At 60.3% G+C, this 57,462-nt stretch carries 53 protein-coding genes (1 of these 53 only partly in view); 39 read left to right on the top strand and 14 right to left on the bottom strand.

The genetic code is table 11. The features are described 5' to 3' along the window. Positions 1–843: the 5' portion of a GMC family oxidoreductase gene (locus tag GVL50_RS19730; RefSeq protein ID WP_159814825.1), read on the bottom strand. 744 nt of this gene lie to the left of the window's left edge; 843 of the gene's 1,587 nt are visible here — the first part of the coding sequence; its start codon is at positions 841–843; its stop codon lies beyond the left edge, outside the window. A gap of 133 nt (positions 844–976) precedes the next feature. On the opposite strand from GVL50_RS19730, the gene GVL50_RS19725 reads away from it, so the two are divergent. Then, positions 977–1,978, top strand: a complete 1,002-nt coding sequence (locus GVL50_RS19725; protein ID WP_159814824.1) for an AraC family transcriptional regulator — start codon at positions 977–979, stop codon at positions 1,976–1,978. Between the two features lie 113 nt (positions 1,979–2,091). After that, positions 2,092–2,349, top strand: a complete 258-nt coding sequence (locus GVL50_RS19720; RefSeq protein ID WP_159814823.1) for a hypothetical protein — start codon at positions 2,092–2,094, stop codon at positions 2,347–2,349. A gap of 75 nt (positions 2,350–2,424) precedes the next feature. Here GVL50_RS19720 and GVL50_RS19715 read toward each other — a convergent pair whose 3' ends face one another. Further along, positions 2,425–3,969 carry a class I SAM-dependent methyltransferase gene (locus GVL50_RS19715; RefSeq protein WP_159814822.1) on the bottom strand — a complete coding sequence of 515 codons (1,545 nt, stop codon included), beginning with the start codon at positions 3,967–3,969 and terminating at the stop codon, positions 2,425–2,427. 201 nt (positions 3,970–4,170) lie between these two features. Between GVL50_RS19715 and GVL50_RS19710 the strand changes: the two genes are divergently transcribed. From GVL50_RS19710 to GVL50_RS19640, 15 genes are all read left to right on the top strand, one after another. After that, positions 4,171–5,127, top strand: coding sequence for an AraC family transcriptional regulator (locus tag GVL50_RS19710; RefSeq protein WP_159814821.1), 957 nt, complete (start codon positions 4,171–4,173; stop codon positions 5,125–5,127). Between the two features lie 139 nt (positions 5,128–5,266). Then, positions 5,267–6,622, top strand: a complete 1,356-nt coding sequence (gene benA / locus GVL50_RS19705; RefSeq protein ID WP_159814820.1) for a benzoate 1,2-dioxygenase large subunit — start codon at positions 5,267–5,269, stop codon at positions 6,620–6,622. After that, positions 6,622–7,110, top strand: a complete 489-nt coding sequence (benB, locus tag GVL50_RS19700; RefSeq protein ID WP_053119548.1) for a benzoate 1,2-dioxygenase small subunit — start codon at positions 6,622–6,624, stop codon at positions 7,108–7,110. The genes benA and benB overlap by 1 nt, the downstream gene beginning before the upstream one ends. A 20-nt stretch (positions 7,111–7,130) precedes the next feature. Continuing rightward, the gene (gene benC / locus GVL50_RS19695) at positions 7,131–8,138 is read left to right on the top strand and encodes a benzoate 1,2-dioxygenase electron transfer component BenC (protein WP_159814819.1); all 1,008 of its coding nucleotides are present in this window, start codon (positions 7,131–7,133) and stop codon (positions 8,136–8,138) included. A gap of 178 nt (positions 8,139–8,316) precedes the next feature. Further along, positions 8,317–9,078 carry a 1,6-dihydroxycyclohexa-2,4-diene-1-carboxylate dehydrogenase gene (locus tag GVL50_RS19690; protein ID WP_159814818.1) on the top strand — a complete coding sequence of 254 codons (762 nt, stop codon included), beginning with the start codon at positions 8,317–8,319 and terminating at the stop codon, positions 9,076–9,078. Positions 9,079–9,100: 22 nt separating this feature from the next. After that, a complete protein-coding gene (locus GVL50_RS19685; RefSeq protein ID WP_159814817.1) occupies positions 9,101–10,222 on the top strand; it encodes a muconate cycloisomerase family protein in 1,122 nt (373 codons plus the stop codon). A gap of 27 nt (positions 10,223–10,249) precedes the next feature. Then, on the top strand, positions 10,250–10,540 hold the full coding sequence (gene catC, locus GVL50_RS19680; RefSeq protein WP_159814816.1) for a muconolactone Delta-isomerase: 291 nt from the start codon (positions 10,250–10,252) through the stop codon (positions 10,538–10,540). 163 nt (positions 10,541–10,703) lie between these two features. Further along, positions 10,704–11,609 carry a catechol 1,2-dioxygenase gene (catA, locus tag GVL50_RS19675; protein WP_159814815.1) on the top strand — a complete coding sequence of 302 codons (906 nt, stop codon included), beginning with the start codon at positions 10,704–10,706 and terminating at the stop codon, positions 11,607–11,609. A 267-nt stretch (positions 11,610–11,876) separates the two neighbouring features. Then, entirely contained in the window at positions 11,877–12,923 is a 1,047-nt protein-coding gene (locus GVL50_RS19670) for an isopenicillin N synthase family oxygenase (RefSeq protein WP_159814814.1), read from the top strand. 27 nt (positions 12,924–12,950) lie between these two features. Next, a complete protein-coding gene (locus GVL50_RS19665; protein ID WP_053119562.1) occupies positions 12,951–13,760 on the top strand; it encodes a MetQ/NlpA family ABC transporter substrate-binding protein in 810 nt (269 codons plus the stop codon). Beyond that, on the top strand, positions 13,757–14,557 hold the full coding sequence (locus GVL50_RS19660) for a methionine ABC transporter ATP-binding protein (protein ID WP_082341423.1): 801 nt from the start codon (positions 13,757–13,759) through the stop codon (positions 14,555–14,557). Before GVL50_RS19665 ends, GVL50_RS19660 begins: the two co-directional genes overlap by 4 nt. After that, positions 14,554–15,225, top strand: a complete 672-nt coding sequence (locus tag GVL50_RS19655) for a methionine ABC transporter permease (RefSeq protein ID WP_159814813.1) — start codon at positions 14,554–14,556, stop codon at positions 15,223–15,225. The genes GVL50_RS19660 and GVL50_RS19655 overlap by 4 nt, the downstream gene beginning before the upstream one ends. Before the next feature lie 8 nt (positions 15,226–15,233). Continuing rightward, the gene (locus GVL50_RS19650) at positions 15,234–16,790 is read left to right on the top strand and encodes a sugar ABC transporter ATP-binding protein (RefSeq protein WP_159814812.1); all 1,557 of its coding nucleotides are present in this window, start codon (positions 15,234–15,236) and stop codon (positions 16,788–16,790) included. Then, positions 16,783–17,808, top strand: coding sequence for an ABC transporter permease (locus GVL50_RS19645; RefSeq protein ID WP_053119568.1), 1,026 nt, complete (start codon positions 16,783–16,785; stop codon positions 17,806–17,808). The genes GVL50_RS19650 and GVL50_RS19645 overlap by 8 nt, the downstream gene beginning before the upstream one ends. Before the next feature lie 24 nt (positions 17,809–17,832). Then, entirely contained in the window at positions 17,833–18,888 is a 1,056-nt protein-coding gene (locus tag GVL50_RS19640) for a substrate-binding domain-containing protein (RefSeq protein WP_159814811.1), read from the top strand. Positions 18,889–18,948: 60 nt separating this feature from the next. Here the strand turns inward: GVL50_RS19640 and GVL50_RS19635 are convergent, their stop codons facing one another. From GVL50_RS19635 to GVL50_RS19625, 3 genes are all read right to left on the bottom strand, one after another. Next, positions 18,949–19,161, bottom strand: a complete 213-nt coding sequence (locus tag GVL50_RS19635; protein ID WP_256671890.1) for a type II toxin-antitoxin system RelE/ParE family toxin — start codon at positions 19,159–19,161, stop codon at positions 18,949–18,951. Between the two features lie 46 nt (positions 19,162–19,207). After that, positions 19,208–19,402, bottom strand: coding sequence for a stability determinant (locus GVL50_RS19630; RefSeq protein ID WP_159814810.1), 195 nt, complete (start codon positions 19,400–19,402; stop codon positions 19,208–19,210). A 923-nt stretch (positions 19,403–20,325) separates the two neighbouring features. Then, entirely contained in the window at positions 20,326–21,273 is a 948-nt protein-coding gene (locus GVL50_RS19625) for a transporter (RefSeq protein WP_053119573.1), read from the bottom strand. A gap of 210 nt (positions 21,274–21,483) precedes the next feature. On the opposite strand from GVL50_RS19625, the gene GVL50_RS19620 reads away from it, so the two are divergent. From GVL50_RS19620 to GVL50_RS19570, 11 genes are all read left to right on the top strand, one after another. Continuing rightward, a complete protein-coding gene (locus GVL50_RS19620) occupies positions 21,484–22,581 on the top strand; it encodes an AraC family transcriptional regulator (protein WP_159814809.1) in 1,098 nt (365 codons plus the stop codon). Between the two features lie 182 nt (positions 22,582–22,763). Beyond that, positions 22,764–23,651: a Dyp-type peroxidase gene (locus GVL50_RS19615; protein ID WP_159814808.1), complete on the top strand. Its 888-nt coding sequence runs from the start codon at positions 22,764–22,766 to the stop codon at positions 23,649–23,651. Positions 23,652–23,662: 11 nt separating this feature from the next. After that, positions 23,663–24,628 carry a Gfo/Idh/MocA family protein gene (locus GVL50_RS19610; protein ID WP_159814807.1) on the top strand — a complete coding sequence of 322 codons (966 nt, stop codon included), beginning with the start codon at positions 23,663–23,665 and terminating at the stop codon, positions 24,626–24,628. A gap of 183 nt (positions 24,629–24,811) precedes the next feature. Further along, positions 24,812–25,564 carry a GntR family transcriptional regulator gene (locus GVL50_RS19605; RefSeq protein WP_159814806.1) on the top strand — a complete coding sequence of 251 codons (753 nt, stop codon included), beginning with the start codon at positions 24,812–24,814 and terminating at the stop codon, positions 25,562–25,564. After that, positions 25,561–27,291: a fumarate reductase/succinate dehydrogenase flavoprotein subunit gene (locus tag GVL50_RS19600; RefSeq protein WP_122600338.1), complete on the top strand. Its 1,731-nt coding sequence runs from the start codon at positions 25,561–25,563 to the stop codon at positions 27,289–27,291. Before GVL50_RS19605 ends, GVL50_RS19600 begins: the two co-directional genes overlap by 4 nt. Positions 27,292–27,317: 26 nt before the next feature. Further along, positions 27,318–27,563, top strand: a complete 246-nt coding sequence (locus tag GVL50_RS19595; protein ID WP_003225615.1) for a ferredoxin family protein — start codon at positions 27,318–27,320, stop codon at positions 27,561–27,563. 250 nt (positions 27,564–27,813) lie between these two features. Continuing rightward, the gene (locus GVL50_RS19590; RefSeq protein ID WP_159814805.1) at positions 27,814–29,217 is read left to right on the top strand and encodes an ABC transporter substrate-binding protein; all 1,404 of its coding nucleotides are present in this window, start codon (positions 27,814–27,816) and stop codon (positions 29,215–29,217) included. Between the two features lie 137 nt (positions 29,218–29,354). Beyond that, positions 29,355–30,137 carry an ABC transporter permease gene (locus GVL50_RS19585; protein ID WP_159814804.1) on the top strand — a complete coding sequence of 261 codons (783 nt, stop codon included), beginning with the start codon at positions 29,355–29,357 and terminating at the stop codon, positions 30,135–30,137. After that, on the top strand, positions 30,137–30,985 hold the full coding sequence (locus GVL50_RS19580; RefSeq protein ID WP_159814803.1) for an ABC transporter ATP-binding protein: 849 nt from the start codon (positions 30,137–30,139) through the stop codon (positions 30,983–30,985). The genes GVL50_RS19585 and GVL50_RS19580 overlap by 1 nt, the downstream gene beginning before the upstream one ends. Further along, positions 30,982–31,944: a HEAT repeat domain-containing protein gene (locus tag GVL50_RS19575; RefSeq protein ID WP_159814802.1), complete on the top strand. Its 963-nt coding sequence runs from the start codon at positions 30,982–30,984 to the stop codon at positions 31,942–31,944. The genes GVL50_RS19580 and GVL50_RS19575 overlap by 4 nt, the downstream gene beginning before the upstream one ends. Beyond that, the gene (locus tag GVL50_RS19570; RefSeq protein WP_159814801.1) at positions 31,941–32,219 is read left to right on the top strand and encodes a DUF971 domain-containing protein; all 279 of its coding nucleotides are present in this window, start codon (positions 31,941–31,943) and stop codon (positions 32,217–32,219) included. The genes GVL50_RS19575 and GVL50_RS19570 overlap by 4 nt, the downstream gene beginning before the upstream one ends. A 121-nt stretch (positions 32,220–32,340) precedes the next feature. Here the strand turns inward: GVL50_RS19570 and GVL50_RS19565 are convergent, their stop codons facing one another. Both GVL50_RS19565 and GVL50_RS19560 read right to left on the bottom strand, forming a co-directional pair. Then, a complete protein-coding gene (locus GVL50_RS19565; RefSeq protein WP_159814800.1) occupies positions 32,341–33,078 on the bottom strand; it encodes a TorF family putative porin in 738 nt (245 codons plus the stop codon). A 188-nt stretch (positions 33,079–33,266) separates the two neighbouring features. After that, a complete protein-coding gene (locus GVL50_RS19560; protein ID WP_159814799.1) occupies positions 33,267–35,009 on the bottom strand; it encodes an amidohydrolase in 1,743 nt (580 codons plus the stop codon). Between the two features lie 103 nt (positions 35,010–35,112). Here GVL50_RS19560 and GVL50_RS19555 point away from each other — a divergent pair, with 103 nt between their 5' ends. The 8 genes from GVL50_RS19555 to GVL50_RS19520 all read left to right on the top strand — a co-directional run bounded on the left by GVL50_RS19555 (position 35,113) and on the right by GVL50_RS19520 (position 43,924). Beyond that, entirely contained in the window at positions 35,113–36,030 is a 918-nt protein-coding gene (locus GVL50_RS19555; protein ID WP_053120915.1) for a LysR family transcriptional regulator, read from the top strand. A gap of 159 nt (positions 36,031–36,189) precedes the next feature. Then, on the top strand, positions 36,190–36,807 hold the full coding sequence (lexA, locus tag GVL50_RS19550; protein ID WP_159814798.1) for a transcriptional repressor LexA: 618 nt from the start codon (positions 36,190–36,192) through the stop codon (positions 36,805–36,807). After that, positions 36,807–37,424 carry a translesion DNA synthesis-associated protein ImuA gene (gene imuA, locus GVL50_RS19545; RefSeq protein ID WP_159814797.1) on the top strand — a complete coding sequence of 206 codons (618 nt, stop codon included), beginning with the start codon at positions 36,807–36,809 and terminating at the stop codon, positions 37,422–37,424. The genes lexA and imuA overlap by 1 nt, the downstream gene beginning before the upstream one ends. 7 nt (positions 37,425–37,431) lie before the next feature. Further along, positions 37,432–38,847, top strand: a complete 1,416-nt coding sequence (locus GVL50_RS19540; protein WP_159814796.1) for a DNA polymerase Y family protein — start codon at positions 37,432–37,434, stop codon at positions 38,845–38,847. Next, entirely contained in the window at positions 38,823–41,921 is a 3,099-nt protein-coding gene (locus GVL50_RS19535; RefSeq protein ID WP_218586045.1) for an error-prone DNA polymerase, read from the top strand. The genes GVL50_RS19540 and GVL50_RS19535 overlap by 25 nt, the downstream gene beginning before the upstream one ends. A 259-nt stretch (positions 41,922–42,180) precedes the next feature. Then, entirely contained in the window at positions 42,181–42,867 is a 687-nt protein-coding gene (locus tag GVL50_RS19530; RefSeq protein ID WP_172680119.1) for a CsgG/HfaB family protein, read from the top strand. Positions 42,868–42,899: 32 nt separating this feature from the next. Beyond that, complete coding sequence (locus GVL50_RS19525; RefSeq protein WP_053120904.1) at positions 42,900–43,268, top strand: DUF4810 domain-containing protein; 369 nt, start codon at positions 42,900–42,902, stop codon at positions 43,266–43,268. Next, entirely contained in the window at positions 43,265–43,924 is a 660-nt protein-coding gene (locus tag GVL50_RS19520; RefSeq protein WP_053120902.1) for a DUF799 domain-containing protein, read from the top strand. The genes GVL50_RS19525 and GVL50_RS19520 overlap by 4 nt, the downstream gene beginning before the upstream one ends. A 192-nt stretch (positions 43,925–44,116) precedes the next feature. On the opposite strand, the gene GVL50_RS19515 is transcribed toward GVL50_RS19520, so the two are convergent. The 7 genes from GVL50_RS19515 to GVL50_RS19485 all read right to left on the bottom strand — a co-directional run bounded on the left by GVL50_RS19515 (position 44,117) and on the right by GVL50_RS19485 (position 51,484). Beyond that, a complete protein-coding gene (locus tag GVL50_RS19515; RefSeq protein ID WP_053120900.1) occupies positions 44,117–44,779 on the bottom strand; it encodes a flavin reductase family protein in 663 nt (220 codons plus the stop codon). Between the two features lie 11 nt (positions 44,780–44,790). Further along, on the bottom strand, positions 44,791–46,278 hold the full coding sequence (locus GVL50_RS19510) for an amidohydrolase family protein (RefSeq protein WP_159814794.1): 1,488 nt from the start codon (positions 46,276–46,278) through the stop codon (positions 44,791–44,793). Continuing rightward, complete coding sequence (locus tag GVL50_RS19505; RefSeq protein ID WP_159814793.1) at positions 46,275–47,471, bottom strand: amidohydrolase family protein; 1,197 nt, start codon at positions 47,469–47,471, stop codon at positions 46,275–46,277. The genes GVL50_RS19510 and GVL50_RS19505 overlap by 4 nt, the downstream gene beginning before the upstream one ends. 152 nt (positions 47,472–47,623) lie before the next feature. Further along, positions 47,624–48,676, bottom strand: coding sequence for an extracellular solute-binding protein (locus GVL50_RS19500; protein ID WP_159814792.1), 1,053 nt, complete (start codon positions 48,674–48,676; stop codon positions 47,624–47,626). Between the two features lie 18 nt (positions 48,677–48,694). Continuing rightward, positions 48,695–49,483 carry an ABC transporter permease gene (locus tag GVL50_RS19495; RefSeq protein ID WP_053120891.1) on the bottom strand — a complete coding sequence of 263 codons (789 nt, stop codon included), beginning with the start codon at positions 49,481–49,483 and terminating at the stop codon, positions 48,695–48,697. Next, entirely contained in the window at positions 49,480–50,397 is a 918-nt protein-coding gene (locus tag GVL50_RS19490; RefSeq protein WP_159814791.1) for an ABC transporter permease, read from the bottom strand. The genes GVL50_RS19495 and GVL50_RS19490 overlap by 4 nt, the downstream gene beginning before the upstream one ends. Before the next feature lies 1 nt (position 50,398). Then, a complete protein-coding gene (locus GVL50_RS19485; RefSeq protein WP_159814790.1) occupies positions 50,399–51,484 on the bottom strand; it encodes an ABC transporter ATP-binding protein in 1,086 nt (361 codons plus the stop codon). Between the two features lie 140 nt (positions 51,485–51,624). Between GVL50_RS19485 and GVL50_RS19480 the strand changes: the two genes are divergently transcribed. The 3 genes from GVL50_RS19480 to GVL50_RS19470 all read left to right on the top strand — a co-directional run bounded on the left by GVL50_RS19480 (position 51,625) and on the right by GVL50_RS19470 (position 57,431). After that, a complete protein-coding gene (locus GVL50_RS19480; RefSeq protein WP_053120886.1) occupies positions 51,625–52,314 on the top strand; it encodes a GntR family transcriptional regulator in 690 nt (229 codons plus the stop codon). 134 nt (positions 52,315–52,448) lie between these two features. Then, positions 52,449–54,560 carry a PAS domain-containing sensor histidine kinase gene (locus GVL50_RS19475; RefSeq protein ID WP_159814789.1) on the top strand — a complete coding sequence of 704 codons (2,112 nt, stop codon included), beginning with the start codon at positions 52,449–52,451 and terminating at the stop codon, positions 54,558–54,560. A 237-nt stretch (positions 54,561–54,797) separates the two neighbouring features. Beyond that, positions 54,798–57,431: an excinuclease ABC subunit UvrA gene (locus GVL50_RS19470; RefSeq protein WP_159814788.1), complete on the top strand. Its 2,634-nt coding sequence runs from the start codon at positions 54,798–54,800 to the stop codon at positions 57,429–57,431. Positions 57,432–57,462: the final 31 nt, after the last annotated feature.

The following is a 57,462-nucleotide window of genomic DNA, read 5'->3' as shown; positions in this document are numbered from 1 at the left end:
TTCGTGCAGAACCGCGATGCCTTGAGGTTTGAGCTCCTCTTGCGGGCCAATCCCCGACAGCATCAGCAACTGCGGGCTGCCAAAGGCGCCGGCACTGAGCAGAACCTCGCGCCGGGCCTTGATGGTTTGCCGGTCACCGTTGCGGCAAAGCGTGACACCGACGGCTTTTTTGTCCTCTAGCACAATGCGCTCGGCGACCGCCGACGTCAGCACGGTGAGGTTTTTGCGCGTGTGTCGAATCGGTTTGAGAAACGCGGTGGCCGTGCTCCAGCGTCGACCCTCGCGGATCGTCACGTCGTACTGGCCGATGCCTTCCTGATCGACACCGTTGAAATCCGCGTTGTAGCGGTGCCCGGCCATCTGACCCGCGTCGATAAAGGCCTGAGTCGCTGGATGTATCGGGTTTTTGCCGACGTACAGCTCACCGAGCGCGCCGTGCAGATCGCAGGCACCGCGGTAGTTCATCTCGCTCTTGCGAAAGTACGGCAGCACCTCAGCAAACGACCAGCCCGGATTGCCCTGCGCCTGCCAATCGTCAAAGTCCGTGTGATGGCCACGAATATAAATCATGCCGTTGATCGAACTGCTACCGCCCAGCGTCTTGCCCCGTGGTTGATAGCCGTAACGCCCTTTCAAGCCTGGCTGCGCAACGGTCTTGAACGCCCAATTGACATGCCGCGTCGGCACTATCGCTGCGACGCCCACCGGTGCGTGGATCAGTGGTGAGCGGTCTTCAGGCCCTGACTCCAGCAAACACACCGTGACGTGCGGGTCTGCACTCAGGCGATTGGCCAGAACGCAACCGGCTGAGCCGGCACCGATGATTACGTAATCGAATTCCATTACAGAGCAATCCCGAGCGAGTGAGCAGTGGCAGCGTCGCGATGACGCAGCGGTAAGTACCCCGGGTTGATTGTTGGCTTGTAGGACAAGAAAATTATTGATCTCTCATGACATTTATTTGATATTTGGTGACATGACTTCATTAATAAGAACAACCTCGTTCACCGGTTTTCGGCAAGTCACCAGCCAGCTCGGCGGCGATGCAGACCGCATGCTCGAACGCTTTCGGATCAATCCGCAGTTGCTGGAGGACGAAGAGGCGCGCGTGCCTTTACGCTCTTTGGTGGGCCTGCTGGAGTTTGCCGCGCGCGAGCTGAACTGCGCCGATTTCGGCCTGCGCATGGCCGAATATCAGGATTTGCACGTACTCGGGCCGATAGCAGTGATCGCCCGAACCTGCGCCACGGCGGGGGAGGCGCTGGCGCAAATCATCCGCTTCATCGGTTACCACAGCCCGGGCATTCAGCTCGATCTGGATCACAGCGAGGCCGGCTCTCCACGACTGGTCATCGACATCCGGCTCTCGGGCCCGGCTCCCCGCCGGCAAATGATCGAACTGGCGATGGGCGTGGCGCATAACGGTATGAAGCTGCTGTATGGCGACCATTTCGTCGCGCAGTCGGTACTTTTTTCCAGCACACATTTGACTGGCAAAACCTACCGGCGCTATTTCAAAACGACGGTGCAAACCGGCCAGCCCTGTAATGCGCTGGTGTTAAGCAATGAGCAACTGAATCAGCCGATCGAACAGCAGGCGCCTTATCTGCATCAGGCGCTTGAGCAGTATTTCGATCAGTTCGATTTGCAGGCCACCTCGGACGTGGTCAAGCAGGTGGAACGTCTGGTGCTGCGCATGATGCCGATCCAGCGTTGCCGCTTGCCTTTGATCGCAGAGCAACTCGGGATGCACGTGCGTATGTTGCAGCGAAGGTTGGCCGAGCAGGGTCGCAGTTTCGATGACGTTGTCGAGACACTCCGTAAAGAGCGCAGCGAACACTATCTGGGGCAGAGGCACATGCCGATGTCGCAGGTCGCCGGGCTTCTCGGCTACAGCGAGCAAAGCGTGTTCAATCGCGCGTGTCAGCGTTGGTTTGCGATGTCGCCGGGGGCGATGCGGCGCCAGTTGCTGGGCTAAGACACAATCATTGACGCTATCAATAACAACCATTAACCCAATGAAGTTCTCATATTGATCGCGCGGCGTAAGATCAGCTCCATACCCAACCACTGCACCACGGAGCTCACACCATGAAACGCCAAACCCTGCTCGGCATTGCTTTCTCGATCTTCGCCCTGAACGCTTTTGCTGCGACTGAAACCGATCCGCTGTTCAGTGACGCGGTTGCCGCAACGGAAACCGACCGGTTGTTCAGCGACTCGGTTGCCGCGAACGAAACCGATCCTCTGTTCAGTGACGCCGTTGCCGCCGACGGTTCGGATCGACTGAAGGGCAATCTGGTTGCCGAGGGTGGCGCCGACCGTCTGCTCGAACGCCGTAACGCCTGAATGCGCAGTTTTACCGCAAGCCTTAATGAAAAAGCCCGGCTTGATCAGCCGGGTTTTTTTTCATCTGCCGTTTGGTCAGGCGATATTCAATGCCCTGAGCGTCACCAGTGAACCGGCGGCGAATGCGTGTGCCTGCTCCGTCAATTCGGCAATGTTTTCTTCGGCCGTGTTCAGTGGCTGGTTGTTTTTAACCAGGACAACATCTTGCTCGGCCAGCACCGCCCACGCCAGTTGTGCCCAATCCGCCGGGTGTTTTTTGCCCTGCTTGAGCGAGATCAGGAATAACTGATGAAAGCGACTGACCACGATGCCACCGCCCGTCACCGGGCTGGCCAGTACCTGGATTTTGTCGCTCAGCAACGAACGTTTGCACAATTGCAGATTGAGCGTGCTGCAACGCGCTTGCACCAGTCGCTCGGCGGCTTCGCTTTGGCACGGTGCGGCAGCGCTCATCCCGATCAGTACGCTGAGGGCCTGCAGCAGATCGTCAAAAGGCATTTCGGGCAACGCGCTTGAGAGCTGGCGCAGAGTCTTCGCGACATACGCATCGGCCGCCAGTGCTTCAAGCACCGGGCCGTACACTTCGGCTTGCAACGACGCTTCGCCGGCCGGGCCCTTGACGCTGGCGGCGACGCTTTCCGCCGGCTGCAACAGAATAAAGCGCGTATTCAGCAGCCCCTGGCGTTGTTCTGCCGCAGACAATCGGTTGGCGCCGCGCACGTACAGGTCTCGGCGGAAATTCTGATTGACGAAATAGTCCCGCGCTTGCTCGCGCATGATCGGGTGATCGATGCCTTCGAGGAAATCCATCCCTTCGGCGCTCAGGTTGAGCGGATCGACCGTGTCCAGTGGTACAGCGGTCGCGGCGTAGTCGAGTTTGGCCGGAGCGAAGGCGTCGACCACGTCGGTGAAGTACATACAGTTCCACTCACGATTGAAGTATTCGTGGGCGACGTATTGGCGATTCTGACCTTTGATGCTCTGCAGTTGGGCATTGAGGCCAGGGGCTGTGCCGGCGTAGTTCGGGTTGGCTGCCAGCAACGCTTCGGAGAATTGCAGCGCGGCGTCTATGCGCTGATCAGGGCGAGCGGAGCTGCTCGTGGCAAAGCGGTCGTGCAGGCGGAACAGATTGCGCAGTGGCGCCGAAGGCGACCAGCCGGGAAGACAGTTGTAGCTGACGTACAACAGGCCACCGGGCTTGAGGTGACGACGGGCAAATTCGACGATCAGTTGCTGATTGTCACGGCTGACCCACGTCCAGATGCCATGCAGGCTGATGCTGTCGAATTGCGGCAAGTCATTACGCGCGAGCAGTTGTTCGAAACTGTCGTCATACAGCCGCGCGTCACTGTTCCAGCTGTTCGCCAGGGCTATGGCGTGGCCAGCCTGACCCGGATGGAAATCGGTGCCCACATAGGAACCGGGGTTGGCGGCAGCGTGGATATTGATCGACACGCCTTGACCAAAACCGAGTTCACAGTGATAGCCGTCAGTGGTCTCCAGGCCGGCAAAACCGCGCAGCAGCAAACAGTAACGCTGGAAGACCGGATTGATTTCGCGGCTATAGCTGTAGGTGTAGCCTTCGTCGGTGAAATATCCTTCGTTCCAGGCGTCGCTCATGCGGGTGTCCTTTAATTTCGACAGGGAAAGTTGCTTTTGCTTATTCGCGTTATCGGCACGCCGTTCAAAAACTGAACACAATGTGTTCGATTAACGGATACCCGACCTTTTGTCCAATTGCCGGTTTTTGCACGCAAGCGTACTGTGACCGGTGAGCCTGAAAACCGTGCACCCCATAACGACAAGATCGAGCACCGCCTAATGGACAGTCATCTGCTGAGTGATCGCAGCAGCGTGTTTCGTCACGCTGACCCCTATGCCGTCTCCGACTACGTCAATCAGCACGTTGGCCAGCACTTCATCGGCCTGTCCAAAACCGCCCATCCGCAAGCCAGCCTCAACCATCGCAAACTCGCCGATCTCGATTTGTGCCGCATCAGTTATGGCGGCAGTGTCCGGGTGACATCGCTGGCGCTGGAAACCGTGTATCACCTGCAAGTGCTGCTGCAAGGCAATTGCCTGTGGCGCGGGCATAAACGCGAACATCATCTGGTGCCGGGCGAGTTGTTGTTGATCAATCCGGATGATCCGGTCGATCTGACTTACTCCGACGACTGCGAAAAATTCATCCTCAAAGTGCCGGTCAGCGTGCTCGAGTCGGTGTGCGACGAGCAGCGCTGGTTGCGACCTTCGAGCGGTATCCGCTTCCTGCGCAATCACTATCAGTTGAACGAACTGGAAGGCTTCACCAGTCTGCTCGCGATGATTTGCCAGGAGGCCGAGGCCAGCGATCCGTTGCTGCGGGTGCAAGAGCACTACGCACAGATCATCGGCAGCAAACTGATTTCGCTGATGAACACCAATGTCAGCCGTGAAAATCTCAGTTCACCGAGCGTCAGTTTCGAGCGCATCCTCGATTACATCGAGCGCAACCTGAAACTCGATCTGCCCGCCGAACATCTGGCCGCGCAGGCGAGCATGAGTCCGCGTTCGCTGTACAGCCTGTTCGAACGCCAACTCGGCATCACGCCGATGCAATACATCCGTCAGCGCAAACTCGCGCGTATTCACGCCTGCCTCAGCGACCCGAGCTGCCCGGTGCGCAACCTCACGGAGCTGGCGCTGGATTACGGCTTCCTGCACTTGGGCCGTTTCTCCGAAAACTATCGCCAACAGTTCGGCGAACTGCCGTCGCACACCCTCAAACGCCGCCACTGATCGCCCTTCGAAACAGTCCGAATCATCTGCCGCACCGTCCTGCACAAAACGGATAGCGATCTGCAGGATTCGGCTATTGCCCCGCGCTGCGCCTCCCTAATCTGACCTGGCCTGAACAATAACAATGGAGGCCCTGGCCATGTCCCTGGGAATCGACTACCTCAATGCCATGCTTGAAGAAGACCAAGACAAGGGCGCCTACCGCTGCAAGCGGGAGATGTTCACCGATCCGCGTCTGTTCGAACTGGAGATGGCGCACATCTTCGAAGGCAACTGGATTTACCTCGCCCACGAAAGCCAACTGCCCAACAACAACGATTTTCTGACCACCACCATGGGGCGCCAGCCGATCTTCATCGCGCGCAACAAGGACGGCGTGCTCAACGCTTTTCTCAACGCCTGCAGCCATCGCGGCGCCATGCTTTGCCGGCACAAATCCGGCAACCGTTCCAGCTATACCTGTCCGTTCCACGGCTGGACGTTCAGCAACAGCGGCAAACTGCTCAAGGTCAAAGACCCGAGTGAGGCCGGTTACCCGCAAAGCTTTAACTGCGAAGGCTCCCATGACCTGACCAAAGTCGCGCGTTTCGAGTCCTACCGCGGCTTTCTGTTTGGCAGCCTGAATGCCGATGTGAAATCTCTCACCGAGCACTTGGGCGAGTCAGCGAAGATCATCGACATGATCGTCGACCAGTCGCCGGAAGGTCTCGAAGTACTGCGCGGTTCCAGTTCCTATATCTACGAAGGCAACTGGAAACTCACCGCCGAAAACGGTGCCGACGGCTATCACGTCAGCTCCGTGCACTGGAATTACGCCGCGACGCAGAACCAGCGCCAGCAACGCGAAGCAGGCGAGGCGATCAAGACCATGAGCGCCGGCAGTTGGGCGAAGAAGGGCGGCGGTTTCTACTCCTTCGATCACGGCCATCTGCTGCTCTGGACGCGCTGGGCCAACCCTGAAGACCGCCCAGCTTATGAGCGTCGCGACGAACTGGCGCGTGATTTCGGTCAGGCTCGCGCCGACTGGATGATCGAAAACTCGCGCAACCTGTGCCTGTACCCGAACGTGTATCTGATGGATCAGTTCAGTTCGCAGATCCGCATCGCCCGGCCAATCTCGGTCGACAAGACTGAAATCACCATCTACTGCATCGCCCCCAAAGGCGAGAGCGCCGAAGCGCGCGCCAAACGTATTCGTCAGTACGAAGATTTTTTCAACGTTAGCGGCATGGCCACGCCGGATGATCTGGAAGAATTCCGTTCGTGCCAGACCGGCTACGGCGCTGGTCGAGGCTGGAACGACATGTCCCGAGGCGCGACCCATTGGGTTGAAGGCGCCGATGCTGCCGCCGAGGAAATCGACCTGAAACCGCTGCTCTCCGGTATGCGCACTGAAGACGAAGGCCTGTTCGTGCTGCAACACAAGTATTGGCAGGAAACCATGCTTAAAGCCGCTGCCGCCGAACCACAGCTGATTCCCGTGGAGGCTGTGTGATGAGCAACCTCTACGACAATGTGCGCGACTTTCTCTACCGCGAAGCGCGTTATCTCGATGACGGCCAGTGGGATCAATGGCTGGAACTGTACGCCGCCGACGCGACTTTCTGGATGCCGGCCTGGGACGATAACGACACGCTCACCGAAGACCCGCAAAGCGAAATCTCGCTGATCTGGTACGGCAACCGTGGCGGCCTCGAAGACCGCATCTTCCGGATCAAGACCGAGCGCTCCAGCGCGACGATTCCCGACACCCGCACCTCGCACAACCTGAGCAACATCGAGATCGTCGAGCACAGCGCCGACCAGTGCCAGGTGCGCTTCAACTGGCACACCCTGAGCTTTCGTTATCAGGTCACCGACAGCTACTTCGGCAGCAGCTTCTACACCCTCGATCTGCGTGGCGAGCAGCCGCTGATCAAGGCCAAGAAAGTCGTGCTGAAAAACGATTACGTCCGTCAGGTCATCGATATCTATCACATCTAGTCGACACGACGAGGTGCACCATGAATTTCCAGATCGCCCTTAATTTTGAAGACGGCGTCACTCGTTTCATCGAGGCCGGCAGCCATGAAACCGTCGCCGACGCGGCGTATCGCCAAGGCATCAACATCCCGCTGGACTGCCGCGACGGCGCCTGCGGCACCTGTAAGTGTTTCGCTGAAGCCGGGCGTTACGAAATGGGCGACAACTTCATCGAAGACGCCTTGAGCGCCGACGAACTCGCACAAGGTTATGTGCTGACCTGCCAGATGCGCGCCGCAAGCGATTGCGTGGTGCGAGTGCCGGTTGGCTCGCAGGTCTGCAAAACCGAACAGGCAAATTTCCAGGCGTCGATCAGCGCTGTCCGGCAGTTGTCCGAGAGCACCATCGCGCTGTCGATCAAGAGCGAAGCGCTGAGCAAACTGGCGTTCCTGCCGGGGCAATACGTCAACCTGCAAGTGCCGGGCAGTGAACACAGTCGTGCGTATTCCTTCAGCTCGTTGCAGAGGAATGGCGAGGTCAGTTTTCTGATTCGCAACGTGCCCGGCGGTTTGATGAGCAGTTTCCTCACCGGTCTGGCCAAGGCCGGCGACAGCATGAATCTGGCCGGGCCGCTGGGCAGTTTTTACCTGCGCGAAATCAAACGGCCATTGCTTTTGCTCGCCGGCGGCACCGGCCTGGCGCCGTTCACCGCGATGCTGGAAAAGATCGCCGAACAGGGCAGCGCGCATCCGGTGCATTTGATCTACGGCGTGACCAACGATTTCGATCTGGTTGAACTGGATCGCCTCGAAGCCTTTGCCGCACGCATCGCCAATTTCAGCTTCGGCGCCTGTGTGGCCAACCCGCAGAGCGTGCATCCGCTCAAGGGCTACGTCACCCAGCACATCGAACCGCGCCACCTCAATGACGGCGATGTCGACGTCTACCTGTGCGGGCCACCGCCGATGGTTGAGGCGGTCAGCCAATACATCCGCGAGCAGGGCATCACTCCGGCGAATTTCTACTACGAAAAATTCGCCGCAGCCTGATCTACATCAACCGAGCCTGCAATCACACCTGTGGCGAGGGAGCTTGCTCCCGCTGGGGCGCGCAGCGGCCCTCGCTTTTGCCTCATAAAAAGATGGGCCTGCTGCGCAGTCCAGCGGGAGCAAGCTCCCTCGCCACAAAGGCCTGTGTGCTTAAGCAACTGTTTCAGTCGAGGTTGTCATGAACAACAGATTCTCCAACAAAGTCGCGCTGGTCACCGGCGCGGCGCAAGGCATCGGCCGCCGCGTCTGCGAGCGCCTGCTCAGCGAAGGCGCGCAAGTGGTCGCCGTCGACCGCTCCGAACTGGTTCACGAACTGCAAGGCGAGGGCGTTCTGGCGCTGACTGCCGATCTGGAACAGTACGCCGATTGCGCCCGGGTCATGGCCGAAGCGATCAACACTTTCGGTCGACTCGACATCCTGATCAACAACGTTGGCGGCACCATTTGGGCCAAGCCATTCGAACACTACCAGGTCGAACAAATCGAAGCGGAAGTGCGCCGCTCGCTGTTCCCGACCTTATGGTGCTGCCACGCCGCGCTGCCGTACATGCTCAAACAAGGCAGCGGCGCCATCGTCAACGTTTCCTCAATCGCCACCCGCAGCGTCAATCGCGTGCCGTATGGCGCGGCCAAGGGCGGCATCAACGCACTCACCGCGTGCCTGGCCTTCGAAAACGCCGAGCGTGGCATTCGCGTCAACGCTACTGCACCCGGCGGTACCGAAGCGCCACCTCGGCGCATCCCGCGCAACGACGCCGAACAGTCGGCGCAAGAACAAACCTGGTACCAGCAAATCGTCACGCAAACCCTCGACAGCAGCCTGATGAAACGCTACGGCAGCCTCGATGAACAGGTCGGCGCGATCCTCTTTCTCGCCTCCGATGACGCTTCGTACATCACCGGCGTGACCTTGCCGGTCGGTGGCGGCGATCTCGGCTGAGCACTTCTCAAGGAGCATTGATATGCCGCGAATCCTGATTGAAAACCTGACGACGATCATCGTCGACCTGCCGACCATTCGCCCGCACAAACTGGCGATGCACACCATGCAGAAGCAGACCCTGGTGATCTTGCGTTTGCGCTGCAGCGATGGTGTTGAAGGCATCGGCGAAGCCACCACCATCGGCGGCCTTGCGTACGGCTATGAAAGCCCGGAAAGCATCAAGGCCAACATCGACGCACACCTCGCGCCGGCGCTGATTGGCATGGACGCCAACAACATCAACGCGGCGATGCAGCGGCTCGACAAGATCGCCAAGGGCAACACCTTCGCCAAATCCGGCATCGAAAGCGCGCTGCTCGACGCGCAGGGCAAACGCCTCGGCCTGCCCGTCAGCGAACTGCTCGGCGGCCGTGTGCGCGACAGCCTCGAAGTCGCGTGGACGCTGGCCAGCGGCGACACCGCGCGCGACATTGCCGAGGCCGAGCAGATGCTTGAAGTACGGCGTCATCGCATATTCAAATTGAAGATCGGCGCCAATCCGTTGGAGCAGGATCTCAAGCACGTCGTGGCGATCAAAAAAGCTTTGGGCGATCGCGCCAGTGTGCGGGTCGACGTCAATCAATATTGGGATGAGTCCCAGGCGATTCGTGGCTGCCAGGTATTGGGCGACAACGGCATTGATCTGATTGAACAGCCTATCTCGCGGGTCAACCGCTCGGGGCAGATTCGCCTGAATCAGCGCAGTCCGGCGCCGATCATGGCCGATGAATCAATTGAAAGTGTCGAGGACGCTTTCAGCCTCGCCGCTGACGGCGCCGCCAGTGTGTTCGCCCTGAAAATCGCTAAAAACGGCGGCACCCGCGCCGTGCTCAGAACCGCGCAAATCGCCGAGGCCGCGGGCATCGCGCTCTACGGCGGCACCATGCTCGAAGGCTCCATCGGCACCCTGGCCTCGGCCCACGCCTTTCTCACGCTCAAGCAACTGACCTGGGACACCGAGCTGTTCGGGCCGTTGCTGCTGACCGAAGACATCGTCACCGAACGGCCCGAGTACCGCGATTTTCACCTGCACATCCCGCGCACCCCGGGCCTTGGCCTGACGCTGGACGAAGAGCGGCTGGCGCGTTTTCGCCGTTCCTGAACCGATCACAACCAGAGGATAGCCACCATGCTGTTCCACGTAAAAATGACCGTGAAATTGCCTGTCGACATGGATCCGGCCATCGCCACCCGGCTCAAGGCTGACGAAAAAGAACTGGCGCAACGGCTGCAACGCGAAGGCCAGTGGCGTCATCTATGGCGCATCGCCGGGCATTACGCCAATTACAGCGTGTTTGATCTGCCAAGCGTCGAAGCGCTGCACGACACGCTGATGCAATTGCCGTTGTTCCCCTACATGGACATCGAGATCGACGGGCTCTGCCGACATCCGTCGTCGATCCACGCCGACGACCGCTGAGCCCTCCAACCCTTGTAGGAGTGAGCCTGCTCGCGATAGCGGTCGTTTATTCAGCATCCATGGCGACTGATTGACCGCGATCGCGAGCAGGCTCACTCCTACAAGGGAAAAGGGTGTGAATTAAGAACTGCGTCAACACAACAACAAGATGAGGTAACCCACCATGACCGTGAAAATTGCCCACACGCCTGAGCTGCAAACCTTCTTCAAAGAAGCCGCCGGCTTCACCAACGACGACGGCAACTCGCGCTTGAAAACCATCGTTCTGCGCGTACTGCAGGACACCGCGAAAATCATCGAAGATCTCGAAATCAGCGAAGACGAATTCTGGAAAGCCGTCGACTATCTGAATCGTTTGGGCGGTCGTTCGGAAGCGGGGTTGTTGGTCGCCGGTCTTGGCATCGAACACTTCCTCGACCTGCTCCAGGACGCCAAAGACGCACAAATTGGCTTGACCGGCGGCACGCCGCGCACCATCGAAGGGCCGCTCTACGTCGCAGGTGCGCCGCTGTGTGAAGGCGAGTGCCGCATGGACGATGGCAGCGAGGACGGCGTTGCCACGGTGATGTTTCTCGAAGGCCAGGTGCTTGACCTCCACGGCCAGCCGCTGGCCGGCGCCACAGTCGACGTGTGGCACGCCAATACCAAAGGCACCTACTCGTTTTTTGATCCGAGCCAGTCCGAGTACAACCTGCGCCGCCGGATCATCACCGACGCCGAAGGCCGTTACCGCGCACGCAGCATCGTTCCCTCCGGATATGGCTGCGACCCGCAGGGCCCGACGCAGGAATGTCTGAACTTGCTCGGTCGTCACGGTCAGCGTCCGGCGCATGTGCACTTTTTTATCAGCGCACCGGGGCATCGACACCTGACCACGCAGATCAATCTGTCGGGCGATCAATATTTGTGGGATGACTTTGCTTACGCGACCCGCGAAGGGTTGGTCGGCGAGGTGGTGTTCCATGAGCACGAAACGTTGGGACGCCACGCCAAACTCAAGTTCGACTTCCAGCTGCAACCCGCGCCAGACGCCAGCGCCGAACAACGCAGTCAACGCCCGCGTGCCTGACCCCCTCTTTGTAGGAGCTGCCGCAGGCTGCGATCTTTTGATCTTGTTTCAAAAAAATCAACATCAAAAGATCGCAGCCTGCGGCAGCTCCTACAGTGATCGGCCTAAGGTAATGCAAAAAAGATATTGGCCCGCTGTTTTTAAGATCGTTTAGTTTTGTCCTCAACGACGAATAAACGCATCAAACCGATAGACCCCCGATTGCCATGACGGCACACGCTGAATCGATCAAAGGTTCTTCAGGTTTGGTTCACCCAGGAGTGAATCATGCCGCATACCTTGGATATCACCACACTGCCAACCCTCGACCTGTCCCTGTTCGAGGGCACCGCGCAACAGCGTTACCAATTTCTGGAAAGCCTGCGCCACGCCGCCCGTGATGTCGGTTTCTTCTACCTCACCGGCCACGGCATCGACAGCACGCTGCTCGAGCAAGTGCAGGCCCACGCCCGGCAGTTCTTCGCCTTGCCCGACAGCGAAAAAACCGCCGTCGGCATGATCAATTCGCCGCATTTTCGCGGCTACAACCGTGCGGCTTCCGAGATCACTCGCGGGCAACCCGATCAGCGCGAACAGTTTGATCTCGGCGCCGAGCGTGAGGCTCTACCGTTAAACGAAGACAGTCCATTGTGGGCGCGGCTGCAAGGTCCCAACCAATGGCCAGCGGCACTCCCCGAACTGAAACCGTTGCTGCTCGAATGGCAACAGGCGATGACGCGCATGTCGTTGCGCTTGCTGCGGGCCTTCGCTCAGGCGCTGTCACTGCGCGCCGATGCCTTCGATCAGCTCTACGGTGACAAACCCAACGAACACATCAAGCTGATGCGCTACCCCGGCCAGTTGAGCGAGGCGAGCCATCAAGGCGTCGGCGCGCACAAGGATTCCGGGTTCTTGAGTTTTCTGCTGCAAGACCAACAGGCCGGGCTGCAAGTCGAGATCGAAGAAGGCCGCTGGATCGACGCATTACCCCGCGAAAACACCTTGGTGGTGAACATCGGCGAGCTGCTCGAACTGGCCACCAACGGTTATCTGCGCGCCACGGTGCACCGCGTGGTTTCGCCACCGGCGGGTAGCGAACGCCTGTCGATCGCGTTCTTCCTCGGCGCGCAACTCGATGCGGTGGTGCCGCTGTACCCGTTGCCCACCGTGCTGTTGCGCGAGGCGCGCGGGCCGGCGAGTGATCCGCTCAATCCGCTGTTTCGTGATGTCGGCAGGAACTACCTCAAGGGTCGTTTGCGCTCGCATCCGGACGTCGCGCAGCGCTTCTACGCCGACGCGTTGCTGCCGCCAGTACCTGTTCGTAAAACCGCCTGATTCATCATTCGCTCAAGGACTCCGCACATGATTAAAAAAGCAGGTTTGACCCTGGCCGTCCTCGGCGCACTGGTGAGCTCTTTCGGCGCGCAGGCCCTGGAACCGTTGCGTGTTGCCGCCGACCCGGTGCCCCACGCGCAGATCCTTGCGTACATCCAGAAAATCGATCCGCAACTCAACCTCAAAGTCATCGAAATCCCCAACGGCGTGAACTCCAACGAGTTGCTGGTACACGGTGATGTCGACGCCAATTACTTCCAGCACCTGCCGTATCTTAAATCTCAGGAGCAGGCGCTCGGCGAGAAACTCGCGGTGGCCGCCACCGTGCATATCGAGCCTTTGGGGATTTATTCACGTCGGCACAAAAGCTTCGCCGACGTGCCGGAAAAAGGCACCGTCGCCGTACCCAACAACGTCACAAATCTGAGCCGCGCGCTGTACCTGCTGCAGGACAACGGCCTAATCAAGCTCAAGCCCGGTTTCAACGATCCCGCCGCCGATCAGGCAACGCCCAAGGACATCGCCGAAAACCCGAAACAGCTGAAGATCCTCGAAATCGAATCACCGCAGATTCCACGTTCGCTCGACGACGTCGATCTGGCAGTGATCAACGGCAACTATGCGCTCGACGCAGGTCTGGTGCCGGCCAAAGACGCCTTGGGCCTGGAAAAGGCTGAGCACAATCCCTATGCCAACATTTTGGTGACCACACCGAAGCTGGAGCACGATCCACGCATCGCGCAGCTGGCCAAGGATCTGACCTCGCCGGAAGTCGCCAAATACATCACCGATAACTTTGCCGGCTCGGTGATTCCGGTGGCGGGCGGCAAGCCATGATCGCCGTCGAGCAGTTGAGCAAAACCTACCCGTCGGCCACGCAACCGGCGCTGGATCAGGTCTCGCTGAGCATTCCTGACGGCGCGGTCTACGGGATTCTCGGGCGTAGCGGGGCGGGCAAGTCGACGCTGCTGCGTTGCCTCAATCTGCTCGAACGACCAGACAGTGGCAAGATTCTGATCGATGGTGTGGATCTGCTGGCGCTGTCCGACAGTGAACTGCGCAAGCAACGTCAGCGCATCGGCATGATCTTTCAGGGCTTCAACCTGCTGCACTCGCGCAACGTGTTCGACAACATCGCCGTGCCGCTGGAAATCGCCAACGTCGGCAAACCGTGGCGCCATGTGCGGGTTCGCGAGCTGCTGGAACTGGTCGGTTTGAGCGACAAGGCGCAAGCCTTTCCGTCGCAACTGTCCGGCGGGCAAAAGCAGCGAGTAGGGATTGCCCGCGCCTTGGCTGCGGAGCCTGCGTATCTGTTGTCGGACGAAGCCACCAGCGCCCTCGACCCGGAAACTACCGCTTCAATTCTTGATCTGCTGCGCGACATCAATCGGCAATTAGGCCTGACCATCGTGCTGATCACCCACGAGCTCGATGTGGTCAAGTCGATCTGCGATCACGCCGCATTTATGGCCAACGGACGGCTGGTCGAGGCCGGGCCGGTGCCACGTCTGCTCGCTGATCCACAGTCGGCGCTCGGCAGTTCACTGCGTCCGACTTGCGGATTACCGCTGGGCCATGATGCGCCGGGCCTGACCTTCCTCAAGCAATATGGCGTAAGGGCGGCGCAGTCATGAACCGTTCGATCAATTGGGATGAAATCCTGCAACTGGTGTTCAACGCCACCGGCGAAACCCTGTACATGGTGTTGCTCGCGGGGCTGTTCACGCTGCTGATCGGCTTGCCGCTGGGTGTGCTGCTTTTTATCAGTCGCCGCGACGGATTGCGGCCGATGCCGCGTTTCAACGCGGCCCTCAGCAGTCTGGTCAATCTCGGCCGTTCGCTGCCGTTCGTGGTGATGCTGATCGCCTTGATTCCGCTGACCCGTCTGGTCGTCGGCACCACGCTGGGCAGCACCGCTGCGGTGGTGCCGATCACCATTGGCGCGTTTCCGTTCTTCGCGCGCATTGTCGAAAACGCGCTGGACGAAGTCGACAAGGGCCGCATCGAAGCGATCCTCGCCATGGGCGGCGACATCGGCCATGTGATTTTCAAAGTGCTGCTGCCCGAAGCCCTGCCGGCGTTGCTCGCGGGCATCACCCTGACGCTGGTGATGTTGATCGGTTTTTCCTCGATGGCCGGGGTCATCGGTGGCGGCGGGCTCGGCGATCTGGCGATCCGTTACGGCTATCAGCGTTTCAACAATGAAGTGATGGTCGCCACCGTGGTGGTGTTGGTCATCCTCGTTCAGGGCGTGCAAAGCCTGGGCGATCGGCTCGTGCGTTCGCTGGCTCATCGCCGCTAAGGAAATTTATGAGTGCGCCTGTCGCCGTGGCACCTGAGCCACTGATTCGGGTACGTGAACTGAGCAAAACGTTTGGCTCGAACCGGGCGCTGGATCGGGTCAGCCTTGAGATTTATCCCGCCGAAGTGGTCGCGTTACTCGGCGCCAATGGCGCCGGTAAATCGACGTTGGTGAAGATTTTGGCAGGCAGTCAAAACGCGGATGCTGGCGAGATTCTCGTCGAGGGTCAGCCGCAGCATTTCAGCTCGCCACTGTCGGCGCGCAGGGTCGGGATTGTTGCGGTGCATCAGCAGATCAACGAGGGCATCGCGCCGGGTTTGAGCGTGGCCGAAAACCTCCTGCTCGATGAGCTGTGCAAGCCTGATGCGAACTTCTGGCTTAACCGCAAACGCCTTCTGGAACGCGCCGCGAGTATCGCCGCCGGTCTCGGCCTGACCTTGCCGCTGGAACAGCCCATCGAACACCTTGGCCAGGCCGAGCGGCAATTGGTCGTCCTCGCTCGCGCCTTTGCCTTGCAACCGCGTTTGCTGATTCTCGACGAGCCGACGGCGGCGTTATCCGATGCCGAAGCGCAGCGCCTGTTTGGTTTGATCGATACGTTGCGCAGCCGTGGCGTGGCGATTCTTTACATCTCCCATCGGCTGTCCGATCTGCAACGGGTCGCTGATCGCGCGATTGTTTTGCGTGACGGACGATTGGCCGGTGAGTTCAGTGCGCGGCAGTTACCCGAAGCCGTTCACGCGATGCTCGGGCAATCACTGGCCGCGCATGTTTACACGCCGCAAGTGGCAGGACGGGAAGTGCTGAAGTTCAGCGCGATAAAAGTGCTGCCGCGTTCGAAGGCTTTCGATCTGACCCTGCACGAAAACGAAGTGGTGGTACTGACCGGGTTGCTCGGCGCCGGCAAAACCGAGATCGCCGAAGTGCTGTTCGGTTTACGCTCATTGGCGGAGGGCCGCGTGCAATTGGCTGGCGTTGACTGGCAGCCGGGTTCGCCACGGGAGGCGATTCGCAGCGGGGTCTTCTACGCCGCCGAAGATCGCGCCAGTCATTCGCTGGTGCCGGATTTCTCTCTGCGTCGCACGCTGACCTTGCCGTTTCTGGAACGCTTCACCCGTGGCGGGTTTATTCGCAATCGCGCCGAAGCGGCGGCGGTCGAAGCGCAGGTCGCCGCGCTGGGCATCAAGACTGCCGGCATCGATGTGCCGATGACTGCGCTGTCCGGCGGCAATCAGCAAAAGGTTGTGCTCGGCCGCTGGCTGCTCGGGGAAGGGCGGGTGTTGATCCTCGATGAACCGTTCCAAGGTGTCGACGTCCGCGCCCGCCGCGAAATCGGCCAACTGCTGCGCGACAGTGCCAAGGGCCGCGCGACACTGGTGATTTGCGCCGATGTCGATGAAGCGCTGGAAATTGCCGATCGAATTCTCCTGGTGCGCGATCACGCGGTCGTCGCCGAATACCCGCGCGCCGGTCTGAACCGTGCCGAACTGGTCGCGGCATTGGCCGGCAGCGACGTTATCGAACATTCCCCTCACGCCACGCCAAGGAGCAGAGCGAGTGCCTGATTCGAGTTCACTGTTATCGAGCGCACCGGCACCTGCCGAGCGCCTGCTGCAAGCGTTGATCCGCTATGGCCTGTTGTGGTTGCTGGCGGCCATCGTGGTGTTTTTCAGCTTCGCAGAGCCGGCGTTTCTGCGCGTCGGCAATCTGTTCAGCATTCTGCAATCGGTGTCGATTGTCGCGCTGCTGGCCTTGGGCGTGACCTTGACCATGGCCGTCGGCGGCCTCGATTTGTCGATTGGCGCGGTCGCGGCGATGAGCCTGATGATCGCCAGTTACGTCATGGTCGTGCTCGGTTGGGGCGCGGTGCCGGCGGTGTTGATCAGCCTGGCGGGCGGCGCGCTGGTCGGGCTGCTCAACGGCTGGCTGATCGTCAAACTGCGGGTGCCGGACATTCTCGCCACATTGGGCAGCATGTTTTTGGTGATTGGCGTGCAACTGATTCCTACCGGGGGCCGCTCGATTGCGGTGGGCATGACGCTGCCCAACGGCGAGGAAACCGAGGGCGCATTCAGTGCCGCATTTCTTGCGCTGGGCCGTGGGCGGTTGTGGGAGGTGGTACCAATTCCGGTGTTGATCACTGCGGTGGTTGCGGTGGCGGTGTGGCTGTTTCTTGAACGTACGCGCATCGGTCGGCTGTTCTATGCCATCGGCGGCAACGAGCAGGCTGCGCGACTGGCCGGGGCGCCGGTGCAGCGCTTCAAACTGTTGGCTTACGTGCTGTCGTCGTTACTGGCGTCGCTCGGCGGATTGTTGCTCGCGGCGCGGTTGGGCCGTGGCGATGTCAGCTCCGGCAACGGTCTGGTGCTCGACGCGCTCGGCGCCGCGCTGATCGGTTTCGCCGTGCTCGGCGCGAAGAAACCCAACGCCTTCGGCACGCTGATCGGCGCGCTGTTGGTCGCCTCGCTGCTCAATGGTCTGACCATGCTCAATGCGCCGTATTACGCGCAGGATTTCGTCAAGGGACTGGTGTTGGTGCTGGCCCTGATGTTCACCTTCGGCCTCGCGCATCGGGCGCGCTGAGCTGCTTTTATTCAAGGATGTTGTATGCACGGTTCAATCAAACAGTTCGCGCGCCATTGCCTCACCGGCGCGGTGCTTTCGGTATTGGCGCTTAACGCGCAGGCCAAGGCATTGCCCGGCGCTCCGGCGCCGTTCGATAAGGGCCAGGTGCAGATTGCGTTGGTGGGCTATCTGTTTTCCGGGGATTTTCCCGAAGCGTATTTGCGTGGCGTAGAGAAACAGACCGAAGCGCTCGGCGCCAATCTGCGGGTGTTTGATGCGCGGCAGCAGGCGGCGAGTCAGGGCGAGATGATTGATCAGGCGGCTGACCTCGGTGTCGACGGCATCATCGTGCAGCTCGGCCTGGCGGAAACCCTCAAAGGCCCGATCGACCGGGCGCTCGCCAAAGGCATCAAAGTCGTCGCCTTCGACGTTGATCTGAACACGCCGCAAGTCACCCAGGTCGAGCAGGATCACCACGCATTGGCGCGTCTGGCGCTAGATCAAGCGGTGAAGGACAACGGCACGCGCTTTGATGCGGGCTACGTGTACATCAGCGGTTTCACCCCGATGGAGCGGCGCGATGAAATCTGGAGCCAAGTGAAAAAGGCCAATCCGGGGATCATCGAGAAAGCGCGATTCGGCACGCTCAACCCGCCAATCGCCAACTCCGTCGCCGATCAGGCCAGCGCCGTGCTGCGCGCCAATCCCGGCATCAGCGTGATCTTCGCGCCATTCGACGAATTCGCCAAAGGCGCAAAAATCGCCGTCGACGAAGCCGGACTGGCGAGCAAAGTGAAAATCTACAGCGCCGACATTTCCACCGCCGATATTCAGATCATGAAAGAACCCAACAGCGCCTGGGCCGCGACGGCAGCGGTCAATCCACAAGTCGCCGGTGCAATCAGTGTGCGCAGTCTGGCGATGCTGATTGCCGGGGAAAACCCGGGGCAGCAAGTGCTGGTACCACCGACCTTGATCACGCGGCAGCAGTTGCTGGATCTCGACGTGAAGAACGTGCGCGACCTGGCGCAGAAACTGCCAGCGTTTGGCGATACGGCAGATGTGGCGCGGGCGGCTTGGATTCCGGTGGTGAATTGAAAGTTTGTGCGGTTGTACGTGGAGGGCGACCGATGGGTCGCCCTTTTTTTTTGATCGTGTTCAGGGATATTTTTGCCGAGCGTGGAGCACCGTCAGTATTCTGATGCGATCCGTCACTCGATAAACAAGAAGATAGTTCGGGTTTATCACCATTTCGCGAGTCCCTTGTATTCGACCAAAGCGGAAGCCACGGGGCACAGAAGACAGGTTTTGCGCAGCTGTCCCAACTTTTTTATACAGCGAAACTGAAGCGTTAGTGTTGTATTGCTCAATGTAATCGATGATATCAGCCAGATCGTCCAGAGCTTGATCGCTCCACTCAACCAGTAGCGCGTCGATTTTTTCGCCTCTCTTCTAACATCCGATCAAGCCGCACCATGGCTTCCTGATGGGGAATGCCTGGGCGCGGATCATCAAGTGCGGCTTGTACTTTTGCACGATACCAACGGTCGTAGCTCGCTGCCTGCTCTGCAGTTTCGAATTCGGCAACGTCAGGAAAAAGTTCGGCGCTCATAATGACCTCCATGATCAATGTTAAGCAGTCTAAGGGGGATGCGGCTCTGTGTCGTCACTGGCTAGACGAAGTACCGAGTATCCCCAAGCTCAAGCGCCAAAGATGTCAGACGATTCCTCCGATCAGCAGGGAATTTCGGAGGCTTTTGTAGGAGCTGAGCTTGCTCGCGAAAGCGTAGTGTCAGGCGACATCTTTAATGGCTGACACGCCGTCTTCGCGAGCAAGCCCACACACATTGGATCGTGAGTGGAGGCGGGATTTGTGGTTGGCAGGGATCAAAGGTGGGAGTGGGCTTGCTCACGAAGAGGCCGCGACATTCAACATCGAAGGTGCCTGACCTGGCGCCTTCGCGAGCAAGCCCGCTCCCACATTGGGTCGTGAGTGGAGGCGGGATTTGTGGTTGGCGGGGATCAGAGGTGAGAGTGGGCTTGCTCACGAAGAGGCTGGTGCATTCAATATTGAAGGTGCCTGACCTGGCGCCTTCGCGAGCAAGCCCGCTCCCACATTGGGTCGTGAGTGGAGGCGGGATTTGTGGTTGGCGGGGATCAAAGGTGGGAGTGGGCTTGCTCACGAAGAGGCCGCGACATTCAACATCGAAGGTGCCTGAACGGGCGCCTTCGCGAGCAAGCCCGCTCCCACATTGTCGTGAGTGGAGGCGGGATTTGTGGATGGCGGGGATCAAAGGTGGGAGTGGGCTTGCTCACGAAGAGGCCGCGACATTCAACATCGAAGGTGCCTGAACTGGCGCCTTCGCGAGCAAGCCCGCTCCCACATTGGGTCGTGAGTGGAGGCGGGATTTGTGGTTGGCAGGGATCAAAGGTGGGAGTGGGCTTGCTCACGAAGAGGCCGCGACATTCAACATCGAAGGTGCCTGACCTGGCGCCTTCGCGAGCAAGCCCGCTCCCACAGAGGGCAAGGAGATTTCAGAAGGCGTAGGGGATGCTGACCTTGGCCCAGAGCATTTCGCCTTCCGGGCGGTTTTCCACGTCGAATTCCTTGGCCCAGCGGATCTCCGCGCTGGCGTATTTGAGGAACGTCCAGTGCAGCGCCGGGCCGATGGCGAACACTTTGCCGCGCACGCCGTCGTCGACATCCTGCCCGGCGAACTGCACGGTGTGGCCGAACTGTTTGTCGTCGGTGGTTTGCTGGAGGAAGTAGCCGTTGATCCCGAGCATCAGGTCGTCGGTGAGCTTGTAGCTGGCCGAATAATCGAAGTGGAAGATCTGCCCGGACTTGTAGTCGGTGTCTTTGTTCTTCTCGTTGAAGCTGTAAGTGGTCTTCATCGACACCTCGGTTTTATCCGTCGGCAACCAGGTGAAGGAGAACAGCGGCTTGTAGGTGTAGAAATTGTTGCTGGTGTTGGCCAGCCGATCGACGCTGTATTCGCCGGTCGGCACAGTGATTTCCAGGGCCGCGCCGAGGGTCAGGTTTTTGCCCATGTCCCACAAAATGATCGGCGCGACGGTGGTGTCGCCCATGCCTTCGCGCGTGTCGCTGAGGCCGAACACCGAGACTTCCTGCTTCAACCACGGCTGTGCGATGTAGCCGGCCAGACGCCCACCGAACACGCGCACCGGGCTCAAGTAGTCGAGGCGCGGAATCACCGCCGTCGATTCAATTTCGACATTAGGCACCTTGCCGCCCAGCGAACTGATGTTGAGTTTGGTCGACTTGTAATGGTTGTAGTAGACGTTGAACGCGACCATGTTCTCCGGAAGGCTGTCGACGTCCAGCGGCAGCATGAAGAAACCGTCGGTGCCGGGGCCGATGTTGTCGACGCCGGCTTCGGTGGCCAGCGCCGGTACAGTCGCGGCGCAGCCCAGCAAGGAAAGGGCCAGGCGCAAGGGGAATGTCGCGCGGTTCGGGTGCATATCCGTCCTCATTATTATTGTGTTGTGACGCAACGCCGGTACGCAGCACGCCCGGCACTATAGAAATAAGCCGTTGGCGCCTGTCAGGGCAGGGTATTGGCGGACACTGAGGGGACTTCTGCGGACAGTCCGTCACGCCTGTGCTAACTTCCTTCGACATAACCGGTTACAAAAATAACAATCAAGCCTGATCCGGAATGCCTCGCCGCCATGAACATGAAAGTTGTCGATCCGACCTACGAACTGGCGCTGGTGTCGCCGTTCCTCCTGCAAACCCTCGCCGAAGTCGCGCAAAACAAGGGCGTCGAGCCCGAGAGCCTGTGCCGTGGCCTGGGTTTTACCCTTGAAGACCTGCAGGATCCGGCGCAGCGGATTTCCTATCGCCAGGCTGTGGCGATGATTCAGCGCGCGTTAAAAGTGCTGCCCAATCAGGGCCTCGGCTTATGGGTGGGCGCACAGAATGTGCTGGGCACGCTGGGCTTGCTCGGGCATGTGTTGTCGCTGTGCAAGACTTTGCGCGACGCGTTTGCCTTGGGCATTCGTCATCAGCACACGTCGGGCGGGATTGTGGTGTCGAGTGTCGATGTGGTTGGCGATCAGGTGCACCTTGATGCTGATTGTCGGTTGCCGTTCGCCGAAGTGCAGGTGTTCGCGGTCGAGGAGTTTTTTGCCAGTTTGCTGGTGTACGGCCGGGCGCTAGCCGGGGCTGATTTTGCGCCGATTGCGGTGGAGTTTGTGCATGCCGCGCCGGATTACCTCAGTGAATATCACCGACTGCTTGGGCCGAATGTGCGCTTCGGTTGCCTGCACAATCGCATGTTGATCGATGTGCGCTGGCTCGATGTGAACCTGCCCAATCACCATTCGCTGGCGCTGCGGCAGGCAGTGAAACTGCTGGAGCTGGAAGCGGCGCAGGTGCATCAGAAGCTTGATCTGATTCAGGCGGTGGAGCGGGCGATTGCGCGGGATCTGAGCAGCGGCAGTCATATCGAAAAGATTGCCGGCGATTTGAACATGAGCAGCCGCACCTTGCGCCGACGGTTGACCGAGCATGCGCTGACATTTGAGGCGCTGCTGGAGCAAGTCCGGCAGGCGCGGACGATGAGTCTGCTGGCGAACCCGGACATGCCGATCGAGCGGATTACCGAAGAGGTGGGCTACAGCGATGTGCGCAGTTTTCGCCGGGCGTTCAAGCGCTGGACGGGGATGAGCCCGAGTGCGTGGCGCAATGACGCAAACCCTCACCCCAGCCCTCTCCCAGAGGGAGAGGGGGCCGACCGAGGTGTCTTGATTCATACATCGACCTGAAAGTTTTGTGTCGATTATGGATTCACAGCAGCACGTTCAAGTCGGCGTACCCCTCAAATATCCCCCATTCAGTTCCCTCTCCCTCGGGGAGAGGGCTAGGGTGAGGGGCTTTTGCCACCATCCAAACCCACACAAATCCTCCGGCCACAGGTAAACTCCCGCGCACTTTCCAAGGAGTTCACATGAGTTACTACCAGCCGGGCATTCTCGCCACCCCCGTTCCTGCGCAAGCACGTCACCTGTTTTTCGCGCTTCAGTCAGTTGAAGCGCTGCCACAGGCGATCGACAACCTGATGAATCTGGTGGACGGCAAGTCGGCGGTGGTCGGTTTCGGTGAATCCCTGGTCAAGGCCCTCAACGTCCAGATTGACGGCCTGCGCAGCTTCCCGGCGATGTCCGGCGTCGGCGTGGAAAACCCGTCGACCCAACACGCGCTGTGGGTCTGGCTGCACGGCGTCGACCGTGGTGAATTGCTCAACCGCTGCAACGCCGTCGAAGCCGCGCTGGCCCCGGCCCTGCGCCTGGTTGAGATGCAGGAAGCCTTCCGCCACAAGGACGGCCACGACCTGACCGGCTACGAAGACGGCACTGAAAACCCGCACGACGAAGCCGCCATCGCCGCTGCCCTGCAAAGCGCTGGCACTGACGGCATGGTCGGCGGCAGCTTCGCCGCAATCCAGCAGTGGCAGCACGATCTCAAGGGTTTCCACAAACTCTCCGCCGATGACAAAGACAACATCATGGGCCGTCGTCTCAGCGACAACGAAGAGATCGACGACGCGCCGATTTCGGCCCACGTCAAACGCACCGCGCAGGAAAGCTTCGCGCCGGAAGCGTTCGTCGTGCGCCGTTCGATGCCGTGGATTGAAGGCGATCGCGCGGGCCTGATGTTCCTCGCGTTCGGCTTCTCGCTGGATGCCTTCGAAGCACAACTGCGACGCATGAGCGGTCTGGAAGACGGCATCACCGACGGTCTGTATCGCATTAGCCGGCCGATCACTGGCGGCTACTACTGGTGCCCGCCGTTGAAGGATGGTCACCTCGATCTGCGCGCCTTGCGCATCGGCTAAAGGAGTAAAAAATGAACGTGGTGCGTTGGGGCATGATCGGGTGCGGCAGCGTCGCTGAACGCAAGAGCGGGCCGGCCTTCTACAAGGCGCCCGGTTCTGCGCTGGTGGCGGTGATGGGCCGACGCCTTGAAGCGGTGACTGACTACGCTGCGCGCCACGGCATCGCGCGGGTCTACACCGATGTCGATGCGCTGATCAACGATCCCGAGGTCGACGCGGTGTACATCGCCACGCCACCCGACAGCCACCATGCCTACAGCCTGAAAGTCGCTGCCGCCGGCAAACATTGCTGCGTGGAAAAACCCATGGCGCTGAATGCCGGGCAAAGCCGCGAGATGCAACAGGCGTTTGCCGACGCTGGTTTGCACTTGTTCGTTTCCTACTACCGTCGTTCATTGCCGCGATTTGCGCAGGTTCGCCAGTGGCTGGAGGAGGGGCGTATTGGTGAGGTTCGGCATCTGAGCTGGACGCTGACCAAAGCGCCGTCGCCGGTTGATCTCGATGGCCGCGACAACTGGCGCACCGATCCTGCGGTGGCCGGTGGCGGTTATTTTGCCGATCTGGCCAGCCACGGTTTTGACCTGTTCCAGTATCTGCTCGGCGATATCGTTGAAGTGGCCGGATTCACGGCGCGACAGGCGGGTTTGTATGCGGCGGAAGATGCCGTAAGCGCCAGTTGGCGATTCGCCTCCGGGGCGTTGGGCATGGGCTGCTGGAGCTTTGTCGCGGATCGGCGCGAGGATCGTGTCGAGATCATCGGCAGCCTGGGGCGGATCAGTTTTTCGGTGTTTGATGAGCATCCTGTGCAGTTGCATGCCGATGAAAAGATCAGCCTGGAAATCCCGCATCACGAACACATTCAGTGGCATCACGTGCTGGGTATGAATGCGCATATTCGGGGTGATTCACAACACCCTGCAGTCGCCGAGCAAGCGCTCAAGACTGACTGGGTCATGGATCAGATCCTCAAACGTTAAGATCAAAAGATCGCAGCCTTCGGCAGCTCCTACAGGGGATCGCGGTCTCATGTAGGAGCTGCCGAAGGCTGCGATCTTTTGATTTTCAACACCGAATCTAAGGTTATGCCCAAACAATATTTCTAACCTTGTCATAACAACTCTAAGATCACGTCATAACTCGTTATAACAAGTGATCCCGCGATGACCGATAACGTTCTCTTCCTCAGTAGCGTTCCTCTGCACACCCAATTACGCGACGTCCTCCGTGCGCGCATTCTCGACGGCGAATACCCGCAAGACAGCCAGATGCCCTCCGAAAGCGAACTCGGCGCGCTGTTCAAAGTCAGCCGCATCACCGTGCGCCAGGCCTTGGGCGATCTGCAAAAAGAAGGGCTGATCTTCAAGATCCACGGCAAAGGCACCTTCGTCGCCAAGCCGAAAACCTTTCAAAACGTCAGCAGCCTGCAAGGCCTCGCCGAGTCCATGACCGGGCGTGGTTACGAGGTGATCAACCGTCTGCGCAGCTTCAAATTCATCCCGGCCGACAAGCGCGTGGCCGAGCGTTTGCAGGTCGCCGAAGGCGAGATCGTCGCGCAGATCAAACGCGTGCGCCTGATCAATCGTGAGCCGATTTCGCTTGAAATCACCTACCTGCCCAAAGCCGTCGGCGAGCGGTTGGAGAAGGCTGATCTGGTCACCCGCGACATCTTTCTGATCCTCGAAAACGACTGCGGCATCGCCCTCGGTCACGCTGATCTGGCCATCGACGCTGTGCTCGCTGACAGCGACCTGACCCAGGCGCTCAACGTCGAAGCCGGTTCGCCAATCATGCGCATCGAACGTCTGACCCACGACGCACAGGGCCAGCCGCTGGACTTCGAACACCTTTACTACCGTGGCGATGCATTCCAGTACCGCCTGCGGATCGACCGGCAAAAAGGGGAGCAGGCATGACCCGCAACGTTCTCGAACAGGAATACGACATCGTCGTCATCGGCGGCGGCACCGCGGGCCCGATGGCCGCGATCAAGGCCAAGGAAAAGAACCGCGACCTGCGCGTGCTGCTGGTCGACAAGGCCAACGTCAAACGCAGCGGCGCGATCAGCATGGGCATGGACGGCCTGAACAACGCGATCATTCCCGGGCACTCGACGCCTGAGCAGTACACCAAGGAAATCACCATCGCCAATGACGGCATCGTCAATCAGGCCGCCGTTTACGCTTACGCGACGCACAGCTTCGAAACCATCGAACAGCTCGACCGTTGGGGCGTGAAGTTCGAGAAAGACGAAACCGGCGATTACGCAGTGAAAAAAGTCCACCACATGGGCGCCTACGTGCTGCCGATGCCGGAAGGGCACGACATCAAAAAAGTCCTCTATCGCCAGTTGAAACGTGCACGAGTGAGCATCACCAATCGCCTCGTGTGCACGCGGTTGCTGACCGACGAGGAGGGCACCGTCAACGGGGTGATGGGCTTCGACTGCCGCACCGCCGATTTCCACGTGATCAAAGCCAAAGCGGTGATCCTCGCCTGCGGCGCCGCCGGACGACTCGGCCTGCCATCGTCGGGCTACCTGATGGGCACCTACGAAAACCCGACCAATGCCGGCGACGGCTACGCGATGGCCTATCACGCCGGCGCCGAACTGGCCAACCTCGAGTGCTTCCAGATCAACCCGCTGATCAAGGACTACAACGGCCCGGCCTGCGCGTACGTCACCGGCCCGCTGGGCGGCTACACCGCCAACAACAAGGGCGAACGCTTCATCGAGTGCGACTACTGGAGCGGGCAGATGATGTGGGAATTCCACCAGGAACTGGAGAGCGGCAACGGCCCGGTGTTCCTCAAACTCGATCACCTGGCCGAAGAAACCATCCAGAACATCGAGGAAATCCTGCACAGCAACGAACGCCCGAGCCGTGGCCAGTTCCACGCCAATCGTGGCACCGACTACCGCACGCAAATGGTCGAAATGCACATCTCCGAAATCGGTTTTTGCAGCGGTCACTCGGCGTCCGGTGTATGGGTCAACGAACGCGCGGAAACCTCGGTGAAAGGCTTGTACTCGGCGGGTGACATGGCCGCTGTGCCGCATAACTACATGCTCGGCGCGTTCACCTACGGCTGGTTTGCCGGGCACAACGCCGCCGATTTTGTCGCCGGGCGCGAGTTTTCTGCGCTGGATGCCGAGCAGATCGAAAAGGAAAAAGCCCGGGTCTACGCACCGCTGGATCGCGAACATGGCCTTCCGCCGGCGCAGGTCGAGTACAAGCTGCGACGCTTCGTTAACGACTACCTGCAACCGCCGAAAGTGACCAAGAAAATGCAGATCGGCTTGCAACGCTTCAGCGACATCGAACGCGATCTCGAGCAGATGAAAGCCAACAACGCCCACGAACTGATGCGTGCGATGGAGACCAGCGTGATCCGCGACTGCGCCGAAATGGCCGCCCGCGCCTCGTTGTTCCGCGCCGAAAGCCGCTGGGGCCTGTACCACTATCGTGTCGATCACCCGCAACGCAACGACAGCGAGTGGTTCTGCCATTGCCACTTGAAGAAGGGCGATGACGGTCAGATGACCAGTTTCAAGAAAGCCGTCGAGCCTTACATCATCCCGCTCGATGCCGAGGAAATGCAGGCCTACGACCGTTTGCGGGTCGGCGCCTTTGCCGCTTGATGCACACCTGAAAGAGAGTCCGAACCATGGCCTATCAAGCTCAAGAAATCTTCTTCCGCTCCAACGCCCCCGTCACCGTCGATGAGGACAAATGCATCGCCGAAAAGGGCTGCACCGTGTGTGTGGATGTCTGCCCGATGGACTTGCTGGCGATCAATCCGGCGACGCAGAAGGCCTACATGGCGTTCGATGAATGTTGGTATTGCATGCCGTGCGAGAAGGATTGCCCGACGGGTGCCGTGAAAGTCGACATCCCCTATTTATTGCGTTGAAACGCAATCGAAATGTGGGAGGGGGCTTGCTCCCGAAGAGGCCGGCATGGCTGGCATCTCTGTTGACTGGAACACCGTTTTCGGGAGCAAGCCCCCTCCCACAAGGGGTCTCCCACATTTGGGATTTGTGGCAAACCATTAGCCATCCGGCAAACCCCGGACGCTGGATTCACCGAAAACCCCTCGTTTCCCACCGCGCCCTGATCGCGGCGGAGACGAACTCAAATAAATGATTCGAGGGGAAACAACCATGTTGCGTGCAGCAATCGCCGGTCTGGTACTGGCTTCGTTCACCGTGTCGGCCTCGGCTGAAACCATCCGCATCGCCATCGGCACCCAGGACACCACCATCAACTGCGCCGCCGGCGGGTTGTTGATTCGTGAACTCGGACTGCTCGACAAATACCTGCCCCACGACGGCGCCTACAAAGACGCCAAGTACGATGTGCAGTGGAAAAACTTCACCAGCGGCGCACCGCTGACCAACGAGATGGTCGCCGGCAAACTCGACTTCGGCGCCATGGCCGATTTCCCCGGTGCGTTCAACGGCGTGGCGTTTGAAACCGCCGGCAAGCACAGCCTGTTTATCAGCGTGCTGTCGGGCAGCATCAAGGGCAGCGGCAACGGCATTGTCGTGCCGAGCGCATCGGGTGTGCAGTCGCTGAGCGAGCTCAAGGGCAAGACCATTTCCGTGCCGTTCGCTTCCACCGCGCACGGCATGTTGCTGCGTGCCGTGGCGGCGCAGGGCTGGGATCCACTGAAAGATGTGAACATCATCGCCCAGCCGCCGGAAGTCGCCGGCTCCGCGTTGCAGGCCGGCAAGATCGACGCTCACGCCGATTTTGTGCCGTTCGCCGAACTGTTCCCGAGCCGTGGTTTCGCGCGCAAGATTTACGACGGTGCCCAGGCCAATGCGCCGACGTTCCATGGTGCGCTGGTGGATCAGGCGTATGCGAAGAAATACCCGGAAGTCGTCGTCGCTTATCTGCGCGCGAGCATCGAGGCCAATCAGTTGCTCGCGGCGGAGCCTGAGAAGTACAGCGAGATGATCGCCAAAGTCACCGGTGTCGATGCTGAGGTGAATTATCTGTTCCACGGCCCGCTCGGTGTACAGACTCGCGACCTGAGCTGGAAGCCGGAATATCGTCAGGCGGTGGGTACCGCGATCGACACGCTGAAGCTGCTGAAGAAGGCTGATCGCGGGCTCGATCTGAACAACTTCATTGACGATCAATATATTCGTGCGGCGTTCAAAGCGTCGGGTCTGGATTACACGGCGCAGCTGGCGGATTACGCGCAGACGCCGTTGAAGAGCACGGATGCGGTAACGGGAAAAGCAATCACTGACGTTAGCCATGTCGCCGAAATCTGGGTGCGCGGTGAGGACAAGGTGCGCCAATACGCCTCGGCGGAAGAGGCGTTTACTGCGCTGGCGGCGTTGAAGCAGGAAGGCAAGAGCGTTCGGGCGGTGTATGCACAGGCCAGTGATAGCGGGATCAAGTTGTTGGCTGAGCAGGCATGGTTTGCCAGTGACGCCAAGGGGCGCTTGAGCGCCTTCCTGCTCAAAGGCCAGGCTCAGCAATTCGCCTCGGCGCAGGGCGGCAAAGTCTTTGACTTCACCGATGCCACCACCCAAGCCGTTGCCATCCGCTAACCCGGTAAACACCTCGGTCAACTGTGGGAGCGGGCTTGCTCGCGAAGGCGTCTTGTCAGTCAGCACAGCTACATCTGACACACCGCTTTCGCGAGCAAGCCCGCTCCCACAGGGGATCTCGGTTGTGAGGAATTATTGTGTATCGACCTTACTTTCGCTGGGTTCCGAGGGCCGCATCACTGCTGCTCTGCCTGCTGTTCTGGCAACTCGCCGCCAGCCACCACTGGAACCTCGGCCTCGTCACCTTCGCCAACGTGCCGACACCCATCGCGGTGATCGAAGCCGCGCTGGGCCTCGGCGACTCCGGCAAGCTCCTGCAACACCTGACCGCCAGCCTCAGCCGCGTCTTCGCCGGCTACCTCGCAGCGCTCGTCATCGGCATCGCCCTGGGCCTCGCCATCGGCCGTTCAAAATGGGCCGAAGACCTGCTGCTGCCACCGCTGGAAGTCCTGCGCCCAATCCCCGCTGTCGCGTGGATTCCGTTGGCGATTCTGATGTTCCCGTCCTCCGAATTGTCGATGGTCTTCATCACCTTCACCGGCGCGTTGTTCCCGATCCTGCTGAACACCGTGCACGGCGTCGAAGGCGTCGACCCACGTTTGATTGCCTCAGCGAAAAGCCTCGGGGCAGGGCGCCGGGCGATCCTGCTGGAAGTGATCCTGCCCGGCGCTGCGCCAAGCATCATCACCGGTTTGGCGATCGGCATGGGCACTTCATGGTTCTGCCTCGTCACGGCGGAAATGATCTCCGGCCAGTTCGGCATCGGCTATTACACCTGGGAGTCCTACACCATTCAGAACTATGCCGACATCGTCGTCGGCATGCTCTTGATCGGGGTGTTGGGCATGGGCAGCAGTCTGCTGATCAAACGTCTGGGCGGCTTGTTCACGCCTTGGCATCGACCGCGAGGAAAAGCCTGATGAGCGTCATGCAAACCCCGGAAGGGCGGATCGACATTCGCCAATTGTCCATCGTCCTCGGCGAAGGTCGCGAAGCCTTTGAAGCGGTGCAAGGCCTCGATTGCCAGATCGAGCCCGGCCAGTTCGTGTGCATTCTCGGCCCGTCCGGTTGCGGCAAATCGACGTTGCTCGGCGCTTTGGCCGGGCATTTGAGCGCTCACGCCGGCAGCCTTAAAGTCGATGGCGGCGAAGTGTCTGGCCCATCACCGCAGCGCGGCATGGTGTTCCAGCATCACACGCTGTTCCCGTGGCGCACGGTGCGCGACAACGTCGCTTTCGGCCTGAAGATGCGCGGCATCGGCAAAGCTGAACGGCATCGCGCCGCCGACGACATTCTCAAACTGGTCGGCCTCGAAGGCTTCGCCGAACGCTGGCCCGACCAGCTCTCTGGCGGCATGCAGCAACGCGTGGAAATCGCCCGGGTGCTGGTCAATCGCCCGCGCCTGTTGCTGATGGACGAGCCGTTCGGCGCGCTGGATGCGCTGACCCGGTTGAACATGCAAGAGCTGCTGCTGGACATCTGGACACGCATCCGCACCACCGTGGTGTTCGTCACCCACGACATCGACGAGGCGCTATTTCTTGCCGACCGCTTGCTGGTGATGAGCGCGCGGCCGGGGCGCATCATCGAAGATCTGCGCCTCGACTTCGCCCGACCACGCACCAGCGAGCTGGTCACCAGCCCTGAATTCTCGCGCCTCAAACGCCACTGCCTCGACCTGCTGCGCCACGACGACGACCGACCGCTGCCGCGCCTCAACCCGCTCGGTCTGCCTCCCGAAAACCCTTTGCCGCGATTTGCCCTATGACCTCTATTTTTGCTGTGACCGATAACGATGACATCCTCGCCCTGCAACCGCGCCTGACCGCTGAAGACGCCGGGGTGCGGCGTATTGCCCTGATTGATCTGGCCGATCTTGAAGAGCCGGATGGCCTGCTCTGGCTGGTGGATCGCTTGGGGCAGGATCCCGCTGAAGAAGTCCGCGCTGAAGCCGCGCGATTGCTGGAGGCCTGGGAAGAAGAAGACGTCGTGCAAGCCTTGTGTGAGGCGCTGACTGATCCCGCGCCCTCGGTGCAATCCGCTGCCGCGCAGAGCCTGAGCTTGCTGAAAACGGAAGCGGCGGGGCGGGTGATTCTGCCGTGGACTGATCACGCTGATGTCAGCGTTCGTATTGCGGCGTTCCGTGCATTGCGTGAACTGCGATTCGCCGATGCCGCACCCGCTGCGGTCACTGCGCTGAACGATGCCGATGCCAGCGTGCGTCGTGAAGCGGTGGGCGTACTCGGCTGGCTCAAGCAACTCGACGCGTTACCGGCATTAGCAAGACTGGCCAGTGACGATCCCGACACCGAAGTTCGCCGCGCCGCCACGGGTGCATTGGGCCTCGCCTCCAGCGCTGAAGTCCTGCCAGCCCTGCGCCAGGCCTTGCAAGACAACGCCTGGCAAGTGCGCGAAGAAGCCGCGACCACGTTGGGCAAAGTCGGCCACATTGACGCGGGCTCAGCACTGGTTGACGCCTTGAGCGATGACTATTGGCAGGTACGTTTGCGTGCCACGCGCAGCCTCGGTCGCCTGCGTTTCGCTCCGGCGCTGGACGCATTGATCGAAACCCTCGGCCATCGCATCAGCAACCTGCGCAAAGAAGCCGCACTGGCCTTGGGTGAACTGAATGATCGCGGCGCCGTCGCCGCGTTGCAGGCCGCGCAGGATGACGGCGACCCGGAAGTGCGCAAAGCCGTGCGCATTGCCCTGAGTCAGCTGCAATGAACCCGTTGTCCGTCGGTAATTCACAAAGTGAACGAACGCTGCGCCTGAACTGGCCGGACGGCCGCGAACAGCAACTCAACCACGCCGAACTGCGCCGCCAGTGCCCCTGTTCGCAATGCCGCGCGTTTCGCCTGAAAGGCATGGTGCCGCTGGTAGATGAGCGCATTCGCCTGATCGAACTCAATCCCCAAGGCTACGGCGTGCAACTGATCTTCAGCGACGGCCACCAACGCGGCATCTACCCGTGGGCCTATCTGGCACAACTCAATTCCTGATCCGGCAACAATCCAAATGTGTGCGGGCTTGCTCGCGAAAGCGGTTTGTCAGCCAAGATTAATGTTGACTGACCCACCGCTTTCGCGAGCAAGCCCGCTCCCACAGGGGGATGATGTTTTGTCAGAAGGATTTGCTGACGCTCGCGACGACGGTCGCGGTGCAGACATCCTTGAAGCCCCAGTTGCTCAGGCATTGGCTCTGTGAGAGATCCGTGTCGATGTAGCTCAGGCCCAACACCACGCCGGCCAGATTGTGGGTGAGTTTCACCTCCCATTCGCGGTACGAGTCTTCAGCGCTGCCGGACGCCGAATACAAATGCGGATCCTTGAAATCCATATTGCCGTAACGCAGCTTCAACCCCGAGTCGTACGGCAGTTCAGTTTCATAACCGATGTAGGTGTACAGCGAGTTCTGCTTGCTATCGATCCCGGGCGCATCGTTGGAGTAATACGCCGCCAGTTTCACTCCGTACACGCCGAGAATCCCGTAGACCTCACCTTGGTTGAACTGGCTTTCCTTGGGGTAAGCGTACTTGATGTAGCCCAGATCGAGGCTGACCGCTTCGGTCGCCTGCCACAGCCAACCGGCGTAGTAATCGACTTCCTGACGGGTTTTCAGACCGCCGCCGAAATCGACGTTTGAACTCCAGGCACCGAGGTACAGACCGCTGCTGTGAGCGAGGGTCAGACCGGCCTGCACGGCAGGGGCATTCTGGGTTTGCGAGATGCCACGGGTGCGGTAGTCGCTGGCTAAAGTGAGATCCACCAACACAGCAAAGTCATCGTTCAAAGGGATCGCTTGGCTGCTCAAGGGCAGCGCGCTCAAGAAACTCAGGGCGAACAGAGGCAAGGCTTTCATGTGAAGTCCCGATGTTGTGATTATTGTTGGGGCAGTACGAAAATTGTGGGTGGGAATGCGATCCCTGCCACCCACACAAATCCTGTGGGAGCGGGCTTGCTCGCGAAAGCGGTGGTTCAGTCAATGAAGATGTTGAATAGACTGGCCTCTTCGCGAGCAAGCCCGCTCCCACAAGGGGAACAGTGTTGTTATTTTTCGGCGGTGTAGACCTGACGGCCGCCGAACCAGGTCTGCAACACCTGGGTGTCATGCAGGGCTTTGTTGTCGACGCTGAACACGTCGCGATCGAGGACGATAAAGTCCGCTTGCTTGCCCGGCGTCAGCGAGCCGATCTGTTTCTCCAGGCCAATCGTACGCGCCGCATTGACGGTGTAGGCGTAGAACATGGTGTCTCGATCCAGACGCTCATCAGCATTGAGCACGCCCAACGGGCCGACGCGGGTGATCGCCTGCGCCATGGCGTTGAACGGGTTCGGCGTCGACACCGGCCAGTCGCTCGCGCCGGCAATCGTCGCGCCCTGTTTCAGCAGCGAATGCGCCGGGTACTGATAGCGGAAGGCGAGGGCGCTGACGTAGGGCTTGATCATGTCGGTGGTGTAGTCGTCGGCGCTGGCCCACAGCAACTGCATCGAAGCGATGACGTTGAGCGGTTTGAAACGGGCGAACTCTTTCGGGTTGACCATTTGCAGGTGAGTGATCGAGTGAGTTACGCCGCTCTGGCGATCCTTGCGTGCCTGGGCGATGCCGTTCAGCGATTCACGTACCGCGCGGTCGCCGATGGCGTGGATGTGCACCAGCCAGCCACGTTGGTCGATGGCGCTGACCAGTTCGCCGAAGTGCTGCGGATCGATCAGCAGTTCGCCCTGTTTGTGCGAGTTGCTGTAAGGGTCGATCATCGCCGCGCTTTGCGCCGGGAATTCGATCACGCCATCGGCGAAGATTTTGATGCCAGGCAGGGTCAGGTTAGGAATGCCCTGAAATTGCTGGCGCACCTTGTCCAGCGTATTGAGGTCGGCGGGCACGCTTTTCGGATTGGCCACCAGCAGCGCCGCGACGTGCACGCTCATGTCGCCACTTTCCGATAGCGCTTTATAAGCCGGCAGCACGCCGACGGTTTTTTCGGTGGGTTTGAGCGCGAACACCGCTTCGCCCGGTGCGGCGTTGGCGGCCGGATCCATCCACGCGGTGATGCCGAGGCTGTTGTTGTAGCGCACCGCTGATTTCGCGGCCTTCAACATGTCGGCGGGGCTTGGCACCGGCATTTTCGAGGCGACCCGATCCCAACCGGCATCGACCACAAAACCGTTCGGCTCGCCGCTGGCCAATTTGCCGATGGTGTCTTTTTCCGCGTCGGGCAGGGTTTTCAGCAGGGCCGCGTCAATCCCGGCACGCTTGAGCATCACATTGTTGGCCCACGCCGTGTGGTGGTCGCTGCCGATAAATACCACTGGCACATCGGCCCATTCGCCGCTGTTGAAGGTTTTGCCCAAGGCCTCTGCCTGCGCCCAATAAACCGAACTCATGCCGGCAATGCTCAGCACGTCGCCGTGTTTCGCCTTGCCGTCTGCACGCCAGTCGCGCAGACGCTTTTGCAGTTCATCGAGGTCGACGACTTCGTCTTCCATGTTCGCCGAAGTCATTTCCAGTCCACCGAAAATCGCGTGTGAATGGCTGTCGATCAGGCCGGGCATCAGCGCTTTGCCCTTGAGGTCGATGACTTGGGTGCCGGGTTCGATCAGGGCTTTGATTTGCGCGTCGGTACCGACCTTCAGCACTTTACCGTTCTCTACGGCGAGGGCCTGCACCTTGGGTTGCGCGCGGTCGGCGGTGAAAATCTTGCCGTTGAGAAGGATCAGATCAGGGGCGGCCATGGCTTCCATCGAGGCAAAACTTACAGCGACTACCAACAGACTCGGGATGAATCTTTTCATTGAAGATTTCCTTGTTATTGCGTCTGATGGCGAGATTAGTGGCTGTCAGCGGCTGACAGAACGCCTCCCTCACGAAAAACGTTTTTGCCTGAATGGAAAAAGCATGGACAAGTTGGGCGCATTAAAGATGTTCGTGGTCACCGCGCAGCTCGGCAGTTTCAGCCGCGCCGCCGAGCAGTTGGGCAAGACGCCGTCGGCGCTGACCAAAGCGGTCAATCATCTGGAGTCGGAGCTGGGCGCGAGGCTGTTCGAGCGCAGCACGCGGCGGATTCTGCTCACCGAAATCGGCCGCGTGTACCTGGAAACCGCGCGACTGGTGTTGCAGCGACTCGACGAGGCCAGCGAGGAAATCGAGCAGTTACAGCACGGCTTGCGCGGCAGCCTGAAAATCACTGCGCCGCTGGCCTACGGGCGGGCGTTTCTCGATCAAGTGTGTGACGGCTTTTTGCAGCAATACCCGCAAATCAGCCTGCAGGTGGATCTGTGTGATGCATTCGTCAATTTGCTGGAAAGTGGTTATGACCTGGCGTTGCGCGAGGGGCACGATGATTTACCCGGGCTGATTGCGCGGGTGGTCGGCAGCAATCGTCTGGCGCTGTGCGGCAGCCCGGAGTATCTGGCGCGCAAGGGCTTGCCGGTAAATCCGCAGACCCTTGAACAGCATGAGTGGCTGCTTTATCAGCATCCGTTGCTTAGTCGCGAATTCTGGTGGGCCGAGCGTGACGGCCAGCGTTTGAGTCTGGCGCAACCCACGGCGCCGTTGTTGCGCAGCGATAATTACGATTTGTTGCTGGCCAGTGCGTTGGCCGGACGAGGATTGCTGCACACGCCGCTGTGGAGCGCCGCGCCGTATATCGCCGACGGGCGACTGGTGCGGGTCATGGCTGATTACGAAATCGATCCCGACACCTTTGGCCCGCACATTCTGGCGGTGTACCCGAGCCATCGGCGGGCCACGGCCAAGGTCGTTGCTTTCATTGATTACATCGCCGAATTCCTAGCCGAACGCGGCTTAAGCTGACTGATCGTTCCCACGCTCCGCGTGGGAATGCCTCTGGGGACGCTCTGCGTCCAGTGACGCGGAGCGTCACGGGCTGCATTCCCACGCGGAGCGTGGGAACGATCAACGTGGGGTGGGCCGACCTGCGGCGCTTGTCAGGAAAAAGCCAAAAGAGTACAAATGTACTCCATGACGAACCTCACTCCCCGCCGTACCGCCATCCTGACCTTTATCCGCGATCGAATCGCCGAACACGGTCAGCCCCCAAGCCTCGCTGAAATCAGCGAGGCTTTTGGTTTTGCCTCGCGCAGCGTGGCGCGTAAGCATGTGCTTGCGCTGACCGAAGCCGGTTTTATCGAGGTCAATCCGAATCAGGCCCGAGGCATTCGTTTGCTCGGTCAGCCGCGGCGCGCCGAACTGCTCGACATTCCTGTGCTCGGCCGCGTCGCTGCCGGTGCGCCGATTGGCGCCGATGCCGAGATCCATAGCCGTTTGATGCTCGACCCGGCGCTGTTCTCGCGCACGCCCGATTACATGCTGCGGGTGCAGGGCGATTCGATGATCGAGGACGGCATTCTCGACGGTGATCTGGTCGGTGTGCGACGTAATCCCGAAGCGCTTAACGGCCAGATTGTCGTGGCGCGCCTCGACGGTGAAGTCACCATCAAACGCTTCGAACGGGTTGGCGACGAAGTGCGCTTGTTGCCGCGCAACCCGGCGTATCGGCCGATTGTCGTGCGTGACGATCAGGATCTGGCCATCGAAGGGGTGTTCTGCGGTCTGGTGAGGCAAGGCTGATGGGCGCCGTCGTTGCGTTGGATACGCTGTTCAATGGCGGCCAGGTCTGGAAGGGCCGGCCTGCGCCACCGGCGGCCAGCCCGCAACCGACCGGACATGCAGCGCTGGACGCGGCACTGCCCAGCGGTGGCTGGCCGGAAGCGGCGTTGAGTGAAATCCTCTTGGCCGGCCCCGGTGTCGGCGAACTGCAACTGGTCTGGCCGACGCTGGCGCGATTGTCGGCGGCGGGTGAGCGCATTGTGCTGGTGGCGCCGCCGTTCGTGCCGTACCCGCAGGCATGGGAAAACGCCGGGGTCGATCTGCGCCAGTTGTCAGTGATTCAGGCCAGTGAGCGCGATGCCTTGTGGGCAGCCGAACAGTGTTTGCGTTCAGGCAGTTGCGGCGCGGTGCTGTGTTGGCCGCACAAGGCCGATGATCGTGCGTTGCGGCGCTTGCAAGTGGCGGCGGAAACCGGCCAGACCCTGGCCTTTGCCTGGCGACCGTTGAGCGAAGCGGTCAATCCGTCACCAGCGGCGTTGCGCATCGCCATCGACGCCAAACCCGCACAATTGCGCGTGCTCAAGTGCCGTGGCGGCTTGGCGCGTACGACGCCGATTGCCTTTGCTGTGGGTCATTGAGGTCACCATGCGCTGGGTCTGTATTCTTTTTCCGCAATTGGCCTTGGACGCGGTGCTGCGTCAGCGTCCTGATCCCGATGAGCCATTGGTGCTGCTCAGCGGGCCGGCTCAGCGGCGGGTGCTGCAAGCAGTCAACCCGGCCGCGCGCAAACTTGGTTTACGCTCCGGTCAGTCGATGACCGCCGCTCAGGCGATGAGCAAAGGTTTTGCCACCGCCGATTACGAGGCCGCCGAAGTCGAACACTGGCAGCAGTTTCTCGCGGCGTGGGCCTACGGTTTCAGCGCGCAGGTCAGCGTGCATTACCCGCGCACCGTGGTGTTCGAGATCGAGTCCAGCCTTGGTCTGTTTGGTTCCTGGGCGCAGTTAGAAGCGCGTTTGCGCAAGGAACTGACCGAGTTGGGTTTCCGCCATCGCATCGTCGCCGCCCCCAACCCGGTGGCCGCGCGAGTGCTGGCCAATGCTTACGACGGTTTAGTGGTGCCCGACGGCGAAGCTTTGCAGCATCACCTCGGCCAGTTGCCGGTTGACCGCGTCGGTCTGGAACCGGGCGTGGCCATGGCGTTGTCGCGCATGGGCCTGCGCAACCTCAGTCAGGTGCAGAGCCTGCCGCGTCAGGCGCTGGCCCGGCGTTTCGAAGCGCAGATGCTTAAACACCTCGACACCTTGTTCGGTGCACGACCACTGGCGCTGGAGTTTTACCTGCCGCCGGATCGTTTTGATGTACGCATCGAACTCAATTTCGACGTGCAGTCCCATCAGGCGTTGCTGTTCCCGTTGCGTCGTTTGACCGGTGATCTGTCGGCATTCCTCTGTGGCCGCGACAGCGGCGTGCAGCGTTTCGAACTGCATCTGGAACATGCCGGGCTGCCGGACACCGTAATCAAAGTCGGCCTGCTCAGCGCCGAACGTGATCCGGCAATGCTTTTCGAACTGGCCCGTGGGCGGCTGGAACAAGTGCAGGTCGAGGCGCCGGTGCGCGGCTTTCGTCTGCGCGCCGAAGATCTGCCGAGTTTCGTCCCGCAGTTTCAGGAGCTGTTCGATGACCGCCCGCAGCAGACGCTGCCGTGGGAGCAATTGCGCGAACGCCTGCGTGCGCGGTTGGGTGATGACGCGGTGCAGGGTTTGCGCTTTCAGGCTGATCATCGACCGGAGTGCGCCTGGCAGCACGGCGTCGATAAACAGCGCTGCGCCGCGTTGCCCAGCGTGCACCGGCCGGGCTGGTTGCTCGGTGAACCGCAGAGTGTGCCGCAAGGTTCGGCGCGGATTCTCATGGGCCCGGAACGCATCGAATCGGGCTGGTGGGACGGTGACGATGTACGCCGCGATTATTACCTGATCCAGAACCGCGCCGGTCAGCAAGGCTGGGCGTATCGCGCGGTGGGTGAGGGCGGGCCATTGTGGCTGCAAGGCTGGTTCGCATGAGTGACGGCTATGCCGAATTGCACTGCCTGTCGAACTTCAGTTTCCAGCGCGGTGCCTCCAGTGCCCTTGAGCTGTTTCAACGGGCAAAAAAACACGGCTATCAGGCGCTGGCGATCACCGATGAATGCACGCTGGCCGGGATCGTCCGGGCCTGGCAAGCGGCGAAATCGGTTGAGCTGCCGCTGATTATCGGCAGCGAAGTGCGCATCGAAAGCGGCCCGAAACTGGTGTTGCTGGTGGAGAGTCTCGCCGGTTATCAGGCGCTGTGCGGCTTGATCACTCGCGCCCGGCGGCGCACCCAGAAAGGTCAGTATCTGGTACTGCGCGAAGATTTCAGCGAGCCGCTGCCGGGGTTGCTGGTGTTGTGGGTGCCGGACTCGCTGGATGACGTGGAAGAGGGCCGCTGGCTGAAGCAGACGTTCGGCGAGCGCCTGTGGCTGGCGGTGCAATTGCATCGTGGCCAGGACGATCAACAGCGTCTGGCGAGGTTGTTGAGTCTGGCCGGCGAACTGCAGATTCCCGCCGTGGCCAGCGGTGATGTGCACATGCACGCCCGTGGTCGGCGCGCCCTGCAGGACACCATGACTGCGATTCGTCATCACGTGCCGGTGGCCGAGGCCGGGTTGCGCCTGCATCCCAATGGCGAGCGGCATTTGCGCAGTGTCGAGGTGTTGCGCGAACTGTATCCGCCAGCACTGCTGGAAGCGTCGGTGACTCTGGCCCGGCGCTGCACTTTCGATCTCGGCGAGTTGCGTTATCAGTACCCGAAAGAGTTGGTGCCGGAGGGGCACAGCGCCAGTTCCTGGTTGCGACAACTGACGAAACAGGGCATCGCCTGGCGTTGGAAGAAGGGCGCGCCCTTCAAGGTGTTGCGGCAGATCAACAAGGAATTGCAGCTGATCGCCGAGCTCGGCTACGAAAGTTACTTCCTCACTGTGCATGACGTGGTGCGCTTTGCCCGCGAGCAAAAAATCCTCTGTCAGGGGCGTGGCTCGGCGGCCAACTCGGCGGTATGTTTTGCCTTGGGCATCACCGAGATTAATCCGGATCACACCACGTTGCTGTTCGAGCGGTTCATGTCAAAAGAGCGCAACGAGCCGCCGGACATCGACGTCGACTTCGAGCACGAACGCCGCGAAGAAGTCCTGCAATACGTGTTTCGCCGTTATGGCCGTCATCGTGCGGCGCTGACGGCGGTGGTCAGCACCTATCACGCGGCCGGTGCCGTACGCGACGTGGCCAAGGCCTTGGGCCTGCCACCGGATCAGATCAACGCGCTGGCTGATTGTTGCGGCCACTGGAGCGACGAAACGCCACCGCTGGAGCGTTTGCTTGAGGGCGGCTTCGACCCTGACAGCCCGGTCCTACGGCGGGTATTGAGCCTGACCGGCCAATTGATCGGTTTCCCCCGGCACCTTTCACAACACCCCGGCGGGTTCGTGATTTCCGAGCAACCGCTGAGCATGCTGGTGCCGGTCGAAAATGCGGCGATGGCCGACCGCACGATCATTCAGTGGGACAAGGACGACCTCGACGCGGTCGGCCTGCTCAAAGTGGATATTCTTGCCCTCGGCATGCTCAGTGCGATTCGCCGCTGCTTTGACCTGCTGCGCCGGCATCGCAATCAGGATTTGAGCCTGGCGACGATTCCTTCCGAAGACAAACCGACTTACGAGATGATCAGCCGCGCCGACACCATCGGCGTGTTCCAGATCGAATCGCGGGCGCAGATGTCGATGCTGCCGCGCCTGAAACCGGCGACGTTCTACGATCTGGTGATCGAGGTCGCCATCGTCCGACCGGGGCCGATTCAGGGTGGCATGGTGCACCCGTACCTGCGCCGCCGGAACAAGGAAGAAGAGGAAACCTACCCGTCGCCGGAGCTCAAGGTCGTTCTGGAAAGAACCCTGGGCGTGCCGCTGTTTCAGGAACAGGTGATGCAGATCGCCATCGTCGCCGCCGATTACAGCCCCGGTGAGGCGGATCAGTTGCGCCGTTCGATGGCCGCGTGGAAACGTCACGGCGGACTCGAACCGCACAAGGAACGACTGGCCGCCGGCATGAAGAAAAACGGCTATACACCTGAGTTCGCTGCGCAGATCTTCGAGCAAATCAAAGGCTTCGGCAGCTACGGTTTTCCTGAGTCCCACGCCGCCAGTTTTGCCTTACTGACCTACGCCAGTTGCTGGCTCAAGTGCCACGAACCGGCGGCGTTCGCTTGTGCGCTGATCAACAGTTGGCCGATGGGTTTTTACAGCCCCGATCAAATCCTGCAAGACGCACGCCGGCATCATTTGCAGATTCGCCCGGTCGATGTGCGCGCCAGCGATTGGGATTGCAGTCTGGAACCGATTGCCGGGGCACAACCGGCGATCCGCATGGGTCTGCGCATGATCAAGGGTTTTCGCGAAGACGATGCCCGGCGCATTGAAGCTGCACGCTCGCGCGGAGTATTTGCCGACATCGCCGACCTCGGCGAACGGGCCGCGCTCGACAGTCGGGCGCAGGCGTTGTTGGCGGATTCCGGCGCGTTGCGCGGCCTGGCTGGGCACCGGCATCGGGCGCGCTGGGAAGTCGCCGGGGTGCAGAAACAACTGGGATTATTTGCCGGCTTGCCGAACCAGGAAGAGCCTGATGTAGTGCTGCCCAAGCCGAGTGTCGGTGAGGATTTGCACGCGGACTACACAACGATTGGCACCACGCTGGGCCCGCATCCACTGGCGCTGTTGCGCAGTGAATTGAAGGCACTGCGCTGCCGCAGTTCGCAGGAGTTGCTCGATGTCGAGCATGGCCGGCCGGTGAGCGTTGCCGGACTGGTCACCGGGCGGCAGCGACCGGGTACCGCCAGTGGCGTGACCTTCGTGACCCTCGAAGATGAGTTCGGCAACGTCAACGTGGTGGTCTGGCGCGACTTGGCTGAGCGTCAGCGGCAGGTGCTGGTCGGTTCGCAACTGCTCAAGGTGGATGGCCGCTGGGAGCGCCAAGGCGAAGTCCGCCATTTGATTGCTGGACGCTTGAGCGACCTCAGCCCACTGCTCAACGGCATCCGCGTGCAAAGCCGCGATTTCCACTAATACGCTGACCCCTTGTGGGAGCGGGCGTGCTCGCGAAAACGGTCTGTCATTCAAAAAATTTGGTGTCTGGTAAACCGCTTTCGCGAGCAAGCCCGCTCCCACAGTTGATTTTGTGTATGGCCAAATCAGCCATTTCGTTGGCGTCAAAAATATCTGTTCGCAATGATGGCACTTTGTCATAATGCCGCCCCTTTCAAGCTCCCACCCCACGTCGCCGTGCCGGGACACACCGTTTTTCAAGAAGGAATACTCAGTGAGAATGATCTCCCGGATGTTGGTCTCAGGCGTTGCCATTGCCGTGCTCGGCACGTTGGCCGGTACCCTTGCCGGTTGCGCCACCGAAAGCTCGCGCGCGTTGCCAGTGGCCAAGGTTGAAAGCGCCTCTCAAGTCTGGACTGGCGTTCGTGTGCCGATGGCCGTGGGCAAGTTCGACAACCGCTCCAGCTACATGCGCGGGATCTTCTCTGATGGCGTCGATCGTCTCGGCGGCCAGGCCAAAACCATACTGATCACCCACTTGCAGCAGACCAACCGCTTCAGCGTGCTGGATCGCGACAACATGGGCGAGATCCAGCAGGAAGCGGCGATCAAGGGCCAGGCCCAGCGCTTGAAGGGTGCTGATTACGTGGTCACCGGTGACGTTACCGAGTTCGGCCGCAAAGAGATTGGCGATCACCAGTTGTTCGGCATTCTTGGCCGTGGCAAAACCCAGATCGCGTACGCCAAGGTCAACCTGAACATCGTCAACATCAGCACTTCCGAAGTGGTGTATTCCACGCAAGGCGCCGGCGAGTACGCCTTGTCCAACCGCGAAATCGTTGGCTTCGGCGGCACCGCAGCTTACGACTCCACCCTCAACGGCAAAGTACTGGATCTGGCCATGCGCGAGGCGATCAATCGTCTGGTCGATGGCATGAATGCCGGTGCCTGGAAGCCGGGCAACTGATCGACGCCCATTCATTGCAAGGAGCAACACCCATGAATTCGACGTTGTCGCGCTCGCTGATGGCGCTGACGCTGGCCGCCAGTGCCTTGCTGGCCGGTTGTGCCGGCCCGAAAACCCTGTACCAGTGGGAAGACTACCAACCGCAGGTCTACGAATACTTCAAAGGCGAAGAGCCGAAAGAAGCGCAGGCCGAAGTGCTGGAACGTGACCTGCAAAAGATCCGCTCTACCGGCAAAGCCGTGCCGCCGGGTTACCACGCCCACCTTGGCTTGCTCTATTTGAGCATGGGCAAGGACGATCAGATGGTGCAGCAGTTCAACACCGAGAAAGCGCTGTTCCCCGAGTCCGGCCCGTACATGGATTTTCTGCTTAAAAACGCCAAGACCGGAGACGCCAAATGATCTCGCGTACCCTGAAGTTACTCGCCGCTGGTTTGGCCCTGACTGTACTCGGTGGCTGCGTAGCGCCAAAAACCGTGGACTATTCAGCGTACAAACAGGCACGCCCGAAGACCATTCTGGTGCTGCCGCCGCTGAACACCTCGCCGGATGTGAAGGCGTCGTACAGCTTGCTGTCGCAAGTGACGTTCCCTCTGGCCGAGGCTGGTTATTACGTGTTGCCGATCGCGCTGGTGGATGAAACTTTCCGCCAGAATGGCCTGACCACCCCGGACGATATCCATCAGGCACCGCCGAACAAACTGAAGGAAATCTTCGGTGCGGACGCGGCCCTGTATATCACCGTGACCGAGTACGGCACGCGTTATCTGGTGATCAGCAGTGAAACCGCCGTGACCGCGACGGCGAAACTGGTGGATCTGAAAAGCGGCACAACGCTGTGGACCGGTTCGGCGCGGGCGTCGAGCGAAGAGGGCGGCAACAACGGTGGCGGCGGTTTGATCGGCATGCTGATCACCGCAGCGGTGAAGCAGATCATCAACAGTTCGACCGATGCCGGTTACCCGATTGCCGGTGTGGCGAGCAATCGTCTGCTCTCGGCTGGTCAGCACGCAGGTCTGCTGTACGGCCCGCGTTCGCCGAAATACGGCACTGACTGAAAGATCAAAAGATCGCAGCCTGCGGCAGCTCCTACAGGGGGAATGCATTGATCTTTCCCACGCTCTGCGTGGGAACGCATCCCGTGACGCTCCGCGTCACAGTGGACGCAGAGCGTCCATGGCGGCATTCCCACGCGGAGCGTAGGAACGATCAGTAGGAGCTGCCGAAGGCTGCGATCTTTTGCTGTTGGTTTATTTGGCGGCTGGCCAAAACCGTTCGCCACCGCCCGGTGCTTCCGTCCACGCTTGCAACGAGCGAGTCGGCAGGTCGAAATAATCACGGGTGCGCGCATAACCATGGCCGCCCATACGCCCAATCGCATCCAGCCCCAATTGATCGATGTACAAGGTTTTCGGATCGATCAGCTCATCGCGCACATGCGCCATCAACACTTCACCGAAAATGATCTCCCGCGACTGACCGATGTTCAGCGCCATCATCCGCCGGCACTCCAGCGCCACCGGCGCCTCACCAATGCGTGGGCATTTCACCGTGGTACCGGGAATCGCCGTCAGGCCTGCCGCGGTCAACTCATCGAAACCCGGAGCAAACGGCACGGCACACACGTTCATGGCCTCCACCAACGCGTCGCTGACGATGTTCACGGTGAATTCCTGATTCAGCTGAATATTGCGCGTGGTGTCTTTCGGGCTCTGATCGCCATAGTTCTCCACGCCCAGCGCCAGAATCGGCGGATCCGCCGACAGTGCATTGAAGAAGCTGAACGGCGCGGCATTGATCCTGCCCTCGCCATCGATGGTGGTCACCAGCGCAATCGGCCGAGGCACGACGCTGCCAATGAGAATCTTGTATTTTTCCCGTGGGCTGAGCTGGCTGAAATCGAAACTGTGCATGGGCAAAACCTCTAGGAAAGTGGATCGATGGCGCTCAATGGCGCGTCGGCGCTGTAGTCATCGGCGAACGGAATGGACGGCTGGAACAGGGTTTTCCAGTCCGGCCGGGTGAACGCGCGGTCGCTGTGGCTGCGCATGAGTTTTTCGTATTGAAGTTGGGCCTGACGTTGCAGGGCGGGGTAGTCGACGCCGGTGACCTGACCGTCGAGCATCACACAACGACCGTCGATGTAACTGGCGATGCAATCGTCGCCACGCCCGGCCAGCAGCAAGTTTTTCAAAGGGTCGAACAATGGCCCCAGATGAAGGCCGCGCAGACTGAATACGGTGATGTCGGCTTTGGCGCCGGGGGCCAGTCGACCGAGGTCATCGCGACCCAACGCCCGCGCGCCACCGAGGGTCGCGGCGTTGTACAGATCGAGGCTGCTGGTCAGCGCCGAGCCGCCCTCCATCAGCCGCGCAATGTTCAAGCCGTGGCGCATGTTTTCCAGCAGATCCGCCGGCCAGGTGTCAGTGCCGAGTGCGAAGTTGATGCCCTTGGCGCGGTAGCGACCGAATGAATTCAACGCCTCGCCATCGCGGGCAAACACCAACGGGCAATGCACCAGACTCGCGCCGCCGTCGATCAGCCGTTGCAAATCATCGTCGCCAGCGTTGTAGATGCCGTGCGGCAGCAGACTGCGCGGCGTGAGCAAGTCCAGTTGGCGCAACCACTCCAGCGGTGACGCGCCGCGCAATTGCTCAACCATCGCCACTTCGCTGAGCGCCTGACAGCAATGCAGACGCATCGGCGCATTCAGTTCGCGGCTCAGCGCGGCGGTGCGTTGCAGCAATGCGGGTGTGCAGGTCTGGATACGATCCGGCAGCAGCGCGCCACGAATCAAACCGTCATGGGCGCCGTCGAAATCCTTGAAAAAGCGTTCTGCCGCATCCAGTCCGGCCACCCCGCGAGCCTCATCCCAGTGATGGGCGAGGGTACCGTCGGCCTGCCAGTAACTCATGCCGCTCATGTAGCAGGGGCCGAGGTAAGTGCGTAAACCCAGTTCACCGGCAACGTCTGCGACAGCGGCGAATTCGTCGTAGGTTTCCGCCCATTCGCGGTAGTACATCGAGGTGATCGGCATGGCCGTGGTGATGCCGTTGCGGATCAACTGGGTGAAGGCGTAGCGGTATTTGAAAACTTCTTCGTCGGCGCTGTATGTCTCACGCGGGCCGGCGGTCAGATACTCGGACGACCACATGCGGCCCATGGCGCGCTCGTCGCCGTTATCCAGCGTCAACACCGTGGAGTCGAGATCGCCCAGCGCGTCGAGATCAATGAAGCCAGGGCCGATCAGCGCATTGCCGTAATCGATCCACTGATCCACCGCCCCGGCATAACCGCGCCCGACGAATTCGATACGGGAACCCGAAAACACCACTTCACCGTCGCGCCACAGCACATGCTGCGCGCCGTCGAAACCGACCACGCAACTGGCTTTGAGACCGATGCGTTTCACAGACGGCTGCTCAGCAAGCGGCCACCTTCGGCGATCAACGCGCCACCGCGATAGACCTGACGCAACGGCCGCGCCACGACCGCCTCGCCCAGCGTCTCAACCGGCATCAGCAAGAAGTCCGCACGCTGACCAATTGCAAAACCGTAATCCTCGATACCCAGCGCCCGCGCACCATTCACCGTGGCCGCCTCAAACGCCGCCGTCAGCTCATCGTCCTTGCCCAGATCAAAGCGAAACGCCAACAACATTGCCCGTTCGAGCATGTCGCCATTGCCCATCGGCGACCACGCATCGCGAATGCCGTCGGAACCCAGGCAGACATTGACGCCGACCTCACGCAACGCAAGAAACGGCGGCACAGCGGTGTCGGCCGGCGCCGAACTCATCAGCGAAATCCCCAGCGCCGCCAAGCGCTCGGCGACCGGTTTGACCTGGCTCCACGGCAACATGCCGAGGCAGTAGGCGTGGCTGATCATCACCCGGTTTTGCAGGTTGAAACGCTCGGTGTAATCAGCGATCAGCGCGATTTGCCACAGGCCCAGCTCACCTTTGTCGTGCAGGTGAATATCGACGCCACGGCCGAATTCAGCCGCGAGTTTGAAAACGAAATCGAGCTGCGCGATCGGATCGTTGTCGATGCCGCACGGGTCGAGCCCACCGACGTTTTCCACGCCCAGCGCCATTGCTTCACGCATCAATTCGGCGGTGCCGGGGCGACTGATCAAACCGGTTTGCGGGAACACCACCAGTTGCAGGTCGATCAGGTCTTTGTAGCGTTCGCGCAGTTGCTGCATGGCTTCGACGTGACGCAGACCGAATTCCGGGTCGATGTCGACGTGGCAGCGCATGGTCAGCGAACCACGGGCGATGCAGTTTTCCAGCAGCGCGCCGGCGCGTTCGGCGATGGGCGCGGTGACTTCGCGGAGGATGCGGCGCTCGTTGCTGATGTAGTCCTTGAGCGTCGGCCCCGCGCTGTTTGGGCGCCAGGGTTGGCCGTAGAGGGTTTTGTCGAGGTGGACGTGGCTTTCGACCAATGCGCTGGTGAGCAGTTGATTGTGGCCGTCGATGTCGCTGGCGGACAGCGTCGAATTGCTGGCCGGACGGCGCTGGCTGAAGCGGCCGTTTTCGATGAGCAGATCTTCGGCGGCGCCGCCGTAGGGGCGCACGTTGCGTAGCCAGTGTGGCTGGGTCATACAAACCTCGTTCAGGTCTTTTAATATTGTGTTGGCCGGGCGGGCCTCTTCGCGAGCAAGCTCGGCTCCTACAAGGGCTATGTGTGATCCCCCATTCCTTGTAGGAGCAAAGCTTGCTCGCGAAGGCCGCGCCTCGGTTTCAGATCGAGCAATCAGCCTTTGAGCTTCGACCAAATCCGATCCTGCAGCTCCCGCGCCTTGTTGCTGCATTCCTTCTCCGGCCGCAGACGCGAGGCGTATTCCTCCGGCATGTTGATCGCATCCATCACCTTCCACTTCGGATCAAGCAACGAATCGCTCTGAATCCCGTTGGCGTAAGCAATGGCATTCGACACGGCAGCGGCGTTCTCCGGCTTCATCATCCAGTCGATAAAAATCTTCGCGTTGCCCGGATGCGGCGCGCTTTTCGGTACGGCGAAGTTGTCCTGGAACATGGCCACGCCTTCACGCGGATAGACGTACTTGATCGTGCTCTTCTGCAAGGTCGCCCGCGCGGTCGAGCCGTTCCAGTTCTGCATCAGGATCACCTCGCCCGAGGCCATGCGGTCGACGGTGTTGTCGGAGCTGTACATCTTCAAAAACGGCTTCTGCTTTTGCAGCAATTCCAGAATGCGTTTGGCGTCCTGCGGGTTTTCGCTGCATTCGTCGACGTTCAGGTAATGGCTGGCGGCGTTGATCACGCTGCTCGATGTGTCCAGCGCGGCGAGTTGGCCTTGCAGCTCTTTGCGCGGTTCGAAGAACTCTTTCCACGAGTCATCCAGTTTGCCGCCCGGCACCCGCGCGCTGTCGTAGGAGAAGCCGGTGGTGCCCCACAAATACGGCGCCGAGAACTTGCGCCCCGGATCGAAACTCGGATCGCGGAACGGTCCTTTGACGTACTGAAAATTGCTCAGGGTAGGCGTGTCGATTTCCATCAACAGATCCTGCTTGATCAACGTCTGCATGATCGACTGCGACGGCACGATCACGTCATACGCGGCGCCACCGGCCTGCAATTTCGCGAGCAAAGTTTCGTTGCTGTCGTAACCGTCCATGGTCACCTTGATCCCGGTTTCCTTCTCGAACTTGGCCAACAATTCGACCGGGTAGTAATCGGTCCAGTTGTAGAAAAACAGCTCTTTCGGTTCGGCGGCGTGGGCGCTGAACGCGGTGAAACAACTCAGGGCAAGACCGGACATTGCCAACCGCATGCTTTTGATTTTCATGAACAGAGCGCTCCAGATTTATTGTTGTTTACCGCGTTGGCCCAGCCAGAAGGCCAGCACCACCAGGACGATGGAAATCAGCAGCATCAGCGTCGAAATCGCGTTGATTTCCGGGGTCACGCCAGCCTTGATCGCCGAGAAGATGTACACCGGCAATGTCGTCGAACCCGGGCCGGCGACGAAGAAGGTCATGATGAAATCGTCGAGGCTGACCACGAACGCCAGCACCGCACCGGACAACACCGCCGGCCACAGCAGCGGCAAGGTCACGCGGCGAAACACCTGCCACGGATTGGCATAAAGATCGTTCGCCGCTTCCAGCAGGCTCTTGTCCAGATCGTTGAGCCGCGCACGGATTGGCAGGTAGGCGAAGGGGATGCAGAAGCCGATGTGCGCGACGATCACCGTGAGCAAACCGAGCTTGATGCCGAGTGCCATAAACAGCAGCAACGTCGCCACCGCTGTGACGATTTCCGGCAGGATCAGCGGCAGGTTGATGCCGCCCTCGACCATTTTCTGCCCGTAGAACGGTCGGTACGTGGCCAGCGCCGCGAGCAGTGCAATCGCCGTGGCGCAGACCGTGGCGATGGTGGCGACGATGATCGAATTCAGCGCCGCCGTCTGAATCGACGGGTTGGCCAGAATTCGCCCGTACCAGGCAAAGGAAAACTCGGTCCACACCGTCGCCGAACGGTTGGCGTTGAAGCTGTAAGCGATCAAAACGAAGATCGGCAGGTACAGATAGGCGAGGATCAGCAGGCTGATTTCGCGGGTGCCCGGGAGTTTTTTCAGGTGCAGGGAAATCATGCTTTCGCCCCCCGATTGATGGTCTTCGCCGAATGGCGGCTGTACAGCGCATAGAGCACCAGCGACACCAGCAGAATCGCCAGCAACAGGAACGACAGCGAACTGCCCAGTGGCCAGTTGCGCGCGGTGCCGAACTGTTGCTGGATCAGGTTGCCGATCATCAGCGTCTTGCCGCCGCCAAGAATCGCCGGAGTGATGAACGCGCCGAGGCTCGGCACAAACACCAGTAACGCACCGGCAATCACGCCCGGCATCGACAGCGGCAGAATGATCCGGCGCAACGCGTGCCAACGATTCGCCCCGAGGTCGTAAGCGGCTTCGACCAGACGCCAGTCGAGTTTTTCCAGCGTCGAATAGATCGGCAGAATCATGAACGGCAGGAAGCTGTAGACCAGACCGACACTCACCGCGAAATCGTTGTAGAGCAGAGTGATGCCGCCGGCGCTGGGGAACAGGGCGTTAAGGCTTTGCGCGACCCAACCGTGTTCACGCAGGATGATCAACCACGCGTAGTTGCGAATCAGCAGGTTGGTCCAGAACGGAATGGTGATCAGCAACACCATCAAATTGCGTCGGCGCGGGGTCAGGCTCGACATCCACAACGCCACCGGAAACCCGAACAGGAAACACAACACGGTGGTGCCGCCGGCCTGCAGCACCGAGCGCAGCAACGCTTGGGCATAGACCCAGTTCAGTTCCAGTTCACCGTCAAAACCTTCCTGAAAAAACAGCTGCACGTAGCTTTGCAGTTGCCATGGCGCTTGCCAGTCGACGCCGCCGTAAGTGTTGCGCGGCAGCAGGCTGATGTAGCCCATGATCCCCAGCGGAATGGCGATCAGGGCGAGCAGGGTCAACACCACCGGGCTGAGCAACAGCGCGCGGTTGAGGGCAGGGGAAGTGCTGCTGACACTCATCTCAGGCCTCCATCAACAGGCAGGCGTGCGGCGGCAGGTGCACGGCAACGCGTTCGCCAACTGCGCGGCCAGGGTTCAAGCCCTCGTTGTTTTCGCGCAGCATGACTTTGATGTCGTTGTTCAGCCGGCACTGGTACAGCGTCGCCGTGCCGACATACAGCACAGCTTCAATGACCCCGCGCAGGTGATGCGGCTGGCTGGCGTCGACCAGTTGCGAGCGCTCCGGGCGAAACGCCAGTTGCACGCTGCTGCCGGCGAAGCTCTGTTGCCGACAAGGAATTTCAATCGGCAAGCCGTTGGGCACGAAGAGTTTTTCGTTGTGTTCGCCGTGCTTGAGCTGGCCGGGCAAGAAGTTGATATCGCCGATAAACTGCGCGACGAAACGGTGTTTGGGGTGTTCGTAGATATCGGTCGGGGTGCCGATCTGCAGGATCTTGCCGGCCGACATCACCGCAATGCGATCGGACAAGGTCAGCGCTTCTTCCTGATCGTGGGTGACGAAAATGAAGGTGATCCCGGCTTCTTTCTGTACGCGCTTGAGTTCGACCTGCATTTCTTTGCGCAACTTGAGGTCAAGCGCCGACAACGGCTCGTCGAGCAACAGCACTTTCGGTTTCGGCGCCAAGGCCCGGGCCAGAGCCACGCGCTGCTGCTGTCCACCGGACAATTCAGCGGGTTTGCGCCCGGCCAGATGCTCCATTTGCACCAACGCGAGCATTTCGTTGACGCGATCCGGAATCAACTTGCGATCAAGACCCTGCATCTCGAGGCCGAAGGCGATATTCTGCGCCACACTCATGTGCGGAAACAGCGCGTAACTCTGGAACACCGTGTTGACCCGGCGCTTGAATGGCGGCAGATCGTTGACCGGTTCACCGGCCAAACGAATCTCGCCTTCACTGACGTGCTCGAAGCCGGCGATGGTGCGCAGCAGGGTGGTTTTGCCGCAGCCCGAAGGGCCGAGCAGGGTAAAGAATTCGTTGTCGGCGATGTTCACCGAAACATTGTCGAGGGCCGGCGCGAGGCCTGGATCATCGGAATACCGTTTTGAGACGTTGCGCACTTCAATTGCTATTGGTTGACCCATATTGGTGCAATCCTCTATTTATTGTATGCAATATCTGAATGCAATTTAGAAATACCCGGATTAATCTGCGTGTGCAACCCCCTTTTTCTTTGGCCAGCGATCGCCAGGGGTTGGTTGCCCGACGCTAAAGGAGTGTTTGAATGACCGAGAAGAAACTGGAAACCACGGTCGACCGCGTCTACCAAGGGGTTTACGAGGCGATCAGCAAGCGCTCGTTGCGCCCGGGGATGAAGCTGGGCGAGGCCTCATTGGCCGATTTATTCAATGTCAGCCGCACGTCGGTTCGCGCCGCGTTGAAGCAATTGGAGGCCGACGGCCTGGTTACCACCGAGCCCAACAAAGGGGCGTCGGTTTCATTGCCGAGCAATGAAGAGATCCGTTCGCTGTTCGAAACCCGCCGTCTGATCGAGATCGGCATCGTCACTGAACTGTGCCGACGCAAGGACAGCGCGGCGATGCAGGACTTGCGTGAACATTTATTGCTGGAAGACGAAGCACACGCTGCCGGTGACCACGAACGGTTGATTCATCTGCTCGGCGAGTTCCACATCAAACTGGCGCGCAGCCTCAACAACCCGGTGTTGCTCGACTGGTTCCAGAAGCTGATCTCGCGCGCCTCGCTGTATGCCGCCGCACTGGACGACGACAGCCATGAAGTGTGCCGCGATGACGAACACCTGCGCCTGATCGAATACATCGAGGCTGGCAATCAGAGCGCTGCCATCGAGCTGACCTGCATGCATTTGAACGGCATCGAAAAAGCCATTCTCGACGTCGCCGCGAAGATGAAAACTGGCTACCATCCGCTCAAGCACCTGATCGGGGTCTAGTCTCCGAGCGGGGACGAAATCGGCTATACCTCTTATGAAACCAATACGACTGAAGACGCTCGAAACAGACGGGCGTCGCGTCGTTCTGGCGTCGCGATTTATCGGGCAACCACCACAGGACACCGAGTCAGTCGATGCAGTTTTTATCCGATAGCCACGGCTGTGATGGCTGGCAAGGCGAAATGGCCGAACGTATCCGCGCGTTCGACTGGAGCCACACTGAACTGGGCCCACTAAATACCTGGCCGGCGAGCCTGTGCAGCGCGGTGCAATTGATGCTGGCCTCGCCGCTGCCGATGGTCATGCTTTGGGGTCATGCCGGCTACATGATCTACAACGACGCCTATTCGGAATTTGCCGGTGGTCGCCATCCGTATCTGCTCGGCTCCCCCGTGGAGTTGGGCTGGCCAGAAGTTGCCGATTTCAACCGCCATGTAGTCGACACGTGCCTGGCCGGCGGTACCTTGTCGTTTCGCAACAAGGCGCTGGTACTGCTGCGCGATGGTGTCCCCGAGGAGGTTTGGCTCGATCTCTATTACAGTCCCGTTTCCAATGATGCCGGAGCGCCTGCCGGGGTGATGGCAATGGTGGTGGAAACCACCGAGTTCGTGATTTCCGAAAGATTGCGCCAAGAGGCCGAAAATGCCTATCGCGCCGATAACGAACGCGTGCGTCTGGCATTGAATGCGGGGGCGTTGGTCGGTTCATTCGTGTGGGATGTGAAAAACAACCGGCTGTCCGCGGATGAGCGTTTTGCCCGCACGTTCTCCTACCCGCCGGATCAGGATCTGAGCAATTTGTCTCAGGACGTTGCTGAGTCGCGCATCCACCCGGATGACTTCGACTGGGTGCAGGAACGAGTCAGCCGGTGCGTGCAGACCGGCGAGCCATACAACGCCGAATATCGGGTTCGTCGCGGCGACGGTAGCTATTTCTGGGTGCTGGCCAGCGGCGCTTGCCAGTTCAACGAGAACGGCGAACCGCTGCGCTTCCCCGGCGTACTGATCGACATTCATGAGCGCAAGATAGCCGAAGAGTCTCTGCTCAAATTTACCCGCAATCTTGAACAGCGCGTTGCCGATGAAGTCGAGGCACGCCTGGCGGCTGAGGAACAACTGCGCCAGTCGCAGAAGCTTGAATCGATTGGCGGCCTCACCGGCGGCGTGGCTCACGACTTCAATAATCTGCTGCAAGTGATCGCCGGCAATCTGCATTTACTCGCTCGGCATGAACCGGATAACGCCAACGTGCAGCGCCGCGTCAGTGCTTCGCTGGCGGCGGTTGAGCGTGGCGCCAAACTGTCTTCGCAACTGCTCGCGTTCGCCCGCCGGCAACCGTTGTCGCCGGCGGTGTGCAATCCGCAGCAGATTTTCGATGGCGTCGGCGAATTGCTCCAGCGCGCGCTGGGCGAAACCATTCAGATCGATGTGCAATTACCGGCAGAGCCGTGGCACATCAACGTCGACCGCAATCAACTGGAAAACGCCATTCTCAATCTGGCGATCAATGCCCGCGATGCGATGAAGGGCGAGGGCACCATTGGTTTGAGTGCCGCCAACGTTCGACTCGACAGCGAGTTTTGCGCGGGTAAAGGCATCGTCCCCGGTGAGTTTGTAAGGGTGGCGGTGAGCGATACCGGCGCCGGTATTCCTGCGCAGATACTTGAGCAAGTGTTTGAACCGTTCTTCACCACCAAGGCTGATGGCCAAGGCACGGGGTTGGGGTTGAGCATGGTGTTCGGCTTCGTCAAACAGAGTGGCGGGCATGTCGAGATTGCCAGTCAGGTCGGCGAGGGCACGCGGGTGCAGTTGTACTTCCCGCGCAGCTTGCGCCCGGTTCGCGATGAGGCTCCGAGTGTGGAGAATCTGCAGGGCGGTGGGCACGAGACGATCCTGGTGGTCGAGGACAACGACGCCGTACGTGCCTCGGCGGTCGAGTTGCTGCGCGAGGAAGGCTATCGCGTGTTGACGGCCGGTAACGGCGATGTGGCGATGCAGATGTTGCTGGAAGGGATCGAGGTGGATCTGATCTTTACCGACGTGGTCATGCCGGGGTTGATCAAGAGTTCGGATCTGGCGGCGTGGGCCAAAGTGCAGATTCCGGCGGTGGCGGTGCTGTTTACCTCCGGGCATACCCGCGACATCATCTCGCGCAATCACCAGTTGAGCCCGGACACGCATTTGCTGAGCAAACCGTACAGCCCGGAAGCGATGTTGCAGATGATTCGTGCGGTGCTTAATGCCTGACTGGGACAGAACCTTGAGCCTACTCGAGCTCTGTAGGGAGTTACCTGTGGCGAGAGGATTTATCCCCGTTCGGCTGCGCAGCAGTCGTAAACCCTGAGAATGCGGTTCAACTGGAAAAATGCAGGGGAGCGCTTCGCACTCCAACGGGGATAAATCCCCTCGCCACAATGAACTCCGCAATCAATGAGGCCTCATTAGTCATAGACGTTTTTTCTGTTCTTCGATCAAGGCCCGCCAATGACTTCCAAGCGTAATTCGAAAGCGCCCGCCGGCATGGTTCGTGTGCGAGGCGCGCGTGAACACAACCTGAAGAACGTCGACATCGACATCCCCCGCGATGCGCTAGTGGTGTTCACCGGCGTGTCCGGCTCGGGCAAATCCTCGCTGGCATTCTCGACCTTGTACGCCGAAGCCCAGCGCCGCTACTTCGAATCCGTTGCACCCTACGCGAGAAGGCTGATCGATCAGGTCGGCGTGCCCGATGTCGATTCCATCGAGGGCCTGCCGCCTGCCGTGGCCCTGCAACAACAGCGCGGCACACCAAGCACGCGGTCTTCAGTGGGCAGCGTGACCACGTTGTCGAGCCTGATCCGCATGCTTTATTCGCGCGCCGGCAGCTACCCGCCGGGGCAGGCGATGCTGTACGCCGAAGACTTTTCGCCGAACACCCCGCAGGGTGCGTGCCCGGACTGCCATGGCCTCGGCCGGGTCTATGAAGTCACCGAAGCGCTGATGGTGCCCGATCCGAGCCTGACCATCCGCCAGCGCGCCGTGGCGTCCTGGCCGCTGGCGTGGCAAGGGCAGAACCTGCGCGATATCCTCGTGACCATGGGCATCGACGTCGACATTCCGTGGAAGAAACTGCCGAAAAAGCAGCGCGACTGGATTCTCTTCACCGAGGAAACCCCGACCGTGCCGGTGTACGCCGGGCTGACCCCGGAAGAAACCCGCGTCGCCCTCAAGCGCAAAATGGAGCCGAGCTACCAGGGCACCTTCACCGGCGCGCGTCGCTACATCCTGCACACGTTCACCCATTCGCAAAGTGCGCTGATGAAGAAGCGTGTTTCGCAATTCATGCTCGGCAGTCCTTGCCCGTTATGTGACGGCAAACGCCTTAAGCGTGAAGCGTTGTCGGTGACCTTTGCCGGGTACGACATTGGTGAGTTGTCGCAGATGCCGTTGCTGCAAGTGGCCGAGGTGCTGCGACCGGTAGCTGCGGCGAGCTATCTGCAGCACGCCGAGGAAACCGGCGAAACCCTGAGCCATGCGCAAACCCGCGAGGCTCGTCAGCAAAGGGTGGCCCACGGCGGCAGTGGTCACGCGAGTGCGCCGGATGTGCGACACACGCCGAACCTGTCGCTGGAGAAGCGTCTGGCGGCGCAGCGCATTGCCGAAGATCTGCTGGAGCGCGTCAGCACCCTGACCGATCTGGGACTCGGCTATCTGGCGCTGGAGCGCAGCACGCCGACGTTGTCGTCCGGTGAGTTGCAACGCTTGCGCCTGGCGACGCAACTGGGCTCGCAGTTGTTCGGCGTGATCTATGTGCTGGATGAACCTTCTGCCGGTTTGCATCCAGCGGATGGCGAGGCGTTGTTCGAGGCTTTGCAGCGGCTGAAGGCGGACGGCAACACGCTGTTCGTGGTCGAGCATGATCTGGAAACCATGCGCCGCGCTGACTGGTTGATCGACGTAGGCCCGGCGGCGGGCGAGAAGGGCGGACAGGTGTTGTACAGCGGCCCTCCGGCGGGATTGGCCGATATTAAAGAGTCGCAAACCCGCGCTTATCTGTTCGCTGAAACCCAGCGACAAACCCGCGCCGCGCGCAAGCCGACGGCGTGGCTGAAACTTGATGGCATCACCCGCAATAACCTCAACAACCTCAGTGCTGAATTTCCCTTGGGCTGTTTTACCTCGGTCACCGGTGTCTCCGGCTCGGGCAAGTCGAGTCTGGTCAGTCAGGCATTGCTCGAACTGGTCGGCGCGCAACTGGGGCGGCCGACGGTTGAAAGCGAAGCGGAAGAGCTCAGCCTCGAAGACGATGCACCGCAGGTCAGCAGCGGCCAGGTCACTGCTGGACTGGAGTCGATCAAACGGCTGGTACAAGTTGATCAGAAACCCATCGGCCGCACACCGCGCTCCAATCTGGCGACCTACACCGGCCTGTTCGACAACGTGCGCAAGCTGTTCGCCGCCACCCCCGAGGCGCGCGCGGCGGGGTACGACGCCGGGCAGTTCTCCTTCAACGTCGCCAAGGGCCGTTGCGCCACGTGCGAGGGTGAAGGGTTTGTCAGTGTGGAATTGTTGTTTATGCCCAGCGTGTATGCGCCGTGCCCGACCTGTCATGGCGCGCGGTACAACCCGCAGACGCTGGCGGTGCTGTGGGAGGGCTTGAGCATCGCGCAGGTGCTGCAATTGACGGTCGATGAGGCGGTGACGGTGTTTGCCGGGCAGCCGGGGATTCGTCGTTCGCTGGAAGTGCTGCGCGATATTGGCCTCGGGTATTTAAGGCTCGGGCAACCGGCGACGGAGTTGTCCGGTGGTGAAGCGCAGCGGATCAAACTGGCTACCGAGTTGCAACGCAATCAACGCGGCGCGACGTTGTATGTGCTGGATGAACCCACCACAGGGTTGCATCCGCGCGATGTTGACCGGTTGCTGGAACAGCTCGATACGCTGGTGACGGCGGGTCATACGGTGATTGTGGTCGAGCACGAAATGCGCGTGGTCGCGCAGAGTGACTGGGTGATCGACATCGGCCCGGGGGCGGGCGATCAGGGCGGCAGGATTGTGGTGGCGGGCACGCCGCAGAAGGTTGCGGCAAGCAAGAAGAGCAAGACTGCGCCATTTTTGGCCCGCGCGTTGAGCCGGTAAACACACATAACCCTGTGGGAGCGGGCTTGCT

Origin of the sequence: Pseudomonas sp. 18058 (assembly GCF_902706155.1) — a bacterium.
Lineage (GTDB): Bacteria > Pseudomonadota > Gammaproteobacteria > Pseudomonadales > Pseudomonadaceae > Aquipseudomonas > Aquipseudomonas rustica.
The sequence above is the reverse complement of the archived record's forward strand: the minus strand, read 5'-3'. Positions and strand labels throughout refer to the sequence as shown.

Bases quoted from the DNA above. Each gene is read 5' to 3' on its own strand.
- GVL50_RS19495 (WP_053120891.1), bottom strand. From the start codon at position 49,483: ATGATTTCCCTGCACCTGAAAAAACTCCCGGGCACCCGCGAAATCAGC.
- benA (WP_159814820.1), top strand. From the start codon at position 5,267: ATGTCCCTGGGAATCGACTACCTCAATGCCATGCTTGAAGAAGACCAA.
- lexA (WP_159814798.1), top strand. From the start codon at position 36,190: ATGTACTCCATGACGAACCTCACTCCCCGCCGTACCGCCATCCTGACC.
- benC (WP_159814819.1), top strand. From the start codon at position 7,131: ATGAATTTCCAGATCGCCCTTAATTTTGAAGACGGCGTCACTCGTTTC.
- GVL50_RS19710 (WP_159814821.1), top strand. From the start codon at position 4,171: ATGGACAGTCATCTGCTGAGTGATCGCAGCAGCGTGTTTCGTCACGCT.
- GVL50_RS19560 (WP_159814799.1), bottom strand. From the start codon at position 35,009: ATGAAAAGATTCATCCCGAGTCTGTTGGTAGTCGCTGTAAGTTTTGCC.
- GVL50_RS19570 (WP_159814801.1), top strand. From the start codon at position 31,941: ATGAACCCGTTGTCCGTCGGTAATTCACAAAGTGAACGAACGCTGCGC.
- benB (WP_053119548.1), top strand. From the start codon at position 6,622: ATGAGCAACCTCTACGACAATGTGCGCGACTTTCTCTACCGCGAAGCG.
- catC (WP_159814816.1), top strand. From the start codon at position 10,250: ATGCTGTTCCACGTAAAAATGACCGTGAAATTGCCTGTCGACATGGAT.
- GVL50_RS19625 (WP_053119573.1), bottom strand. From the start codon at position 21,273: ATGCACCCGAACCGCGCGACATTCCCCTTGCGCCTGGCCCTTTCCTTG.
- GVL50_RS19580 (WP_159814803.1), top strand. From the start codon at position 30,137: ATGAGCGTCATGCAAACCCCGGAAGGGCGGATCGACATTCGCCAATTG.
- GVL50_RS19690 (WP_159814818.1), top strand. From the start codon at position 8,317: ATGAACAACAGATTCTCCAACAAAGTCGCGCTGGTCACCGGCGCGGCG.
- GVL50_RS19565 (WP_159814800.1), bottom strand. From the start codon at position 33,078: ATGAAAGCCTTGCCTCTGTTCGCCCTGAGTTTCTTGAGCGCGCTGCCC.
- GVL50_RS19660 (WP_082341423.1), top strand. From the start codon at position 13,757: ATGATCGCCGTCGAGCAGTTGAGCAAAACCTACCCGTCGGCCACGCAA.
- GVL50_RS19480 (WP_053120886.1), top strand. From the start codon at position 51,625: ATGACCGAGAAGAAACTGGAAACCACGGTCGACCGCGTCTACCAAGGG.
- GVL50_RS19490 (WP_159814791.1), bottom strand. From the start codon at position 50,397: ATGAGTGTCAGCAGCACTTCCCCTGCCCTCAACCGCGCGCTGTTGCTC.
- GVL50_RS19605 (WP_159814806.1), top strand. From the start codon at position 24,812: ATGACCGATAACGTTCTCTTCCTCAGTAGCGTTCCTCTGCACACCCAA.
- GVL50_RS19650 (WP_159814812.1), top strand. From the start codon at position 15,234: ATGAGTGCGCCTGTCGCCGTGGCACCTGAGCCACTGATTCGGGTACGT.
- GVL50_RS19515 (WP_053120900.1), bottom strand. From the start codon at position 44,779: ATGCACAGTTTCGATTTCAGCCAGCTCAGCCCACGGGAAAAATACAAG.
- GVL50_RS19485 (WP_159814790.1), bottom strand. From the start codon at position 51,484: ATGGGTCAACCAATAGCAATTGAAGTGCGCAACGTCTCAAAACGGTAT.
- GVL50_RS19655 (WP_159814813.1), top strand. From the start codon at position 14,554: ATGAACCGTTCGATCAATTGGGATGAAATCCTGCAACTGGTGTTCAAC.
- GVL50_RS19600 (WP_122600338.1), top strand. From the start codon at position 25,561: ATGACCCGCAACGTTCTCGAACAGGAATACGACATCGTCGTCATCGGC.
- GVL50_RS19615 (WP_159814808.1), top strand. From the start codon at position 22,764: ATGAGTTACTACCAGCCGGGCATTCTCGCCACCCCCGTTCCTGCGCAA.
- GVL50_RS19525 (WP_053120904.1), top strand. From the start codon at position 42,900: ATGAATTCGACGTTGTCGCGCTCGCTGATGGCGCTGACGCTGGCCGCC.
- GVL50_RS19530 (WP_172680119.1), top strand. From the start codon at position 42,181: ATGATCTCCCGGATGTTGGTCTCAGGCGTTGCCATTGCCGTGCTCGGC.
- GVL50_RS19630 (WP_159814810.1), bottom strand. From the start codon at position 19,402: ATGAGCGCCGAACTTTTTCCTGACGTTGCCGAATTCGAAACTGCAGAG.
- GVL50_RS19505 (WP_159814793.1), bottom strand. From the start codon at position 47,471: ATGACCCAGCCACACTGGCTACGCAACGTGCGCCCCTACGGCGGCGCC.
- GVL50_RS19665 (WP_053119562.1), top strand. From the start codon at position 12,951: ATGATTAAAAAAGCAGGTTTGACCCTGGCCGTCCTCGGCGCACTGGTG.
- GVL50_RS19725 (WP_159814824.1), top strand. From the start codon at position 977: ATGACTTCATTAATAAGAACAACCTCGTTCACCGGTTTTCGGCAAGTC.
- GVL50_RS19620 (WP_159814809.1), top strand. From the start codon at position 21,484: ATGAACATGAAAGTTGTCGATCCGACCTACGAACTGGCGCTGGTGTCG.
- GVL50_RS19685 (WP_159814817.1), top strand. From the start codon at position 9,101: ATGCCGCGAATCCTGATTGAAAACCTGACGACGATCATCGTCGACCTG.
- GVL50_RS19475 (WP_159814789.1), top strand. From the start codon at position 52,449: ATGCAGTTTTTATCCGATAGCCACGGCTGTGATGGCTGGCAAGGCGAA.
- GVL50_RS19610 (WP_159814807.1), top strand. From the start codon at position 23,663: ATGAACGTGGTGCGTTGGGGCATGATCGGGTGCGGCAGCGTCGCTGAA.
- GVL50_RS19500 (WP_159814792.1), bottom strand. From the start codon at position 48,676: ATGAAAATCAAAAGCATGCGGTTGGCAATGTCCGGTCTTGCCCTGAGT.
- GVL50_RS19670 (WP_159814814.1), top strand. From the start codon at position 11,877: ATGCCGCATACCTTGGATATCACCACACTGCCAACCCTCGACCTGTCC.
- GVL50_RS19575 (WP_159814802.1), top strand. From the start codon at position 30,982: ATGACCTCTATTTTTGCTGTGACCGATAACGATGACATCCTCGCCCTG.
- imuA (WP_159814797.1), top strand. From the start codon at position 36,807: ATGGGCGCCGTCGTTGCGTTGGATACGCTGTTCAATGGCGGCCAGGTC.
- GVL50_RS19640 (WP_159814811.1), top strand. From the start codon at position 17,833: ATGCACGGTTCAATCAAACAGTTCGCGCGCCATTGCCTCACCGGCGCG.
- GVL50_RS19595 (WP_003225615.1), top strand. From the start codon at position 27,318: ATGGCCTATCAAGCTCAAGAAATCTTCTTCCGCTCCAACGCCCCCGTC.
- GVL50_RS19715 (WP_159814822.1), bottom strand. From the start codon at position 3,969: ATGAGCGACGCCTGGAACGAAGGATATTTCACCGACGAAGGCTACACC.
- GVL50_RS19470 (WP_159814788.1), top strand. From the start codon at position 54,798: ATGACTTCCAAGCGTAATTCGAAAGCGCCCGCCGGCATGGTTCGTGTG.
- GVL50_RS19520 (WP_053120902.1), top strand. From the start codon at position 43,265: ATGATCTCGCGTACCCTGAAGTTACTCGCCGCTGGTTTGGCCCTGACT.
- GVL50_RS19720 (WP_159814823.1), top strand. From the start codon at position 2,092: ATGAAACGCCAAACCCTGCTCGGCATTGCTTTCTCGATCTTCGCCCTG.
- GVL50_RS19555 (WP_053120915.1), top strand. From the start codon at position 35,113: ATGGACAAGTTGGGCGCATTAAAGATGTTCGTGGTCACCGCGCAGCTC.
- catA (WP_159814815.1), top strand. From the start codon at position 10,704: ATGACCGTGAAAATTGCCCACACGCCTGAGCTGCAAACCTTCTTCAAA.
- GVL50_RS19540 (WP_159814796.1), top strand. From the start codon at position 37,432: ATGCGCTGGGTCTGTATTCTTTTTCCGCAATTGGCCTTGGACGCGGTG.
- GVL50_RS19590 (WP_159814805.1), top strand. From the start codon at position 27,814: ATGTTGCGTGCAGCAATCGCCGGTCTGGTACTGGCTTCGTTCACCGTG.